The organism is Thalassobaculum sp., from assembly GCF_040219615.1.
Lineage (GTDB): Bacteria > Pseudomonadota > Alphaproteobacteria > Thalassobaculales > Thalassobaculaceae > Thalassobaculum_A.
In genome coordinates, this window is record NZ_JAVJSE010000007.1 from 1 (window position 1) to 54,837 (window position 54,837).

Sequence of the window (54,837 nt, forward strand, 5' to 3'; positions counted from 1 at the left end):
GACGCGGCGATCCACGCCAACCTGCGCGAGACCACCACGCGGGTGCTGGCCAGCCTGACCCCGCGCGAGGAGCGGGTGCTGCGCATGCGCTTCGGCATCGGCATGAACACCGACCACACCCTGGAGGAGGTCGGCCAGCAGTTCAGCGTGACCCGCGAGCGTATCCGCCAGATCGAGGCCAAGGCGCTGCGCAAGCTCAAGCACCCGAGCCGGTCGCGCAAGCTGCGCAGCTTCCTCGACTACTGAGGATTGCCGGTCTCCGTTCGACGCCCGTCGCTTCGTGGATCACGGATCGCCGCTGCCGCGGCGTCCGGGATGACGACGGGAGTGGGGTGGCCGATCTCGTTTCCCGGGGCCGTGTCTGCCCCGGCCGTGCCTGCGTCCGCGAGCGCGCGCTTGTCATCCCGGCGGTCGGGTCTCTCCCCTTGGCCGCATCCGGGACCTATGCGGCGACGGGCCGCCGGCTGGGTCATCTACCCTCTTGCGTTGACACCGGCCGCGCTTCCTCGATAACTCGATGCGTCGCCGTCCACCGGCGCCGGGCCCGTAGTTCAGCGGTCAGAACGCGCCGCTCATAACGGTGTTGTCGCAGGTTCGAATCCTGCCGGGCCCACCAATCTTTTCAGCTACTTAGGTGCGCGTTTGCTCGGCGAGTTCTGGTCTGTAAGTGCGCATTAAGTGCGCTTGCGTGGGAAGAGCATCCGCGACATCCCCCGGTTCCCTCGCAGCTTCGAGTGAAAATGGAGGGGCATCCACGGTCTGAGACCTCGCCGGGTCCATGTTCGGACGGTCCCCCCGGCCCCTGGATTTCAGAGCGGCCCGCGACTTCAATTCGGACGTGGCAAAGTTTGGCTACCCAAGCGGTCTAGCCTCGCGGTCGGTCCATGCTCTGACGGTTCCCCCCTGGGGGGCATCGCAGGATGCGGCGGCACTCGACCGTCCGACCGTTCGTGCAGCGCTCTTGCGTTAATCGCCCCGAATTTTAGTTTCAGATGAAACTTTTTCTGTCGCCGATTAGCGTTGCCTGACTGCACGGACGGTCTAGCGCCCGAAGGTCGACGCGCTCGGAGATACCCGCCCCTATGCCCCCGCGCCCGAATGCGGGCCGCTGGTGGCCAAGTCGGTCTCGTCGGTGTCCCGTCGGACCACCCGAGCGGTGGCGGCCTGTCAGGGAGTCCCGGACGCGGAAAGGGCGGCTCCGAAGAACCGCCCTGCTTGTGTAGTGCTTGCCGGTGGATCAGAACTCGACGGCCACCGGCTCGACGCCCTGCCGCGCGGACTCGGCCTGAAGGCGCCGCTTGAACTCGGCGCGGGCCTCGGGACCGGCGGCGTCCCATGCCGCCAGCATCTCGTCGAAGTCCGGGTCGGCAGGTCGCGGTGACGCGGCACGAGAGGGACGCCACGGCGTAATCCCCTGCTCCCGCAAGTAGGCTTCCATCCGCTCTGCGACGGCCTCGGATGCTCCGGGCGGTCCATCGCCCTCGGTTGCGATGCGCCACCATTTGACTATGTCTCGGGCGCGTTCTGGCGGTTGGCCCGGTAGCAGGGTTTCAACGAAGAACTCGCCAAGTTCCACATTTGCCCGGCGTTGCTTGGCGGCCAGGGTGTCGTCGAGCGAGTCGAGCGCGCCCCGGAGCGTCAAATCGGCAACGGTTGCCGTTTTGCCCCGGAGCTTCTCTTCGTTCCTCGCTACCTGCATGTAGAGCCGGGCGGTGCGGTCGGAGATGGTGCAGTGCTCGGCGAGCCATGGCCCCCACTGCCCATGCTTCACGGCGGCCTTCGCCTCCAGTAGCAGCTTGCCCGCCTCGATGGCGTGCTCCACTCCCTGCTTTTGCGCGGCCTCGACGGCGGCGTGAGCCGCGTTGATCTTCGACGCCAGCATGGGCAGGCGATTGTCTCCAGCCTTCGTCATGTCACGTTCTCCCGCATCCGAACGCCAACCCCGCCGGGTCGGTTCACACCGTCTTCGATGAACACCACGCCTCCCGTCTCCAGGGCGGCCTTGACCGCTACCAGCGTCGAGGCGCGCACAGGTGGCGGCCCGTCGTGCTGCTCGGCACGGGAGATCGAGGCGTAGTGGACGCCGCTGGCCTCCGCGAGACGCTCGGATGTCCACCCGAGTAGACCGCGGGCGGCCCGGATTTGAGAACCTGTCAGCATATAGAGCCTCCGTCGTTTCCGTGACTATACATATCATAAAAGCATCGAACCGCCAATATAACGCTACCCTTCATAGCGAACGCCCCCGGCGGTGAACCGGGGGCGTCTGTCGTCGTGCTGGTGGCGTCAGGCGGTCGCCGTCACCTTGAACAGATCGCGCAGCCCGGCGGCGCCGACGACTTCGAGCGGCAGATCATCCCGCATAGACCGGGCGATCTCGTCGTCATCCCACTGCAACCGGGCCTTGGCGAGCGCGCCCCGGAAGGTCAGGGCCTCGGTCTTGGCGATCTTGGCCAGCAGCCGGTGAGACCGCTCGACGTGCTCGGCGTGATCTGGTGTGCCGTCCGTCTCGGCGACACGTTCGTTGACGGTGCGCCACATGCTGATGAGGCTCAGCAGGTCGTCGTCGGGGGAAGGCTCCGGGTCGTCCGGAACGCCGCAATGAAGGTGCCGGGCGATGTCGTCTATCTCGGTTGCGATCTCCCCGACTTTCTCGACCAGGAACGCCATGGAGCGGCGGGTCGCGTCATCGTCGAGACCGTCGACGGCAAGCTGAATGGCGCCGAGGGCGTCGAGCAGCAGCATCGAAGAATCGGAAAGGCGCATGGTTTGCTGGGTCATTGCGCGCCCTCCCTCAGCACGGCCAGCCGTTCGGCATAGGTCGCCGCCAGCATCAGGATCGCGGCGGTCGTGCCGTCGTGGTTGAAGTCGCGGACCAGCGCGCGGGTGGCGTCCGCTTGGATGCGAAGAGCCGCCGGGTCGTCGGTCGGCAGGGTGAACAGTACGTCTTGCAGCGCGCGGACCCGGTTGCCCAGCACGTCGGCCGGATCGTCGGTCTTGGTGTCGAGCGAGGCGGTCGTCTCGGCGTACAGTACCGCCAGCACGGCGGCAGGATCGGGCTTCAGGGTGGTTGGCATTACAGTCTCCCTTTCGTGTCTGTCGTGACACTTTCGGGATAATGTTATATCCTGAATGTATCGTCAAACTAATTGGATCACACAGGATACTTTCGGGATGATATCAGCCGCCCAGATCCGCGCCGCTCGCGGCCTAATCGAATGGAGCCAAGCGACGCTCGCGGAGGCGTCCGGCCTGTCACTGCCGACCATCAAGAGGATGGAGGGCAAGATTGGGCCGGGGCGTAGCTCAGCCGAGAATGTGTCGGCAGTAGTCCGCGCCCTCGAATCTGCGGGCGTCGAGTTCATCCCGGAGAACGGCGGCGGTGCGGGTGTCAGGCTGCGGACGCCGTAGCAACTACGCCGCGATGCCGCCCCAAAGGGTCAACACCGACCGGTCACTGGCGTAGGCGTCTTCGCTCTGCACCATCGTAAAGTGCAAGCCCGCATCCATCCCGTGATACGGCACGGTCACCTTGACGTGCCCGCCTGCCGGTAGAGCCGCCGCCACGTTCGGGCGCACCGGAACGCGAATGCAGAACGTCTCCGTCTTCAGCATCGCCAGAAGCCGCGCGGCCTCGTCGTCGGTGTCGCCGAGCCCTTCCAAGTGGGTGTTGTGCTGGAACGGTGCGCTCTGCGGATGCAGGTCGAGAGTGTCCTGATCCAGCCCGTTCGAGGGCGTGCCGAGCCGGAATTCCTGAGCATAGTAGGCGCGATCAACCGCCGCGACGTTCGGGTCAAGCTGTCCGCCCTTTAGGACGGTGTAATTGCGCTGATAGCCAAGTTGCACGCGCCCGACCGGGATCGATCCGAGAATGCCGAACTCAATGACCTGGATTGCGTCAGGGTCTTCCCCGCCGAGGATGTTCGAGACGGTCAACTCCAAGTCAGGGGTCGCCGTGGCGTCCGGCAGTTCAAGGCGCCCGCAGGTGAATCGATCAGACCGGTCGATTCCCCACCATGCGCCGATGGAGCCGAATGCGTCGTCGAAGACCTGGGAGATTGTCACTTCCTCGGTGTAGGCAAGCCCGACATTGATCGATGTCAGGGCCTCCAGGGCGTCGAGGGCGTCGGTGTCAACGTCGGTGCTCCCGGACGTGATGTCGTAGCCGAGACGGTGCTCCAGGAGGCTGTAGGCAATGCTGACGGCGGTAACCGTGAACGCAAAGCCGCCAGTCGTCCCGTCGAATGTGCACGTCACGGCAAAGGACGGGAGGGTGCCCAGCTTGATGTATGCGCCGCCGTCCGGGTCGTTCCCGAATCCAACGGTGTCGCTGCCGAGGAAGTAGTCGAACGTCGACGCGGTTGTGGTCGCGGCTGCCAAGGCTGCGAACGATGCGTAGTCGGTTCCCTCCGTTATGGCGTCGCCGCCGTCAGTGACCTCCGAAATTCCGTCGATAAGAGTGTCGGCCAACTGGTAGATCAGCAGCCCGCTCGCGACCAAGGGCGGCGATAGATCGTTGATCTCGCCCCAGCAGCGCGGCCTGGGCCGGCCGGCGAGGTTCGCATCTCCCTCGTAGCCGGTCGTCCCGCCGGTCCCGGCGAACTTGTCCGGCTGTAGCTGTACGCGCTCGAATTGACCCGACCGGTCGACGAAGTCCACGACGACGGTTGACCCGACCAGCGGGAACCGCACCCGCGCCTTGAGCACCGTCGTAAGCGTACCCGTCTTCAACGCCCCGCTGCTGTCCAGTTCGCCCCGCATGATCTTCGCGGTTCGCCCATCGAAAGCGTAGTCGCGCAGGATGTTCAGGCCGCCGTCGAGGTTCGCCGCCCGGATCGTGCCTTTCGTGGAGTCGGCCTTGCCGAACAGGTTGACCCGGCCGACGATGGACTGTCGCCAGGAACCCGGATCGATCACGCGCGGCGCATAGTACGGCTCATCGGCCGACAGCCCCGTGTCGGCGGTGCGCTTCAGGTAGCCGCCGCGATCCTTGGAGGACCAGCCGAACACCCTGGACGTGGTGCCATCCGACTTCAGGACACCGGTCAACTCGACGAAATAGACGACGGTGCTCATGGATCAGCCCGCCTTGGGCTTCACCTGCGAGCCGCCGTTCATCAGGTCGGACAGGTAACCGACCACGGCGACCGCAACGTCGGTCAGGTCGGCGGCGCAGACTTGGGCGGCGGTGCGCTCCAGTTCTTTGCCGGTGGCGGTCGGTCTGCCGAGCCCCAGGTGGACGACGGCGGCGAGGGCGTTGACATCGAACTGGCGGGCGCGATCCAGGGCCGGGACCAGCCCGCCGAACGCGGTGCTGATTCCCATCATGGCCTTCGCGGACGGCACCAGCGTCTCGACCTTCCCGGCGAGGGTGACGGCGTGCGCGGCGGGCGCGGCGGCAGTGGTGGATTTCTTCGGGGGCATGATGGCAGGCTCCGGGTGGTTGTCAGGCGCATTCAGTTCGTCGTTCACACTGACGGTGCGGGAAACGACAGGATGTCCCCCGATGCCGCCGCCTCAGCATCGGGAATCTGGGCCGCGATCTCGTCGCGGATGTCCTCGGCCCGGAGCGTGATTGCAGCGTCGCCGTAGCGGTTCGCCAGCAGCGCCATCAGGATGGCGTGGTGATGGACGGACAGGAGGAATAGCCAATGCGACTTTGCCTCCGGGACACCCTCGGCCGCGTGTAGCTGCGCCGATTGGGTAGCGGTTTTGGACAGCCCCAGCGTCGGCGGCATCGCCGGGTCGGCGTCGTCGGCCACGCCCTCTGAAGCCATCGCGGCACGGGCGGCCAGGACAGCCCGGAACCGTTGTTTCTGGCCCGCAGCTTCCCACGCCATGTGCAGCCAAGCGCCGACGGCATCGCCGGCCATGCGCCTCGACAGCAGTGCGCGGCGGCGGCGCGGGAAGTCGGGCGCGGTTGCCTCGGCGACCGTCAGCAGGGTTGCCAGCAATCGGTCCAATAGCTCGGCGCGGTGAGTGAGCATGTCGGCCATCAGGTGGGTGCTCCCGTAGCGAGGAATTCCATGCCCGGAATGTCGACGGTGACAGTGTTCGCCGCCGCCGGGTCGTGGTCTTCGGCGGCATCCGAGGCCGCCGTGAGCACGATGATCATTGCCGACCGCAGGACCCTGTCGGTTTCGTTCCGGTCGCGTTCGCCCGCGTAGAACCGCCGATGAAGCTCCCGGCAGAACTTGGGACAGGCACGCGGTTCGAAGGCGCGGGCAACGTCTCCCCGGACGGCCGCTTGCAGTGCCGCGCGGACAAACTGCATATGCCGGGTCTCGGCGAGTCGGGCGCGTTGAAGTGCCGCGCGGGCATGGTCGACGGTCGGCAGCGCAACCGCGTCGCCCAGCAGGTCGCGGGCATAGGCGCGATACAAACGCGCCGCCAGATCGTATGCCTCGGCATAGGGCGCATCGGCCGGGAACTCGCGGCGAGCCATCGCCTCGGCGATTTCGTTACCGATCCTTTTGAGCCGCCCGACCACGCGGTTGCGCTCTGCGATGGTCCCCGTCATGCCGCCACCCGGGCGAGCTCGGTTTCGAGACGCGACCACGCCGAACTATCGGTCGCATTCGCGAAGGTCCCGATGTGGATCGATCGAATCTCCCGCTCCGTCAGGACCGACAGCAGCATGTCGCCGCCAAGGTGCGGGCCGTCGCCCTCGCAGTACATGCCGTCGTGCTGGCACTCGTAGGCTTCGCGGAACGCAGCGACGAAATCGGCCGGGATCGATACCGCGCCCGTGGTTCCTTTGCGCCCCCACAGGCTAGGAATGCAGATCAGCCGGTCATCCGGGATCGGCCGCGCTCCCGCGTCGGGCGCGTCCAGGTCGATCAGATAGCCGGTCACCCGCTCCCGGCGACGGGACCAGCCGGCGAGATAGGCTTCGCCCAGCGTCTCGGACCCGGTGAACTCGACACCGTGGAATCGGAAGACAGATTCGACGCGCTCGATTGCCTCGCGGGCGATTGCCTCCCCATGTTCGGCGAAGTCGTCGATATCGCCGCTCCGGGTGCCGTCCGAGCCGCTGTTGAGGGCGTGGTGCATACACTCGGCGGCGGCGCGCAGTCCGGTGAATCCGAACAGCACCCTGGCGTGCGGGAGGCTGTAGGACTTGGACATATAGACCGCGCCGTCGCCTTCGGTGCCGCTGATCAGCGTGTCGCTCGCCATCGCGGCGAACTTCGAAGTCACGTAGAGGCATGTCGTCGTCATGGCGCGTTCTCCAGGTTGTCGAGCACGGCCCCAAGGCGGTACTCGCGGCGCGGCGCGGCTGCGGCTTGGAGGGCGCGTTCCGCCGCCTTTTGCCCCTCCGTCCACTCGTCGTTCAGCGCGACGGTTGCCGTCGTGGCCCGCCGAATCGCCGTCTCCATGCCCTCGGTAACCGTGACGCCAGCAGCCCGAAGTTCGTTGATCTGCTTGAGGATTTCGGCCTCGGCCTCGCCGTACAGCAGGCGGTCGCGGGCGAAGCGTTCCTCGGCGGCCAGCGTGTCGAGGTAGTCGTCGGCCAGCAGCGCGGCGGTGCGGCGTTCTTCCGCATCGGCGATGTCTTCCAGGACCGGCAAGTAGGCGGCGGCCTGCCGCGCCGCGATGGCCCCGGACTCGATGGCCTTTTTGTTCGCCGCGTTGAACTTTTCGGCCAGATCGGCGGCCTTTTCGTTCAAGGTGAACCGCTTTTCGATGGCGTCGAGGGCATCGCGGCCACCGCGCCCGAACGCCTCCCAGGAACCTTCGAGACCGAAGAGCTTGGCTTGCAGCGCCGTCAGGTTGTCGGACACGGGTTTGAGCGCAGCGCCGGTCGCGGTCGCGCTGGTGACCACGGCGCGGTCGGCCTGATCGATGGCGGTCTGAAGCTTGATCGCCTGCGCTTCCAGGTCGGCGATCTCGGCGGCCAGCCCGGAGCGCTGCGCCTGCCCGCCTCGCACGTTGCCGATGCTAGCCAATCGCTCCTGCTTCGCGGCGATCTCGTCTTGCAGCCGGCCAAGCTCCCGGAACGCGTCTACCGCCTCCAGGGCGCCGAGGCGGATTGCGAGCCCCTGGCGTTCCCGCGTGGCGGCCCGGCCGGTGCTGCCCTCCAGCCGTTCGATCTCCAGCCGCAGGGCCTCGGCGTTCTGGCGGGCCTTCTCCAGTTCCTCGCCGAACACGAAGCGCGGGCCGTTGCCAGCCCCGGCCAGATCATCGATTGCCGAGGAAATGCCCCTGATGGCGCTGGCCACGGTCGAAGAGAAACCGGAGAATTCGTCGGCCCGGCCGATCAGCCTCGAAAGCGAATTGTCCAGCGTCGTCAGGCTTTGCCCGATTGTCGATTGCGTCGTGGAAAACTCGGCGTCGAGCTTCGGCAGTTGCGTCAGGAACGCACTGAAAAACGCCTGACTCGATACCTCGCCGGTCTTCACAAGTTCGCGCAGCTTGGAAACACTGCCGCCGGCTTTGTCGAGTCCGTCCGCGACCGCTTGGATAATGCGCGGCGAACCTTCTAGAACAGAATTGAATTCCTCGGCCCTAACAGTTCCGCCGCCGAGGGCCTGGGACAACTGCAACAGTGAGCCGGATGCACTCGACGCGGAACCGCCGGACACGGCAATCGCCTTGCCGACACCCTCGGTAAACTTGATCAGTTGGTCACTGGTGGCGCCTAGCTCTTTGCCGGCGAGAGACAGGCGAGCATAGAGTTGCGCGGTTCCCTCGAAGCCGGAGCGGGTGCGCTGCGCGACCTGGAAAAGCTGTTCGGTCGCCTTCGCCGCCGCCGCCGTCGATCCGGTCGCGACCACCAGTTGATTGTTCGTCGAGCGCCACGCATCGGCATACCGGCCAAGTTCCCGAACAGACAAGCCCACGCCGATTGCCGCCAGTCCACCAGCGACCACACGCGAGGCGGCGTTGAACTTCTGGAACGTCGCGTCGAGGGCCTTAAAAGAACCCTGAGTCTTGCGTTCGAAGTCGGCGACAGTCTTGTCGGCAGCCGCCATCTGACGGCGTAGCTGTTCCGTCGTTGCGTCAATTCTGACTAGAAGCTGCTCACTCGTCGCCATTGTTTGGTCTCCGCTTGAAGTAGCCATCCGGCGGCGTGCGGCCAGCCGCGATCAGCGCGTCGATTGCCTCGCCATATCCGGCCTCGCGCAGCCGGCGGCGGGTCCAGAGCGGGCGCCGTCCGCTGCCGAACGAGTCGTCGTCACCCTCCAGAAGCCACACCTGAAGCGGTGCGCCGTCGCCGGCCATGCCCAGGCGGGCGGCCTCGTCGTGGTCGAGATAGCCGCCATGCCGCAGCCACCAGGACACGGCCGGCGACAGTTGGGTTAGCCGCAGGTCGCGGCGGCGTCGGCGCCTATTCGTCGGCATCCGCTGCCCCCTCCAGTGCGACGCGCAGTTGCCACGCGCGCGGCCAGCCATCCCACCAGCAGCGGCCCGGCCCCGTGATCTCGGCCGGCTCCGGTCCGTCAACGTCGAGCGGTGTCGGGTGCCACGGCCGGATGTCGAGCGCAGTTCGCAGCGCGCGGTCGGCGTCCAGGTACTCCCGGTGTCGGCCGCCCTCGTGCTCCCATCCCTCGGCCTCGCCGGCATCCTCGATCGAGCGGGCGAGCTTGTAGGCGTCAACGGCAGCCTGTGACACGCGGGGCGCGGCCAGGGCGCGGGAGCGGCGACGGCGGACGGTCGGCATCAGCGGCTCCCGCCCGGTCGGCCGGGACGATCGTTCAGCGGCTCCAAGTCCAAGTTCATCTGCTTCAAGGCGGCGAGCATTCCGGCTCTGGAATCACGCTCGACGGTAAGCAACGGATGCGCTCGCGGAAAACCAAAACGGTCACGAATGCTTTGTCCCTCGCGCTTAATTACTCGTTGTGCGCTCCGCATCCTGTCGAAACTCTCCAATGCGGTCTGCAACAACAACAAGCCGGTGTCGTCGCTGATCTCGTATTCCGTCACCACCTTCCGCCACCAGGATTTCGCCTCGGTCGACAGATGCGAGGGTGCGGACGGCGTCCCGACCGCAAGCCCGCCGCTGGTGCTGGGCATTCCATGCCGCAAGGCGCGGATTTCTGCGGTTTTGACGGTCGGTTTTTTCAAAGGAATTCCTTGGTTTAGTAAGGATGGAACATCGCGACCGGCCCGCGACATGCCCTCGGATGCTTCCTCGACGGTCCCCCCAGCCCCTTTTTTATCAGCGCCGGAATTTCAATTCGGCCGCGCCATTCTTTGACCATGCGAACGGCTGCACACTGGCGTTCGGTGGCGACGGTGGTCTCCCCCCGCATACGTCAGTGCACCGGCTCGCCGGCCGGCTTGTCGTCGCCGGTCAGACATTCGCGCAACCACGCCCGGAGCGCGGGGATCTCGGCCTCGAACTTCACCCGACTCTCGCGCTCGAACTCGGCGGCGGCCTCATCGCCGTGCAGGGTGCGGGCCTTCTCCACCACGGGCGCGAGGCCGGCGAGGAACTTGAGCCGCACGTCGGCGACGCGGGCCTCAATCTCGGCGTATAGGGTGGTCATCTTGCGTCCCTTCCATCGCGGCCAGCTTTCACGGCGAGGCGCCATGCCGGCCCATCGCCGGGGCGTTGGCGGGTCGGCTCGTTGCAGTGCCAAAGCGAGCCCTTGTCGGTGCAGAATTCGCCGGGGTTGAATTGAGTATCGGCGTTCCAGGTGCCGACGTACTTAAGCACCGGCCGCGCCTCCAGTTCGGTGACGCGGTCGCGCAGGGCCTTGAGGGTCTCAACGTTCTTGTTGGCGGCCTCAATTGCCTGATCGAGTCGGTGATGCGCGCGCTCGATCCCCTCTTTGTAATTCGCGAAAATCTTGTTCAGTCGCTCGACCAGATCGGCCTGAATGTTGAGCAAGACTCCCAGGCTGACGGCCTTGTGCAGTTCGGCCACCGGCACGTTGAAGTCGGGCGCCATCTCGGCGGTCACTTCGTCCGGCAACCGGATAATCTGGAGGGCCGGCGCGGCCTTCGGGACTACGGGCGCGGGCGGCGCGGGCGGTTCCCACAAGCCGGACAGCACCTTGACGCGATGCTCCGTCAGTCGACCAATCTGCTTGCCGATTTCCTCGGCGGCGCGGATCAGCGCCTCTTCCTCGGCGGTGTGCGGCCCCATCGCGACGGCGTCGAGGCGCGCGATCTCCGCTTTGATGTGGCGATGCCGCGCGCGGGCGGCGGCGATCTCGCCATCCGTCTTGACCAGTTCGGCGGCGTGGGGGTCGACCTTCTTGCGGCGACGCTTCGCCTTCGTCGCGGGCGGTTCCTCGACCTCGGCGACCATGCGTCTGACGGCGTGCATGGCCTTCGTCGTCAGTTCGCGCGCCTCCCCTTCCGACCGGTCGGCGATCTCAGGCGGCACCGTGACGGCGGGCGGCTCCGGTGCGTCGGTCGACGGCACGGTGTCCGGTGCCTCGGCGACGGGAGGCCCGACGGCCTTCGATGTCTTGCGCCGCGCCATCAGGCGGCCTCGGCGGGCAGCAGCCCGGCCCGGCGAACGGCGGCCCGCCATGCCGTCGAGGCGGTCGCATAGGGGAACCCGCATGCCGGCAGCGGCCTGATACCGCCCGGCGGCACCTTGGCCCGGACGGCGGCCTCGGCGTCGCACGCTGCGGTCAGGGCGTCGAGCGCGCGGTCGATCTCGGCGATGGCCTGCCGGTGTTCGTCGCGGAGCGTGTCGGTGATTCGGTCGGCTTCCTGGCGATGGAGCGTCCTGATTTTCTCGGACAAGATCGGCAGCGACGCGGAAAGCGTCATGGACTCGCGGGCGATCCGGTCGAGCCGTGTTGCGGACGGCTCCAGCCCCTCGCCGAGCACGATTGCGCGAGCACCCTCGGTGTCACGGCCGGCGCGGACATCGGCGATTGCCTCGCGCAGCGGTGCGGCCTCGACGGCGATCTCGCGAATCCGTTTCTTGTACTCGGACAGTTGCGATTCGGCGGCGGCCAGTTGCTCGGCAACGGTCGGCTCGACATCGGCGGTCTTGCGGCGTGCGAGCATTTGGCGCGGCTCCCAGGTTGAACAGTTCACCCGGATTATATCGCGCGATATGAAGTCTACCCTACCGATAATCTCGCCTGCATTGAAAATAAGCTGAACATTTCTGAACAAAGCTATCTGTGAGTGCGCGTCAGATCGGCGTAGATCGTCGTCCTAGACGGTACGCGCCCCTTACTTAGTTCGATCAATCTTGCCAGATCGGCGGCGATCTCTTCCGTCGTTTCGCCTTCCCCGGCAACGATGTCATGGATGGCGCCGCGTATCCTGTCGGCAGCGGCAGCCGGGTTGCCTTCGCATCCGAACGCGGCGGCCAGATCGGCGAGCACGCGGCGACGGCGTACCAGACGCGGCTGCCCCTCGCGGATGCAGACGCTCTTGCCCGCCAGCAGGTCGGCCAGCAGCACGGCGGCGACGGTCAAGGCTGCCGGGTCCAGCCTGACGCGGCCCGCCTCGATCTCGGCCAGCAGCGCGCGGAGGGCGGCGGCCTCGGCCTTCATTCGGCGGCCTCCGCAGAGGCGGCAGGGTGCCCCGCCCCCCGAAGGGCGGGGGCACCCGGAATAGTACGTAGTACTATGGGAGACTCTGCGACGCAGGTTCGGCGCAATGATTTCAATGACTTACACGACACCTCGGCGCACCATGACGCAACACCGTGACGCAACAATTTCAACGGGTTACGGACCACCTCGGCGCACCATGACGCAGCCATCAGGCGCCACCTTGCGGCGACTTCGGCGCACGCTGGATGCCGAATTGCTGGTGACGATTGGCCCTCGATCCGACCGGCAGATTGGCCAGAATTTCCCCAGCGCTGAAGAGCCGCTTCATGGCAGATTCCAGCCGGCGGCGACCGATCTTGCCGGCCTCCTTCATGCCGACCATTTCCTTCGGCGCGTAGTTCTTCGCGTTCGTCGAGTGCGAGACGTTCCGGTTCTGCGCCGTCAGCACGTCGAGGCAATGCAGGAACACGGCATCATCGGCCGACTCCTGATTTCCCTTCGCCAGATGATCCACGAACCCGCCGCCGGCTTCGTCGCGGATGAACACGCCGTCCCTGTACCGCAGCCTGATTTGCCCGCCGGCCGGCCCGTAGTTCGATTTCGGCAGATCGAGCGTGCGGGCGTCCCGGTCGACGGCCTCGCCGTCCTCCGGCTCCGGGCGCGTCAGGTAGGCGCGGGCGCGAACCGAGTTGTTCCATCCCGTGCTCCCGGCGGTGCCGCTGCCGCTCGCCAGACCGGCTGCGGACGGGTGCCCGAGCACCAGCACCGCGCCGTCGATCTCCAGGGCGATCTCGCGGAGCGAGCCGATAAACTGGCGGGCGTGCTGCCGGATGTTTTCGTTGCCGGGGAACAAGTCGTGCAAGCTGTCGAGCACCAGCAGGCGAGCCCCGGTGTTGATCGCCCGGTTCATGATCTCGGCGTGCAGCGGCGTGACCTCGCCGGGCTTGCCCGGCTGCTCGAAGGTCATCAGCGAATTGTCGCCACCGGCCACGCGGGAAACCAGTTCCAGGGCGTCCAGGTCGGCGAACGTTGAGTCGTAGTGCGCCAGGATCGGCACCAGCCGCCGCTGCAACTCGTCGCGTTCGTCCTCGCAGTAAATGCCGAGGGTGCGGATAGGCTCGACTTCGATTCCGAGGAACGGCTGCCCGAGTCCGCAGGCGGTCATCAACTGTAGTGCCAGCAGCGACTTGCCGGTGCCGCCGTCGCCGGTCAACAGCGTGACGCTGCCGCACGGGATCAGCCCCGGAACGATCCATCGCCGCTCCGGGATCGGCTGCCCTTCCCAGGTCGTCGGGTTGATGATGTCGAGGCCGCGTTTCAGCCGGTCGGCGGCGTGGTCCCGGCGCTTGGCCTCGGCCAGCGAGACATAGGCTGCGCTGTCCGTCATGCCGCAGCCCTCCGCACCATCAGACGCGGCAACGCGGGCAGCGTCTCCCGCATCCGGGTTTCAATCAGTTCGCCGTCGCGGACGGTGTCGGCCAGCAGGTTCAAGCCCGGCTCGCCGGACGTGCGGATCGTGAACGTTGACCAGTCGAGCGGGCAGACACCGTCGCCGCCGGCCTGCAACCAGGCGCGTGCGTCGACGTGGCAGCGCAGCCGGAACGGCCGGGTATCACGCTCCAGTAGATGTTCGCCGAGGGCGTAGGCGATGCCGCAGCGGGTCGCGACGGCCCCGGTCTTCAGGTCGACGGCTGCCAGATCCGCTAGCACACCAGCGGATCGCGTGCCGGCCGTCAGGTCGACTGGCGGGCGCACCCAGACAGCGACGATGACAGCCGGGTCTCCGGACTCGATGGGCTGGTAGAACTCGCCGCACCAGTCGACTCGCGACACGCCGAGTCCGGGCGCACGGTCCAGCAGGTCGGCCATCGGGAAGCCCTTAGCCTTGAACCAGCGGAACGCGACGGGTTTCCACAACGCCATCTCGGCGGCGAGCATCTCGGCGTGCAGGTCGGCCGCGCTCATCGCCGCCCCCTCGGCCGCCGGGCCTTGCGGTGCAGGAAGGCGGCGGCGTCGGCCTGGACGCGCCGCCGCCAGTCTTCCGTTTCGTCGATGAGGGTGGTATCTTCGGGGTTCTGATCCGCCAGATCACGAATGCCCCGAAGCGCCCGGCCGTCACCAGCGGCCGGGTTCTTCATGTCGGGGGGCATTTACGCGGCCTCGGAGCCGGTGCGGCGCTGCCGGGCCTTCCATGCCTCCAGGTCGGCCGGATCATACCGGACGGCCTTCCCAATCTTCAGGTAAGGCGGCTGCGCCGGGTCGTCGCGCATGCGTGCCTTGCGCAAGTAGCTATCGCTGACGCCCAGGAACTTGGCTGCGTCGGGTGTCTTCATGGGACCCATCGTTGATCACCTCAGCGGTGCGGTTACGATGGTTCCCCATTATTCACAGACGGTGATTGCCGGCCACAAGTCCCGATGTACGAAAGTCCCGGACTTCTCTACAGCGCCTCATCCGGGAAGATGCCGGGGCCTGGAAAGAGCCGGTTGTATCGCTTCCATCCGTCCCGGACCAGCTTCTCGGATACGCCGGACTGTTTGGCGACCTCTTCGATTGCGTACGTCTGCTGCTCGCCTGACTGCATCCGCGCGCGGACGTTCATTCCGAATGATAGCCAATCCTTGTGGTAGCGGCTAAACGCTGTCCCGCTACCGCTCTTGCCGGGCGGCTTCATTCCGAGCGCGACCATGATCTCGGCCGGAACGTTCGCGGCCTTCCCGTTCAGGTGAACGGCGGCGACGGTAAACAGGTTCCGCCCGACACCGTCGAAGTATGCGAGCACCCATTCCGGCGGCGGCGTCTTGACCACGCGGGCGAGTCCGTAGGCGGCCCAGACATGCAGCGGGTTGCCAGTCTCCTGGTAGCAGCGCCGCTCTACCTCGATCAGATCCGCATTCGTCTCAACGTCGGTCATAGCGCGGCCTCCAGCTTCGCGACCGCTGCCGCCTTGTGTTCAGGGGCTAAGTGCGAGTACCGCAACGTCATCGCGATAGTGGAATGCCCCAGCAACTCGCGAACGGTGTTCAAGTCTACCCCGGCCATCACCAGCCGGGACGCGAAGGTGTGCCGCAGGTCGTGCCACCTGAACGCCTTGATCTCGGCGCCGTCGAGAACTGCGGTCCAACTTTTTCTGACGTTGTTGAAGACCTCGCCGGCCTTACCGGGGAACACCAGCCCGTCCGGGTCCGGGGCCTGCTTGCGCCAGTCCGACAGCGCGAGGCGGGCGGTGTTGTTCAGAGGGATATGCCGGGTGCGGCTGCTCTTCGCCGTCTCGCCCCGGACGGTGACGATGGCGCGGGTGAAGTCGACGGCCGACCACTTCAGTTGGAAGACCTCGCCCTGCCGCATGCCGGTGTGCAGCGACACCAGCACCATCGGCTTTAGGTAGTCGGCGAACGCCGTCTCCCGCAGGTCCGGGAGTAGGGCATAACCGCGTTCCCGACGCCATGCGTTGGCATTGTCGCGCTCGGCGCGGATGCGTTCCTCGCGTTCGTCGAGGGCCTTCACAAGCGCCCCGATCTCGTCTTCCGAGAGAAATCGGATGGACGCGGAATCGTCGACCCGCGACCGCTTCACGTCGACCACCGGGTTAGCCTGTAGATGCCCCCACTTCACGGCCTTGGCGAGCACGCTGCGCAGGTCGTCCAGATCACGGTTGACGGTACTTGGCCGGGCGCCGCCCTTCAGGCGGGCCGAACGCCATTTCTCCACGAGCCATGCCGTGATCTCGCCGAGCTTCTTTTTCGACAGGTCGGGGAAGTTGGCGCGGAGCCGGGTGAGTGTATTCCGGTGCGACTTCACGTTCTGCTCGGCCCACGGCGCATAGACCTCATCTACGAACTCGGCGAACGTGTGCGCCTTCGCCGCGCGCTTCGCCTCCATCGGGTCCTTGCCCAGATGCGCGTCGGCAAGGATGCCCTTGGCGGCCTCGCGGGCGGCCTCCGGCTTCACGGCGTCGGTGCGGCCGAGCTTGTACCGCTTGCCCCTGGCGTACTCGACATAAAAGGTCATCAGCCCCGACGGCTGCACCCGCACCAGGAAGCCCGTCATCCTGGTATCGCGGACCTCGTACGGCGCTTCGGCCGGCTTCAGCTTGTTGAGCAACCGCTCCGAAATCACACCTTGCATCTGGGACAGCCTTTCTCCGTAAGTGCAGCCCCCATATTCAGCCCTAAGTGCACATTAAGTGCAACCGCTATCTACAGACAGGAACCACCGTGAACCATCGTGCGGGAGATATCTATAGAATCGTCATAATATCAGTTAGATACGGTTCCGTCCCGTTGACGGCGGTTGATGCTGGTTCAGTTCCGCAAGACGCTCATAACGGTGTTGTCGCAGGTTCGAATCCTGCCGGGCCCACCACTTCCCGTCCGCCGCAGCCTAATCGGCGATCGGATAGCGCAGCCGGACCATGCTGGCCGGCCGGTCGGGGTACATCTGCACCACGAACAGGTTGTCGTAGTCGGTGTCCGGGTTCAGCTTGACCTGGCTGCCGCCGGGCACGCCCAGCGCCTCCAGGATCCGCGGGATGTTCCGGGTATGCGCCACGATCAGCCGGTCCCTGGCGTCCGGCTTCTCGCGCAGCCGGGCGGCGAAGGCGACCTCGTCCTCGCGGGTCATGACCTGGGGCTGCAGCCCGGTGAGTTCCGCGAACGGCGCGCCGGTCTGCCGGCTGCGCAGGGCGTCGGTGGTGATCAGTTCGTGGATGCCGGCATCGGCCAGCAGGCGGGCCAGGGTCCGGGCCCGGGCGCTGCCTTCGGGGAGCAGCGGGGCGGCATCGCCGGCGACCGTCAGGCTCTTCTCGGCATGGCGGGTGACGAACACCACCCCCTCGGCACGGGCCGATCCCGCCGGCAGAGCTGCCCAGAGCATCGCCGGCACCAGCAGCGCCAGCACAATCCGCATCATTCGCATTCGGGTTCCCTCCGAGCCGGGCCCCGCACCGGCCCGGAGAACGATGCGCCTGCACCCCCGACCGCTGTCAAGCGGCGGCGGCCGGACCGCCTACTCCCCGACGCGGTACCGGAAGTCGAAGGCGTCGCCGTGGCGCACGAAGTGGCCGATCGACGGCTGCGGGAAGTGCGCGGTGCAGATCAGCGTGGGCGTGTCGCAGTACCGCTCCATCACCGCGCGCCGGGTCGCGACGGCCTGGTCGCGGTCGATGTCGGGCAGGGCGACCAGATGCGGGAAGCGGCACTGCAGCGGCGAGTGCATCATGTCGCCGGTCATCACCGCCTCGCTGCCGTTCGAGGACAGGTGCACCGCGAAGTGGTCGACGGTGTGGCCGGGGGTCGGCTCCAGGTGGATGCCGGCGTCGAACTGGTGGTCGCTGGTGACCTGCACCACCTGGCCGGCCTCGACCACCGGCAGCACGCTGTCGGTCATGTAGGGGATCGGCGCGTCGGCGTGCCGCGCCTCCCAATGCGCCAGCTCCTTCTTCGAGAACACGTAGCGGGCGTTCGGGAAGGTCGGGACCCAGCGCCCGTTGTCCAGCCGGGTGTTCCAGCCGACATGGTCGGGGTGCAGGTGGGTGCACATCACGAAGTCGACGTCGCCGACCCCGACCCCGGCCCTGGCGAGCGCGTCCATGTAGGCGGTGTCGTCCTTCAGGTGCCAGTTCGGCCGGGTCGGGCGGTGCTTGTGGTTGCCGATGCAGCTGTCGATCAGGATGGTGTGGCGGCCGGTGCGGACCAGGTAGGACTGCATCGGGAAGATCAGCTTGCCGGTCGCCGGGTCGAGCGCGTTCGGCTCCAGCCAGTGACGGTTCTCCTCCAGCAGTTCCCTGGTGAGGGTCGGCAGGAACTCGAGCGGATCCATGAACGGCAGGTTCTGCTCGAGGATGCGGTCGACCCGGAAGTCGCCGACGGCGAAGCTGAGCGTCATGGCGGGATCCTCCCCCTGTGTATCGTCGACCCGGAGTGTCGGCCGGGCGCCGGGCCGGCGCAACCGATGCGGCGATCCTGTGCGCCAGTCGCGAAAAATCGACATGAACATCCGGTAGTGGGTGCTTCCAACGTCGTTTTGCGCCACCTTGACCCAGGTCAAGGGTCGCCCGGACGGCCTCTGGAATAATCCCGGCTATCGCCGACGATACTGGCTGGAAGGAGATTTCCCCATGAACACAGTCATTCGCGCGGCCCTGCTCGCCGCCGCCCTCTCGCTCGGCGCAAGCCTGCCGGCCATGGCCCAGCAGGCGGCTTCCGGATCGGCGTCCGCCCCGGCGGCCGCCGCCGAGGCGCCGAAGGCCGACGCGCCCGCCGCCGCGCCGACGGCCGAGGCGGCACCGGCCCCCGAACAGAAGGCGCCCGACATGGACGCCATGGTGCAGGGTCTGAAGCGCGACCTGCAGTCGTTGACGGACGCCGCCCGCCAGGGCGCGCAGAGCGTCCTGACCCGCGAGTCGCCCTATGTGATCACCGCCGACCAGCTGGCGGTGATCGCCGCCGGGGCGGTCGCCGGGGCCCTGGTCATCGACTTCCTCGGCGGCGGCGGCCTCGCGACCCTGACGGGCGCGGCGGTCGGCGGCGTCGCCGGGCACTGGCTGTACACCCACCCGATGCCGGACATGGCGGTCACCGGCAACTGATTGCGACCATACACGCGAGGGGCGAAGTTCGACCGGGCCGTGCGGTAGTATAACGTTCCTCGATGGTTCACTCGCGAAGGAGGAATCGATGCTGACCATGCTGCGTGTCGCCCTGGTCGCCGCCTGCCTGCTGATCGTCGGCGCCATGCCGGCCGCCGCCCAGCAGGCGGCCCCGGCGCCGGTGCCTGTCGAGCAACCGGTGGCCTTCTCCCTGACCGCCGACCAGATCGGCGCGATCGCCGTCGGCGCCGTGCTCGGCGCGGTGTTCCTCGACGTCATGGGCGGCGGCCTCGGGCACCTGACCGGCGCCGTGCTCGGCGGCGTCGCGGGCTACTGGCTGTACAGCCAGCCGGCCCCGGCGCCGGCGGCCCAGGGCGGCTGAGGTTCGCCGCCGGGAGTCGATTGCCGGCCGTCGCGCCGTGTGAAATCGTCGCCGGAACGATCCGGCGACGAGGAGGCGGGAATGACGGTGGCGTTGCCGAGGCACGCCCGGGCGGTGATCGTCGGCGGCGGGGTGGTCGGCTGCTCGGTCGCCTATCATCTGGCCCGGCTGGGCTGGCGCGACGTGCTGCTGCTGGAACGAAAGCGGCTCACCTCCGGCACCACCTGGCACGCGGCCGGGCTGATCGGCCAGCTCAGGGCCAGCTACAGCCTCACCCGCCTCGCCAAGTATTCGGCGGAGCTCTACGACCGCCTGGAGGCCGAGACCGGGATCGCCACCGGCTACCGGAAATGCGGGTCGCTGGCGGTGGCGCTGACCGCCGACCGGTTCGAGGAGCTTCGGCGTGGCGCGGCGATGGCCGGTACCTTCGGGCTCGAGGCCCATGTGCTGTCGCCGGCGGAATGCCTGGACCGCTATCCGCTGCTTGATCCCGAAGGCGTGGTCGGCGGCGTGTTCCTGCCGACCGACGGCCAGGCGGACCCGTCCAACATTGCGCTGGGTCTGGCCAAGGGCGCGCGGCAGCTGGGCGCCACGATCCTGGAGAACGTCAAGGTCACCGGCATCGCCACCGCCGGCGGCCGTGTGACCGGGGTCGAGACCGAGCTTGGGCCGGTCGCCGCCGACCACGTGGTGAACTGTGCCGGCATGTGGGGCCGGGAGGTCGGGCGCATGGCCGGTGTCGACGTGCCGCTGCAGGCCTGCGAGCACTTCTACGTGGTCACCGAGCCGATCGCCGACCTGCCGCGGCTGCCGGTGCTGCGGGTGCCGGACGAGTGCGCCTACTACAAGGAGGATGCCGGCAAGATCCTGCTGGGCTGCTTCGAGCCGGTGGCCAAGCCCTGGGGCATGGACGGCATCCCGGAGGATTTCTGCTTCGACCAGCTGCCCGAGGACTTCGGGCATTTCGAGCCGATCCTGGAGCAGGCGGTCCGCCGGTTGCCGGCCCTGCAGAGCGCCGGCATCCACACCTTCTTCAACGGCCCGGAAAGCTTCACGCCGGACGATCGCTACCTGCTTGGCGAGGCCCCGAACCTGCGGAACTACTTCGTCGCCGCCGGCTTCAACTCGATCGGCATCCAGTCGGCCGGCGGCGCCGGGATGGCGCTGGCCGCGTGGATGGACACCGGCGAGCCGCCGATGGACCTGGGCGACGTCGACATCCGGCGCATGCAGCCGTTCCAGGCCAACCGGCGCTACCTGGTGGCGCGCGCCCGCGAGGCGCTGGGCCTGCTGTACGCCGACCACTTCCCGTACCGCCAGGTCGAGACCGCGCGCGGGGTGCGGACCTCGCCGCTGCACGACCGGCTGGCGGCGGCCGGCGCCTGCTTCGGCGAGGTGGCCGGCTGGGAGCGGGCCAACTGGTTCCTGCCGGCGGCGGCGGCCGCGCGCGGCGAGAGGCCCGAGTACCGCTACTCCTGGGGCCGGCAGAACTGGTTCGAGCACGCCGCGGCCGAGCACCGGGCGGTCCGCGAGGGCTGCGGCCTGTTCGACCTGTCGTCCTTCGCCAAGTTCCGGGTCGAGGGACCGGACGCCGAGGCGGTGCTGCAGCTGGTATCGGCGAACGACGTGGCGGTGCCGGCCGGGCGCTGCGTCTACACCCAGTGGCTCAACCCGCGCGGCGGCATCGAGGCCGACCTGACGGTCACCCGGCTGTCGGAGACGGCGTTCCTGGTGGTCACCGCCGGCGCCCACCAGACCCGCGACCTCGCCTGGCTGCGCCGGCACGTTCCCGAGGGGGCACGCTGCGTGGTGACCGACGTGACGCCGGCCGAGGCGGTGATCGCGGTGATGGGTCCGAAGGCGCGCGAGGTGCTGCAGCCGCTGACGCCCCAGGATCTCGGCAACGACGCGTTCCCGTTCGGCACCGCGCGCGAGATCGAGATCGCCATGGGGCTGGCCCGGGCACATCGCATCAGCTATGTCGGCGAACTCGGCTGGGAACTCTACGTGACCGCCGACATGGCCCGCCACGTGTTCGACGCGGTGGTCGACAGCGGGGCGTCGCATGGCCTGCGGCTGTGCGGCCTGCACGCCCTCGACTCCTGTCGGATCGAGAAGGCCTACCGGCACCACGGACACGACATCTCGGGCGAGGACCACGTGCTGGAGGCCGGTCTCGGCTTCGCCGTGAAGACCGGAAAGCCGCGCTCGTCATTCGGCGACTTCATCGGCCGCGAGGCGGTCCTGCGGCGTCGCGAGACCGGGGTCGGGAACCGGCTGCTGCAGTTCCGGCTGACCGACCCGGGGCCGCTGCTGTACCACAATGAGCCGATCCTGCGGGACGGCGTCGCCGTCGGGCGGATCAGCTCGGGCGCCTACGGACACTGGCTCGGCGGCGCCGTCGGGCTCGGCTACGTTCCCTGCCGGCCGGGGGAGGCGGCGGCCGAGACCCTGTCGGCCGGATATGCAGTGGATGTGGCCGGCACGCCGGTCGCGGCCGAGGCGTCGCTGCGGCCGATGTACGACCCGACCGGCGCACGCATACGCCTCTAGGATCGTCGGCACGTTCGGCGTCGCGAATTCTTTCTTGCAAACGCTTCGCAATAACAATAATCACTGGGCCTCGGGATCATGGATCTTCGGAGGCTGGCCATGTGCGGACAGGATCGGGGCGCCGGACGGCTCGGCGGCACCGGCAACCGTCGGGTCGAACCGGACGAGCTTGCCGTGCATGCCCTGACCACGGCGGAGGCACTGCTGGTCTGGGGCATCCGGCACTGGGTGTCGTGCCTGAAGGCGAGGACCGATCCTGTTCCGCTGATGACCGCCGGCTTCGGGTCCGGCGGGGTCGCGCAGGTCGTGCGTCCGCTGGAATCCATCCTCGTGGTCACCCTCGACGCGGCAACCGCACCGCGCGACGTACGCTGCACGCATTGCGCGACGGTCGGGGACGGCGAACGCGACCTGCTGGCGGCCGTGGCCTTCGAGCAGGCGCGGCGTCCGGCTGACACGCTCGAGAAACTGCGCGAATGGCTGCCGGCGGCATCGGCACGGCTCGCGAAGGAGCTCGTTGCCGAGATTGCAGAAATACTGCAGAGTCACGGCCTAAGAGTTCCACTGCGGCGCGAGTACGACGCAGGGTCCCTCGGGGGGAAATATCCAGACATCAGGACCGCCGTTCCGGCGTCCCTGTCGGTGCATTGAGTGCCGGCCGGCCTGCCCACGGGTGGCGGCCGTTTGTGTGTCCAGTTTCTGCAACGGGGGGTCCCGCAATGCGTTCCTATCGTCGCGCCGTGATCGGCGCACTGCTGGCCGGCACGGCCGCGTCGCCGGCACTCGCCGCCGACAAGCTGCAGATCGAGCTCGGCGGTGAGTTCACCCAGTATTTCGGCTACGCCAAGAACGACAAGGTCGCCGGCGGCGACTTCTCGGGGCTCGACGTCAAGAGCGACGGCGCCGTGACATTCGGCGGCGACTTCACCCTGGACATCGGCCTGCAGGTCGGCGTCGAGGTCAATCTCAAGTCGGAGACCGCCGACGGCGAGCAGATCGACGGCAGCTATCTCTGGCTCGAGCACGGCTTCGGCCGGCTCGAGGTCGGCTCCCGCGACAGCGCGGCCGCCCTGATGCACTACTCGGCACCGGACGTCGGGCTCGGCGTCAACGACAGCGACATCGCCGACTGGATCGTCAATCCGAGCACCGCCGACGGCGACTCGGCGTTCCAGTCGACCTACCTGTATCTCGGCGAGGACCAGGCGACCAAGATCACCTACTTCACGCCGCGCTTCGAAGGCTTCCAGATCGGCGTGTCCTACATCCCGGAATTCGAGCGGGACAACAACGACCAGCCGTCCGGCGACCTGTACCGCAACGGCGTCGCGCTGGGCGTCAACTACGTGCGGACCCTGGGCGAGGTCGAGGTCGCGCTGGCGGCCGGCTACCTGCGGGCCGAGAAACCGGACGGGTCGACCGGCATCGACGATGCCCAGGGCTACAGCTTCGGCGGCAACGTCGGCTATGCCGGCTTCACCTTCGGCGCGTCCTTCTCCGACACCAAGGGCAACGGCTCGGCCGGCACCGACTCCGCCGTGTCGTTCGACGGCCGCGGTTACGATGTCGGCGTCGCCTACGCTTTCGACGCCTTCCAGGTGTCGCTGTCCTACTACAACGGCAAGGTCGCGGACTCCGCGGCGGCCGGCGACAGCAAGCACGAGACCGTCATGCTGTCCGGCAACTACGAGGTCGGCCCCGGCGTGAACCTGCTGGCGTCGGTCTTCCGCTCGGAGTTCGAGGCCGACACCGGCACCACCAACGACGGCTGGGCGGCGATCACCGGGCTGACCGTCACGTTCTGATCGGGGGGCCGCCACGCCCGTCGCTCCGTGGGTCCCGGAGCCGCCCCGGATCAAGTCCGGGGCTCTCCGGGATGACGGACAAATGGAGATCGTCATTCCGGAGGGGGCGCGGCAGCGCCCGGCTCCGGAAGCCACCCGCCGCTGTGGCGACTACGCGACCCGGCGGCACACCGCGTCCAGCATCGCCAGCGCCTGGTCGATCTCGGCGTCGGCGATGGTCAGCGCCGGCATGAAGCGCAGGCTGTCTGGGCGGGGGGCGTTCAGCAGCAGCCCGTCGGCCAGCGCCTCGGCGACGATCTCCGGGCCGACCGGCTTCTTCAGGTCGAGGGCCAGCAGCAGGCCCTGGCCGCGCACCGCCCCGAAGCCGTGCCTGCCGGACAGTGCCTCCAGGCCTTTCCAGAGCCGGTCGCTGGCCGTCTGCACCCGCTCCAGGAAGCCGGGTGCCGTGATCTCCGCCAACACTGCCGAACCCACGGCACACATCAGCGCGTTGCCGTTGAACGTCCCGCCCTGGTCGCCGTATTCGAAGCACGAGACCTCGCGGCGGGCCATCAGGGCGGCCAGCGGCACGCCGCCGCCGAGGCCCTTGCCGAGCGTCATGATGTCCGGGACGATCCCGGCCTGCTCGCAGGCGAACAGCGTGCCGGTCCGCCCCATGCCGGTCTGGATCTCGTCCAGGATCAGCAGGATGCCGCGCTTCGCGGTCAGTTCGTGCAGCGCCTTCAGGTAGTCGACGCCGGCCGGGATCACGCCGGCCTCGCCCTGGATCGGCTCCAGCATGACCGCGACCGTCCGGTCGGTGATCGCCGCCTCGACCGCGCCCAGGTCGCCGATCGGCACCTTCGGGAAACCCGGCACCTTCGGTTCGAACAGGGTCTTCCAGGCCGGCTTGCCGGAGGCCGACATGGTGGCCAGGGTCCGGCCGTGGAAGCCGTTCTCCATGGTGACGATCTCGTAGGCGCCGCCGCGGTTCTTCTCGCCCCACCGCCGGGCCAGCTTGATGGCGCCCTCGTTGGCCTCGGCCCCGGAGTTGGCGAAGAACACCTGGTCCATTCCGCTGGCCCGGGTCAGGGCGCCGGCCAGCCTGACGGACTGCTCGTTGTGGTAGGCCGGGCTGCAGCTGATCAGCCGGGCGCCCTGCTCGGCCAGGGCCTTGACGACCGGCGCCGGGCTATGGCCGAGGCAGGTGACGGCCCAGCCCTGGATCAGGTCGAGATAGCGGTTGCCCCTGGTGTCGTAGAGCCAGGAGCCCTGGCCGTCGGCGAATACCACCGGCGGCCGGGGCGTGATGTCCATCAGGGCGGCGAAGGGTGACTGCGGTACGGTCATCGTCCGATCCTCTCGGGAGTGGCGGCGAGGACTCGGAGACGCAATGACCCGCGGCGGCCGAGTACTCGGCGGCGGGTGGAACGCTGGTTCTTTTGCGAAGAAAACGCGTCGGTGCCCGCCCCTAGGAGGGACGGCGTCGCAGGCTGGTGCGGCGGATCGACGGGTTCATGGCGCGCACGCTATGCGCAAGTCGCGCCCAGGGCAAGCGCGAGTTTCGCTGGCCGCCGCAGGCCTTCACCCGGTCACGCAGATCGCCTTGGCGACGACCAGGTCCTTGCGCAAGCGCTCGCCGGCCGCGACGAAGTCGTCGTCGTTCAGCGCCGGCACCGGTCCGTCGGCTGCCGGTGTCACGCCGGTCCGCGCCCACAGCTCGCGCATCGAGCGCGGGGCGGTGGTGAACGACCGGCCGCGGCGCACCGATCCGGCGACGTGCACGCCGACCAGGCGGCCGGCCGAGTCGAACACCGGGCCGCCGCTGATCCCGGACAGCGGCTCGTCCCGGTCGGGCACGCGCCTGACCTCGGCCCAGGCCAGCACCGGCTCGCGGGTGCTGTACCGCCCGGACTCGCGCAGCACGCCGCGGCCGAGCAGCGACGACCGCAGGGCCCCCGGCTCGCCGCCGGGAAACCCGAAATGGTAACCGGGCTGGCCGATCCGCAGGTCGTCATCGGCCACCGCCACCGCCACCGGCGCCGCCCGCACCGGTGCCCGGAACAGTGCCAGGTCGGCGTTCTGGTGGACCACGACCTCGCTGCCGCGAACCGCCCGGCGCGGGCCGGTGACGATCCCGACCTTGGCGCAGCCGTCGGCGACATGGCGCGCGGTCATCCAGAGCCCCCGGCCGATCGCGAAGGCGGTGCCGGAACTGTCGCGCTTCGGGCCCAGCTCGATCCGGATCTCGGGATCGCGGGACGACGCCTCGGGCAGCGGCCTGCCGGCCGGCGGGGTGACCGGCGCCGGGCGCCGCACCGAGGCGCGTGGGTCGGGTTCGTCCGGGCGGTCGCTGAACGAGCCGGACGTCAGCGCTCCGATCAGCAGCGCCAGGACGGCGACTACCAGGCCGAGGGTATCGTTGCCGAAGCGCACGTCGTCATCCGGTGACGGCGGCGGCGTTGATCGCGGCGACCGACAGCTTGACCGAGAACAGCAGGATCGCCGGGCCGATCTCGCCCGCCTCGATCCGGTGCGACATGCCCTGCATCACCGCCTCGATCACGCGCAGCGCGAGCAGTTGCAGCAGCAGGGTGACGACGCCCCAGATCAGGATGTCCCAGACGCTGACGCTGGCCGCCATGCAGAACGCCAGCGGGATCGCCAGCCCGAGCACCGCCCCGGAATAGGAGATCGCGGCCGCCACGTTGCCGTGCCGGATCAGGCCGATTTCGTCATGCGGGGTGATCCGGGTGTACAGCGCCGCCGCCCCGGCCAGCAGGCCGAGCGTCACCGCGAGGTGCAGCAGCAGGTTCGGAAACCCGGCGAGGAAGCTCTGGACGGCAGGCAGCATCGGTTACCTCAAGAACCAGACGGAATAGCCGATGGCGACCAGCACGGCGCCGGCGGCCGCGGCAATCGCCAGACGGCGCAGCAGCCGCCGCAGGTCGGCCCGGCGCTGATCGGCCTCGCGCGACGTCACATAGGCGCGCTCCACCGACGACAGGATCGCCAGCAGCCCGTCGATCTGCTCGGGCTCCATCGGCTCGAAGGCAACGCCGATGCGGTTGTCGTGCCTGTCATGGCGCACCACCGTGGCCCGGAAGCTGGTCTTGTAGAGCCGGGCGGTGGCACGGCTGTGGACCTCGCCTTCGATGACGCCGCCCACTTCCGGTCCGTCCACCGGATGATCGAGCATGAGGCCGCCGAGCGAGAGATCGTGCACCCGGTACCAGCCGCCGTCGACCTGGGCCCACACACGAGTCGCCTCGCGCCGGTGGTGGACGCGGCGCTCACGCCCGCCCGCCGGGGCCGTTGCCGGCACCGGAAGCTGGCTGGTCGATATGTCTGCCTGATATGCCAATGTCATCGATGCGCGAGTTTGACCGGGCATGTTGGACGCGTCGACTGTCCAGCCGACTCAAGGCATTATACCGAAGTTCCAGGTCATAGTCCGTCCGGTCGTTTCGCATCACCCGGAGGCGGCGGCGCGTTCGGCGCGGCCGGACCCGATCGCCTCCATCACGGCGGTGCCGATCGCCGCCGTACCGGCATTGCCGCCCAGCTCCGCGGGCCTCAGGCGGCCGTCGGCGAAGGCGCAGGCGACGGCCCGGTCCGGGATGCGCCCGGCCCTCGCGCAGTCGGCGACGCCGTGCTGGTCGCCCGGCCGTGCGGCCCGGGCAAGTTCAGGACGGCGCCAGGGCCTGCCAGAGGATCCGCAGCGCCAGCGCGCTCAGCAGCAGCCGGAAGACGAGCCTGAACCACCGCTCCGGCAGCCGGACCACGACCGCACGGCCGGCCAGGCTGCCGAGGAAGCCGGTTGCGATCATCGCCGCCGCGAACGGCAGCCAGGGCAGGAAGACGAAGCCGGTGGCGGCGAAGGCGGCGACCTTCAGGCCGTGCTTGAGGCTCATGCAGGCCGCCATGGTACCGATCGTGGCCTGCCGGTCGCCGAGCCGCTCGGGCGACAGGAACGGGGCCAGGAACGGGCCGGTGGCGCCGACGAACATGGAGATGAAGGCGGTGGCGGCCCCGACCGCGAGGAAGCCGCGTTCGGGCACCGGCCGGCTGCCAAGCCTGGGCGCCCAGGTCGAGATCAGGATGAAGGCGGCGACCACGACCAGCAGCACGGGACGCGGCAGGTTGACGGCGACCCCGGCTCCGATGCTGACGCCGACGGCCGCGCCGAGCGCGAACCACAGAAGGATGCCGTACCGGGTGCTCCGGCGGAACAGCACCGTCCGCCCGAGATTGGAGCCGAGCTGGACGACTCCGTGCACGGGGATCAGTGCTGCCGGCGGCAGCGCGCCGGCCAGGACCGCCAGCATCAGCAGGCCGCCGCCCAGCCCCATGGCGGCGGTCACCAGCGAGGCCAGGAAGCTGACCGCCAGCAGGCCGCCGGCCGTCCAGGGATCGATGCCGGCCGGCAGGGCGGCTAAAATCGCTTCCAAGCGCCTGTCACTCGAGGCCGGCTGCGGCGTTCATCTCCGGTAGCAGCTTGTCGCAGGCCCCGAGGTTCTGGCGGACCTTCGGGATCGCCTCGTCCGGCTTCAGGTCGATGATGTTCACCACGATCGCGGTGCGGCCCACGACATGTTCCATGAACCATGCCTCGCGCGCCCCGGCCGGCAGTTGCCGCGCGCTGAGCGCGTCGACGACATCGATGAAGGCCTGGCGCCTGGCCTCGTTGGGCTCCACCGTGAGGTCCAGGCGGTCGAACCCCGCCTGATAGAACGCGGCGCAGGACGCCGCGATATCGAGGAGCTGCTTCTCACGCTCGGGCGTGGCGGCATTCGCGCCGGCGGTGGAGAGTGCGATGGCCGCAGCCAGGGCCGGCAGTCGAAGCATGTGGTCCCCCACCTGACGAACTCGATCTTGGTGCATGAAGCACAATCGGCCGGTGGACCACAACCTGACAGACCACTTCATCCGCAGAGACCCGGCCATGCCAGACGGCGCCTGCCCCGCCCCGCATGCGACGAGGTGTGCCGCATCCTCCGAGCTTGCGCTAAGCTTCCCGTCGGTCGCAGGCATCGAAGCCGGCCGTGGCCGGAAATGCATGCCGGGTGGCGCGGTTCGCCGTATAACCGCCGGAATTGTGTCGCAGTTCTGGGTGTCTTTCGGATGAGTCCGGGTATCGGAGGTTCGCGTTGCGTAAGCTGCTGATCGGTCTTGCCGTCCTGATCGTCGTCCTGGTCGCCGCCGTGCTGGTGGTGCCCAGCCTGATCGACTGGAACGGCTACAAGCCGGAGATCCAGGCGGCCGCCCGCGAGGCGACCGGGCGTGATCTGCAGCTCAAGGGCGACATCGCGCTCAGCGTGCTGCCGTCGCCGTCGCTGTCGGTCGAGAACGTGACCTTCGCGAACATCGAGGGCGGCGCCGTTCCGGACATGGTCAGCCTGGACTCCCTCCGGGTCCACGTCGCGCTGATGCCGCTGCTGACCGGAAACGTCCACGTCACCTCCGTCACCCTGATCAAGCCGACCATCGTGCTGGAGCGCCTGGCCGACGGCCGCGCCAACTGGGAGTTCCCGGGCTCGGGCGCACCGGCCGACAGCGGCGGCGGCCAGGGCGGCACGCCCGGCGGCGGGGGAACCCCGGCGGTGGCCCTGGACTCGGCGTCCATCGAGGACGGTACGCTGGTCTATCGCGACGCCGCGGCCGGGACCGAGCACCGCATCGAGGCGCTGAACGCCACGGTTTCGGCGAACGGCCTGAAGGGCCCCTTCGAGGTCGGGGGGGCGCTCAGCTACCAGGGCCTGCCGATGACCTTCGAGGCGTCGGTCGGGCAGCTCGACGCCCAGCGTCCGAGCCAGGTCCGCATCGTGCTGGCGGCTGCCGAGAAGGCGCTGACGGCGACCGTCACCGGCAGCATCGACCAGTCGGCCGGCCCGGCCTTCAAGGGCGAGGCCGCGATCGATGCCCCCGATCTCGGCAAGGCGATCGAGCGGCTGACCGGCGCGCTGGGCGAGCCGGCCCCGGCGGTCGGCAGCGGCCAGAAGCTGGCCCTGACGACCAAGCTGTCGGGCTCGCCGGAGGCGGTCGAACTGGCCGATCTGGCGGTCGTGCTCGGCGAGTCGCGCCTGCAGGGCACTGTCGCGGTCGCTCTCGCCGACGGCCTGACGGTCGACGCCAAGCTCAGCGGGAACCGCCTGGACCTCGACGCCCTGATGCCGAAGCCGGCCGCCGATGCGGCGGCCCCGGCGGGCGGCGCCCCTGCCGGGGATGCCCCCGCCGGCGGCGGGACCGCCGGCTTAGCGCTGCCGACCGGCATCGGCGGGTCGATCGACCTTGCGGTCGACGCCGTGCAGTACAAGGGCGCCTCGATCCGCAAGGTCCGGCTGGCCGCCGACCTGGTCGACGGTGCCGCCAGTCTCCGGCTGGCGACCGCGCAACTGCCGGGCGGCACCGAGATGACGGTGACCGGAACGGCGACCACCACGGGCGGCGATCCGCAGTTCGTCGGCCGGCTCGAGCTGGTGTCCGACAACCTGCGGGGCACCCTGGAATGGGCCGGGGTGGACACCGCCGGCGTGGCCGCCGACCGGTTGCGCAAGGCGTCGATCCGGGCCGCGGTGAACGCGACGCCGCGCAAGGTCGAGGTCACCGACTGGACCATGGAGCTCGACACCACCAAGGCCAAGGGCGGCCTGACCCTGGTGATCCGCGAGCGCCCGGCCTTCGGGCTGAGCCTCGAGGTCGATCGTATCGACGTCGACGCCTATCTGCCGGCGGCCGCGGGCGGCCAGCCGGCCCAGGGCGACACACAGCAGGCCGGCGCAACGCAGGGCGATGCGACGGCAAAGCCGGCCCAGGGAGACGCCAAGAACCCGCTGGCGGCGCTCAATGCGGTCGACGCCAACGTGAACATCAAGATCGGCGAGGCCACCGCCCTCGGCTTCCCGGTGCGCGACGCCCGCATCGACGCGCTGCTGCAGAACGGCACCCTGACCCTGCGCGACGTCGGCGTCGCCGACCTCGGCGGCGCCAGGGCGACCGTCGCCGGCGTGCTGAAGGACGCCGCCGGCAAGCCCTCGGTCGACCTGAAGTTCGACGTGACGGTGGTCAATGTCGACCGGTTCGCCAAGCTGCTCTCGACCGAGTCGCCGATCCCCGCCAAGCAACTCGGCCAGGTGTCGCTGAAGGGCACCGCCACCGGCGACATGCAGGATGTGAAGGTCGACGTGAAGCTGGCGGCCGCCGGCGGCAGCTTTGCCGTCAAGGGCACGGCCAAGCCGCTGGTCTCGCCGCCGGTCCTGGACCTGGCCCTGACGTTGTCGCATCCGGACGCCAACAAGCTGGCGGCGGTGCTGGCCCCGGGTGCGCTGGACGGCGTCGGTCCGCTCGGCCCGCTGGACGGTCGGGGAACCATCCGTACCCGCGACGACGGCCGCTACGCCAACAAGCTGGACGTAAGCCTCGCCGGCGGCAGCCTGGCGCTGGTCGGCAACGCAGCTCCCTTCGCCGCCGTGCCGGACGTCGACATGGCGGTGGACTTCTCGCACCCCGACGCCGTCAAGCTGATCCGGACCTTCTCGCCGAAATACCGTCCGGCCGGCAGGGATCTGGGCGGCGCCAAGGTGCGGACCCGGTTCAAGGGCCCGGTCGACAACCTGCAGCTGTTCGAGACCGAGCTCGGGATGGGAGCGATCAGGGCGACCGGCGAGGGTTCCGTCGACTCGCGCGGCGCGCGGCCGAAGGTCACCCTGGCGCTCGCCGCCAACACCGTGGCGGTCGATCCCTGGCTGCCGCCGTCGGCGCCGAAGCCCCAGGGCGCTGCCCCGGCGGCACCGGTTCCGGCCGGCCCGGCCGCCCCGGCGCGCGAATGGTCGCGCGAGCGGATCGACACCTCGGCCCTGTCGGCCGTGGACGCCGACCTCAGGGCCAGCATCGAGTCGATCGTCTACGGCTCCTACGTGGTCGACCACGCGCAGCTCGTGGCGGTCCTGCAGGACGGCGTGCTCGACCTCTCGAAGCTGGCCGGCGGCATGTTCGGCGGCACATTCGACATGACCGGGCGGGTGGCGGACCGGCCGACGCCGACCGCCGCGGTGGTGGTCAAGGTGCGCGATGCCGACGTCCGCAAGGCGGCGCAGTCGGCCGCCAACACCGACACGGTGAGCGGCATCCTGACCTACGACACTGACCTGAAGACCCAGGGCACATCGGAGGCCGAGCTGGTCTCGGCGCTGGCCGGCACCGGGTCGTTCAGCGTCCGCGACGGGGTGGTGAAGGGGTTCGACCTGAAGGCCTTCTCGGACCAGCTCAAGGTGCTCGACCGGGCGCCCGACTTCGTGCAGCTGGTGCAGAAGTCGCTGTCCGGCGGACAGACCAGCTTCTCGTCGCTGACCGGCACCTACACCGTGACCAAGGGCGTGCTGCGCTCCAACGACATCAAGCTGCAGGCGGAGGCGGCGGCCGGCACGGCCACCGCGGTGGTCGACCTGCCGCCACAGCAGATGGACGTGAAGACGTCGTTCCGCCTGTCCGAGCACCCGAACGCGCCGCCGGTCGGGGTGCGGCTGGTCGGGCCGCTCGACAACCCGCGGCGGATCTTCGAGATCGAGGAGATGCAGGCTTATGTGATCCAGCGCCTCGTCGAGCGCGGGGTGCTGCGGCAGTTCGACAAGAACGGCAAGGTGCAGGATCTGCTCAACGGTATCCAGGGTGGCGGTCAGGCCCCGGCGCCGGCCGCACCCGACGCGCCGTCCCCGGCGGAGCCGCAGCAGATCAAGCCGGAGGAAGCGGTGAAGGGCCTGCTGAAAGGGCTGCTCAAGTAGTTCCGGCCGGATCGAGCCGCGCCCGTCGCGCGCACTCCTCGAGAACCCAGACGCGGACCGCGCTCGACAGGTTGGTGGTGCGGTCGCGGTCGATCTCGGCCACCAGGGCATTCACCGACAGGCCGCGTTCGGCCGCGAACTGGCCGAGCCGCAGCCAGAACGCGTCCTCCATCGAGATGCTGGTGGCATGACCGGCCAGCGTCACCGACCGCTTGCGGGGGGCGGCGGGATCCATCATCGCTCGGGGCCCAACGCCGACTCCGGGCCCAGCATCGCCTCGGGTCGCACCCAGCGGTCGAAGTCGTCGGCGCCGACCAGGCCGAGCCGCAAGGCCGCCTCGCGCAGCGTGCTGCCGTCGGCATGCGCCGTCTTGGCGATCTTCGCGGCCGCGTCGTAGCCGATATGGGGGGCCAGCGCGGTCACCAGCATCAGGCTGCGGCCGAGCAGGTCGGCGATGCGGTCGCGGTCGGCCTCCAGGCCCTCGATGCAGCGCTCGGCGAAGCTGGCGGCGGCGTCGCCGAGCAGTCGCGCCGATTGCAGCAGTGCGTCGATCATGACCGGCTTGAAGACGTTCAGTTCCATGTGGCCGCTGGCTCCGGCGACGGTGACCGTGGCGTGGTTGCCCATGACCCGGGCACACACCTGGGTCAACGCCTCAGCCTGCGTCGGGTTCACTTTCCCGGGCATGATCGACGACCCCGGCTCGTTCGCCGGCAGAATCAGTTCGCCGAGCCCGCAGCGCGGGCCGGAGCCGAGCAGGCGGACGTCGTTGGCAATCTTCATCAGCGAGACCGCGACGGTGTTGAGCGCGCCGGACGCCTCGACCACCGCGTCATGCGCCGCCAGCGCCTCGAACTTGTTCGGGGCGGTGACGAACGGCAGGCCGGTCAGGGCGGCAAGCTCCTCGGCGAACGCGGTCGCGAAGCCCTCGGGGGCGTTCACGCCGGTGCCGACCGCGGTGCCGCCCTGTGCCACCCGGTAGAGCCGCGGCAGGGTCGCCTCGACGCGCTCGATGCCCATCGCGACCTGGTGGGCCCAGGCCCCGACCGCGTCGCCCAGGCGCAGCGGGGTGGCGTCCTGCAGATGGGTGCGGCCGATCTTCACGATGTCGGCGAACGCCTCGGCCTTGCCGGCGAGGGCGGCGTGCAGGCGGCCGAGGCCCGGCATCAGCCGGCCGTGGATCTCGCGGATCGCCGCCACGTGCATGGCGGTCGGGAAGCTGTCGTTGGACGACTGGCTGCGGTTGACGTGGTCGTTCGGATGGACCGGCGACTTGCCGCCGCGCTCGCTGCCGAGCGCCTCGTTGGCGCGGTTGGCGATCACCTCGTTGAGGTTCATGTTGGTCTGGGTGCCCGAGCCGGTCTGCCAGACCACCAAGGGGAACTCGTCGTCCAGCTCGCCGGCCGCGATCGCCGCGGCGGCGGTCTCGATGGCGTCGGCGATCCCGGGTTCCAACGCGCCGAGCCGGCGGTTGGCCCGGGCCGCCGCCTGCTTCTGCAGGGCGAAGGCGTGGATCAGGGCGGCCGGCATGCGCTCGCCGCCGATCGGGAAGTTATCGAGCGACCGCTGGGTCTGCGCCCCCCAGTAGCGGTCGGCCGGCACCTCGACCGCGCCGAGGCTGTCCGTCTCGGTCCGGGTAGCGGCCATCGTGGTCTCCTGGACTATCGAAAGCTAGCGCCGCAGCACGGCAACAAGTTCGATGTGGGGCGACCACAGGAATTGATCAATCGGCAGCACCCGATCGAGGCGATAGCCGCCGTCGATCAGTATCCGGGCGTCGCGGGCGAAGGTCGCCGGATTGCAGGAGACCGCCACCACGGTCGGGACCGTCGACGCCGCCAGGGCCTCGGCCTGGGCCTTGGCGCCGGCGCGCGGCGGGTCGAATACCGCCAGCTCGACGCCGACCAGCTCGGCGCCCTCGAACGGACGGGCGAACAGGTCCCGGACCTCGGTCGCCAGCCGGTCGCCGATCCCGGCGGCGTCGGCGGCGGCGCGCAGGGCGGCGATCGCACGGGCGTCGCCGTCGGCTGCGACCACCGGGCCGCCGGCGGCCAGCGGCAGCGCCAGGGTGCCGAGGCCGGAGAACAGGTCGATCCGCCGGCCCGCTCCCTCGGCCGCCGCCGCCACGGCGTCGCGGATCGCCGCCTCGCCGGAGCGCGTGGCCTGCAGGAAGCCGCCGGCCGGCGGGGTGACGTCGATCCCGCCGAACCGGACGGTCGCGGCGCGTCGGGCGGCCAGCGGCTCCGTGCGGTCGTGCCCCTCGCCGGCGCGACGCACCGACAGGCGTGCGAGGTCCAGGCTCTCGGCCAGCGCCGCCCAGGCTTCGCGGGCCGCCAGGTCGGGGTGGTCCGGCAGCACCAGCAGGGCATCGACGCCGGTATCCAGCAGGGCCAGAAGCAGGTCTGCCGAAGCCGCCCCGGGCAGCCGCTGCTCGAGGGCCGAACGGAAGGCAGGCAGTACCGCCTGCAGGGCCGGCTCGAGCACCGGGCACTCGGCGACGTCGACGATCCGGTTGCCCTGGCGCTCGTGGAACCCCATGACGGTGCCGGTCGTGAGGCGGCGGGCCGACAGGTCGGCGCGGCGCCGGGTACCGGGCTGGGCCCGGACCGTCCCGGCGACCTCGACCTCGCCGAGGCCGACCCGGCGCAGGTGGCCGCGCACCTGCTCGGCCTTCCAGGCCGCGTAGGGATCGTCGGCCCAGTGCTGCAGGGCGCAGCCGCCGCAGGTCATGAAGTGCGGGCAGGGCGGCTCGACCCGGTCCGGCGAGACCTCCAGCAGTTCCATCGGACTGGCGAACACGCCCTCGCCGCGGTCGGCCTCGGGCCGGGCGCGGACCCGCTCGCCCGGCAGGGTATAGGGCACGAACACCGAGCGCCGCTGGGTTTCCCAGCCGAGCTTCACCTCGGCGTGGCCGACGCCGTCGCCGCGCCCGCCGACCAGGTCGATCGTCAGCTCGATCGGGTCGGCATTGGCCTGGACGTGGCCTTTGCGCATCGGGGTCGGGCGGCCCGACCGGCGACGCCTGGGTGAACGGGCCATCAGCGGTTTCCCATCGTCAGCGTTCGCCCGTCACGCACGGGTTCCGTCTTCCCGGAAGCCCTTCCACACCGGCGCCGAGCACCGGGTGGCGTAGTCGTCGAGCATCACGTTGAAGCTGATGCTGACCCGTTCCTGGTTGCCGTAGTTCGGCCGCACGCTGTGGCGCAGCCAGGAGGGGAACAGGACCATCCGGCCCGGCTTGGCCTCGACCTGGATCTCGGCCTGCGTCTCGGGCACCGCCCGGGTCGTGGCCGGCTGCAGCAGCTGCGCCTGCGGGCGCGGGTCGTGGAACACGATCGAATCGGCGTTCGGCGGCGTCTGCAGATAGTAGACGCCGGACACCAGGTTGTTCGGGTGGATGTGCGGCGGATGGAAGCCGCCGGCCGGATTGATGTTCGCCCAGCAGCCGGTGATCAGCCAGGTGCGCTCGCGCAGGGCCAGGGCTTCCAGGACGCTGTCGACCGCACCCTGGACGAACGGCAGCAGCGGCGCGAACTCGGCGCGCTCGTGCAGGTCGTGGGTGGTCTGCCAGGTCTCGCCCGGCTTCAGGGCCGGCCGCGGGGTGAACCAGCGCTCCAGCAGGTCGAGCAGGCCGGCGTTGATCGGGCCCGCCTGATCTTCCGGCAGGTCGAAGCCCCAGACCGGCGTGGCGAACAGCGGAAACGCGGCGGTCTTGGCGAACATCGGCTCCTCCGGGATTCGGCGGAACCTAGCCGATGCCGACGACGGCCGCCAGCGCGACGAGTGCTGCGGCACGGAGGGGCTGAACCGGGCTCAGGCGACGTCGGCGACCCGGCTCGGTCGGGTGACGATCCACAGCGCGACCAATGCCATGACACCGCCCGAGATTGCCGGCAGCCGCCAGTCGCCCTGCGACATCAGCACGAGGCCGACCGCGGTGGCGGCCATCATCGACAGCGCCGCGACCTTGGCGCGCACCGGGATCACCCGGTGGGCATGCCAGTCGCGGATCGTGCGGCCGAAGCGGGGATGCTCGTAGAGCCAGAGGTGAAAGCGCTCCGACGATCGCGAGAACGCCCAGGCGGCAATCAGCAGGAACACGGTGCCGGGCAGGCCGGGCAGGATGACGCCGGCGATCCCGACCGCAGTGCAGACGAAGCCGAGGGCGAGAAGTGCCCCGCGCGCCGGACCGCAGAGCCGGCGCACGGGGCGAGCAGGGGTCTCGGGTACAACGACGTTCGTCATAGTGGGTCGAATATAGCGCAACTGCCGTGAAGGCAAAGTTAACGCCGCCGATCACTGCGATACGGGCGGCCTATCGTGCCCGGGCAACGCCGAGCGGCGGGACCGCGACCGGGCCGGGCACGGCCTGGCACGTCGTCGTCACGAAATCCAGGAGCCGGCGCGTCCCCGTGGGGTCGGCGGCGTAATAGACGAACCGCCCCTCCCGCCGGGTCCGCACCAGCCCGGCGCGCTCGAGCAGGCTGAGATGGTGCGACAGGGTCGAGGCCACCACCCCGAGACGCTCGGCGACCGCGCCCGCGGCAAGTCCCCGGGGGCCGGCGTCGACCAGCAGGCGGAACGCCTCCAGCCGGGTCGGCTGCGACAGGGCGGCGAAGACGGTGGCGGCGGTCGGTGCGTCCATGCTTCGAGCATTGTCGAAGCGTGCGACGATAGAATTACGGTGCCGTGACAGTTTTGTGACGCCGCGCGCCGCCGCGCCGGGCTACTCCAGCTCGGCGACGAAATCGCCTTCCAGCGGCACGTTGAACGCGTTGATGGTCATCGAGATCAGCGTGTAGTAGCCGAGGATCCCGACCAGGTCGACGACCGCGGTCGTGCCCAGCACCGAGACCGCCTCGTCGTACAGCTCCTGCGGCACCTTGCGGTCGACGTGCAGGGCTCGGGCGAAGTCGTGCACCACCCGCTCGTCGGCCTTCTCGAACGGCGGCGTCCGGCGCGTCCGGATCGCCTCGACCACCGCCTCCGACAGGCCGGCCTTCAGGGCGATCGGCTTGTGCACGGCCCACTCGAACTGGGCGGTCCACACCCGGCCGGTGACCAGGATGGCGAGCTCCGAAAGCCGCGGCTCCAGGGAGGTGCCGAACCGGCAGAACGCGCCCAGGCGCTGGGCGTTGTCGGCGAGGCCCGGGCTGTTCAGCCAGACCGCCAGCGGGCCCTGGACCTTGCCGCGCGGGCCGCTGGCGATGGCGTCGTGGATCACCTTCTGCTCGGGTGTCAGCCTGGCCGGGTCGAGGGCGGGGAGCCGCGGCGGCGGCATGGTCACGGTCATCTCAGGAGGCTCCCGTCGGTGAGGGTCAGGCGGCGGGCTCGCCGCGGGCGAGGCCGGCGTGCAGGTCGAGCACGCGTTCGAACCAAGCATGGATCGGATCGTCCTGGGCGACCACCCCGTAGGGACTGGTGCAGCGCGCCCACTGCAGGGTGCCGAACAGCACGTAGTCGGCATAGCTCGGCGCGGCACCGCCGACGAAGTCCTGGCCGCCGACCACGACACGGTACGGCTCCAGCGCCTTGCGGAAGCCGTCGACCTTCTGGTCGCGGTCGGCCTGGACCTCGGCGAGCGGCCGGCCGAAGCGTTGCTGGCGGGAGCTGTCGAAATACTCGCGGTCGGCCGGGTCCACGTGCTCCAGGATATCGGCGATGATCAGCGGGCCGAGCAGCGGCTGGATCGTGGTGTTGACGAAGGCGTTGATCGCCTTGGCCATGCCGCGCCCGGCCGGGCCGCCGAACAGCGACGGCCGGTCCGGATAGCTGTCCTCCAGATACTCGGTGATCGCCCAGCTGTCGTTCACGACCCGGTCGCCGTCCACGATCACCGGCACCAGCTTCTGGCCGGAGAATTCCAGCTTGTGCTTCTCGGTGAACTTCACGAGTTCCAGGTCGTAGGACAGCCCCTTGTGCGCCAGCGCCATGCGGGTGCGCCAGCCATAGGGGCTGAAGCGCTTCGCGTCGCGGCCGCACAGGTCGTAGAAGGTGATCGCCATCGGAAGCCTCGCCTGCCTGGGAATGCCCGGCGCACTCGTAGCATTCGCATGCGCGCTCGGGCAATCTGGGTTGCCGCGAAGGGATACGTGCCGGGCGCCGATGGCCCGGCGGATTGACTTGGAGGACGCTCGATGACCCATGCTGAACTGACCAGGATCGGACCGGCGGAGAGCGTCGTCCGCTGCGTCGAGGGGCCGGCGCTGCCGCCGCCGGGGACCGGCGAGATCGTCGTGCGGATCGAGGCGGCCGGCATCAACCCGGCCGACATCCTGATGATCGAGGGCAACTACGCCGTGGTCCCCCAGACCCCGTGCCGGCTCGGCATCGAAGGCGCGGGGACGGTCGGCGCCGTCGGCGCCGGTGTCGACGGCCTCGCGGTCGGCGACAAGGTGCTGTCGCTCGCCCGCAACAACTGGTGCTCGGAACAGCTCCTGAAGCCGCAGGAGGTGGTGAAGCTGCCGGCCGGCATCGACATGCTGCAGGCCGGCATGCTGAAGGCCAACCCGGCCTCGGCCCTGCTGATGCTGACCGAGTACGTGCCGCTGCAACCGGGCGACTGGGTGCTGCAGGACGCCGGCAATTCGGCGGTCGGCCTCAACCTCGTGTCGATCGCCAGGGCGCGGGGTCTCCGGACCGTCAGCATCGTGCGCCGGGACAGCGCCGTCGAGCCGGTCCGGGCCGCCGGCGGCGACGTTGTGCTGGTCGACGGGCCGGACCTGGCGGTGCGCATCCGCGAGGCGACCGGCGGCGCCGACATCGGGCTCGCCATCGACGCGGTCGCCGGGCCGATCGTCGAGACCCTGGGCGACGCCCTCGCCGAGGGCGGCACCGTCGTCAATTACGGCCTGCTCTCCGGCAAGCCCTGCCAGCTCCGGGCCGACCAGGTGGTGTTCAAGGACATCCGGCTGGTCGGGTTCTGGCTGGCCAAGGTCATGCCGAAGCTCGGCTACGATCGGATCGCGGCGATGTACCGCGACCTCGCCGGCTACGTGATGGACGGGGTCATCGACATCCCGGTCGAGGCGACCTATCCGCTGGCCGAGGTCGGCCGGGCGCTCGCCCACGCCAAGCGCGAGGCACGCGGCGGCAAGGTGGTGCTGACGCCGTGATCCAGGGCTGGTCGCGCAGAGCCGCGGGGTTGGCGCCGCGTCCGCCCTGGCCCATGTTCTTGGAAACGCCGGAAGACCCGGCGGCAGGGAGGAGCGCCAGCCGATGATCAAGCGTCTGCACCACAACGCCTACCGATGCCGGGACTCCGAGGAGACCCGGCGGTTCTACGAGGATTTCCTGGGGCTGCCGCTGGCCCACAGCATCGCCATCCGGACCACCAAGACCGGCCGCGATGCCGACGTGCTGCACACCTTCTACACCCTGGAGGACGGCTCCAGCCTGGCGTTCTTCGAGGCCCCGGACATGCCGTTCGAGTTCAAGGACCAGCACGACTTCGACCTCCACATCGCGCTCGAGGTCAGCGCGGAGGACATGCTGGCGATGCACGAGAAGGGCAAGGCGCTCGGCATCGAGACCCGCGGCATCAGCGACCACGACTTCTGCCGCTCGATCTATTTCCGCGACCCCAACGGCTACGTCATCGAGCTGTCGACCCGAGAGCCCGGCTACGACGCGGCCATGGACCCGGCCAGGAGCGGTGCCCGCGCCATCCTCGACGAGTGGCAGGCCGGCAAGGCGGGCTGACGGGCGAACGGCGGACCCTCGCGATCCGCGAGGCTCCGGTCCGCGAGCGGCCTATCCGAAGACGAACCAGTCCGACTGCAGGTTGCTGGCGGTTACGCCGTTGAGGGTCAGCGTGTTGCCGCCGCCGAGAGCGATCTCGACGTTGCCGCTGGCGTTGGTCGTGGCGGCCGCCTGCAGCTCGGCGAAGGTGTCGATCGACGTGCCGTTGGCGTTGGCTTCGATCTGGATCCGGTCGCCGGAGGCTCCGTCGAAGTCGGATACCGTATCCGCCCCGCCGCCGGCCTGCACGACCACCAGGTCATTGCCGTCGCCGCCGACGATCAGGTCGTTGCCCTCACCGCCGTAGATGGTGTCGTTGCCGATACCGCCGTACAGCACCTCGACCGCGTCGGCAATCAGGTGGTTGTCGATGTTCTGGCCGCCGTAGAGCACGTCGTCGCCCTGGCCGCCGTACAGCGTGTCGGACCCCAGGTTGCCGAACAGGGTGTCGTTGCCCAGGTTGCCGTACAGCACGTCCTCATGCTGGCCGCCGTACAGCACGTCGTTGTCCTGCCCGCCGTACAGGGTATCGAGGCCCTGGTTGCCGTAGACCACGTCGGCGGCCTGATTGCCGTAGACCAGGTCCTGATCGGCGCCGCCGAAGACATTGTCCGCCTCGGTACCGCCGAAGACCATGTCGTCGCCGTCTTCGCCGTACAGGTCGTCGAGCCCGCTGCCGGATCCGATGGTGTCTGCCCCGGAGCCGCCGTACAGCGTGTCGTTGCCGACCCCGAGCGAGATGAACTGGCTCTGGTCGTCGCCGGTCACGTAGTTGTCGCCGGCGCCGCCATTCACCGTGGCGTTGCCGATGATCGAGGCGAACTCGATGTTGTCGAGCTGCAGGGTGGAGCCGCTGGGAAGCGACCGCACGTCGATGACGAACGCCTCGGACTGGCCCGACGAACCGGTGCCGGAAATGATGATCGGATCGCTCAGGACGGTCGAGGTCGTTGTCGGAACCAGGGTCCGGATGTCCAGGGTCGAGGTGGTTGCCAGCCTGGTGAGGAAGGTCTGCGCGCCGGAGACCAGGCTGGTCTGGGCCGTCGAGCCCCGCGCGATCACGGCGTTGACCAGGGAATCCGTGGCGCTCTGGCCGGATTGCGCGGTCGCCGGCCCTTCGGACGTGATGCTGACCGACACCGGCAGGGTGGCGGTGACGACATTGCTGTTGTTGCCCGAGTTCTCGACGATCGCCGCGGTGCCGGCGGTGGTGCCGGTGTTGGTGATGGTCTGCGAACTGGTGCTGGTGGATAGCGCGGGCGTGGCCGGCGTCACCACGATGGTCGAGGTGCTCCCGCTGTCGCTGCTCCCGCTGTCGCTGCTGCCGCCGCCGCCGCCACTGTTCACGACCGGCGCGACCAGGGTGATCGTCGTGTTGCCGCCGGTGAAGCTGGCGGCGAAGGTGCCGCTGGCCGCGGTCACGCCGGTGAGGGTGGTCGCGACGTTGCCGCTGATCGCGATGCTCCCGCTCGCCGCGGTGCCGTTCAGGGAGGAGAGGTCCGATCCGGTCACGACGATCGAGTCTCCGACGGCGAAATCGGAAATCGTGTCGGCGTTGAAGTTGCCCGAGGAGCTGGTGAACGTGTCGTTGCCGGCACCGCCGACCAGCACGTCGAAACCGTCGCCGCCGTTGATGACGTCGGCCCCGTCACCACCGGAAATCGTGTCGGCGCCGCCGGCGCCGCTGAGGACGTCGTTGCCGGCACCGCCGGACAGCACATCGTCGCCGTCGCCGCCGTCGACCGTGTCGGCGCCGCCGCTGCCCTTGATCGTCTGGGCGGCGGCGCTGCCGGTGATCACGAAGTGGTCGAGGCTGCTGTCGCCGGCGGTCAGCGTCTTCCCGGAGGCCAAGGCGGCGGTCATGGTGATGGTCTGGGCCGACGTATCGGCGGCGGTCGCGACGGTCTCGATCGCCGACAGGCCGGCGTTGGTGACCGTGCCGGTCGTGGTCAGGGTCACCGTTTCGGTGCCGGCCGCGGTGACGGTCCCGGTGAAGGCCTCGAGCTGGGCGGTCGTCATGGTGACCGAGGCGTTGCCGGCCAGCGTCAGGTTCTCGACCCCGGACACCGTGGCGCCCGAGATGTTCGTCCCGGAGGTCATCTGGATGGTGTCGGTGCCGGCCGCGCCCGACAGCGTGCCGGTATAGGTCAGGCCCTGGAAGGTGATGGTGTCGTTGCCGGTCGAGCCGGTGATGTTCTGGGCGCCGCCGGCAATGGTGCAGGCGTTGGCGACGCCGAGGACGTAGTTCTCGATCGCCGAGGCGGTCTGGAAACCGTTGGTGGCGGCGGAGAGCGTGATGGTCTCGGTGCCGGCCCCGGTGATCGAGGAGAAGGCGTCGTGCTGCGCCTCGGTCATGGTCACCGACGCGCCGCTCGCCAGCGACAGGGTCTCGAAGCCGCTGATCGTGGCGCCGGATATGTTGGCGCCATTGCCGACCGACAGGACGTCGGTGCCGGTCCCGCCGCTCAAGGTCCCGGTCGGCGTCAGCGTGCCGACGTTGATGGTGTCGTTGCCGGTCGATCCGGTGACGTTCTGGGCGGCGGCACCCAGGGTGAAGGTGAAGCCGGTCACGCCGAGCACATAGGTCTCGATGTCGGCGTCGCCGGTGACGTTGCCGTCGCCGTTGGCGGTGGCCAGCGTGATCTGCTCGGTGCCGGTGTTGCCGTTGATGGTCGTGAAGGCGTCGTGCTGCGCCTCGGTCATGGTGACGCTGGCGCCGGCCGCCAGGGTCACGGTCTCGAAGTTCGACAGCGTGAAGCCGGTGGTCGACAGGTCGCTGCCGGTGGCCAGCACGATGGTGTCGGTGCCGGCGCCGCCGTCCGCGACCGACGTACTGGTGATGTGGCTGGCGTCGGCGATGGTCAGGGTTTCGTCGTTGCCGACGAAGGTCAGGCCCGGCGTGAGGTTGGTGCCGTTGGTGGTGTTGAACCCGCCGGCGTTGGAGGCGGCGGCGGTCGTGACGGCCGACGTGAACGAGATATTGTCGAGGCCGACCCGCCAGTTCGTCGCCCCTGCGTAGGATACCGTGAAGGAGGTGATCCCATTCCAGTCGGTGGGGGTGAGGGTGGCGACCGAGCCGGCGAGCGTGCCGTCGTTGTCGGCGAGCGTGACCGCGGTCCCGGTGTTCGGGGTGAAGACGTAGTTGCTGCCGGTGGTCAGATTGGTGAACTCGGCGATCTGGATCTGGGTGACGTTGACCGCGGTGCCGAATGTCAGCGTGTAGCTGACCGTCTGGCTGTTCACCCCCGGATCGAGGAAGCCGGAACTGACGCCGGCCATCGGCGTCGAGTCGCTCTTCGTGACGTCGATCGTCACGCCGGATTCGTTCGAGGTCAGGGTGCTGACGGTGTTGATCGTGGTGACGATGCCGAACGTCGCCTTCAGCAGCGTCGACGGATAGGCGGCCCGTGCCGCCGGGTCGAAGGCGAAGGCGCCGCGCGCCGGGATGTCCCAGCCGCCGCCGAGCCGCTGCGCGCCGACCGGATGCGCGGATGCCGCGACCGGCCGGTCGAGCAGGGCCGCCAGGGCGCCGACGAAGGCCGCTCCCTGGCGTCCCTGCGCGACCGAGCAGCCGTACAGCACGACCTCGGAATCGGCGGACAGCGCGTCGCGGATCGCCGCGGTCAGCGCCGGTCGCGCCGCCAGCGCGGCGGCGTCGATCCGCTGTCCGGACAGTGACAGCTCGCCGGGCGCGCCGTGCGACAGGATGTGCAGGGCCGAGACGTCGCGGCGCCCCGCCATGTGCAGGGCGATCGCCGCGATCGGGTCGCCATGTTCGGGCAGCCGGACCGCCTCGAAGCCGGGATGCAGCCCGTCCAGCAGGACTGATGCGCTGTCTACGTTCGGATCGACGAACAGGATCTTCCGCGCGTGATCCGCGGCGAAGAACATCTGCTCATCCCGGCTTGCGTTCGACATGACACTTCCTCTCAGCGGGCCGGGCGAGAGTCCCGGTGCACCGCGCTTGGCCACAGCGTTCGACCGCTTGCGGGCGTTCCTGCACGGGCTCCGCGACTGCGGAAACCCGGACCGGAGCGTCCGGCAACGAATCAACCCGCCAGGGGGTCTTCACGAAAATACCGATAAAATGTTTAGCAATCCTTAAAGGCGCGCCCGATCGCTTGTGGGTTCGCCCATCGCTATGGATTCTTCGAGCAGCTCAAACTTTACGGTTGTGGTCTTAAGATCCGGTAAACGACAGAGGCCGGGCGTTCTCGGCCGACAAGCGGTCGCATTCTCCTTCAAGCACTTTTTTTCCTAAAATACCAATTGAATTATACGAAAACGGAATGGATCAAAGCTGCGGGGCAACGCGCCGATCGTGGTTGACCCCTTGCATCCGGCATCCGAGCATCGCGCATGAGCCAGGAATCGATACGTCTGCTGGAAGAGGGAAGGCGCCGGCAAAGCGCCGGCTTCCGGGCCCATGCGGCCCGACTGTACCGGCGGGTGCCGCCCGGCGACCCCTGTTATGCCGAGGCGCTCAATCTGCTCGGAATGGTGCGCTTCGAAGAGGGCCGCATGGCCGAGGCGGCGGACCTCATCGCGCGTGCCGTGCGGACAGGTCCGCACAATGCGGCGGCATGGAGCAACTACGGCACGGTCGCGCGGCACCTGCGGCGGTCGAACCTCGCCGCCGCCGGTTTCCGCCGGGCGATGCTTCTGGCGCCGGAACGCGCCGACTGTGCCGTGGCTCTCGCCCGCATGACCGCCGGCTCGGCTCGAACAGCGCTGCTGCGGCGCAGCCTGGCGTTGTCGCCGCTCGACGCGGCCGCCAATCTCGAAGCCGGCAACGACCTGGTGGAGAGGGGCGACAGATACGCCGCCGGGCTGCGGTTCCGGCGGTTGCTCGTGGCCAGCCCCGCGGCCTCCACCGCGCTGTTCAATCTGGGCAACGCGCTCCGCGATCTGAAATGGCCCGACGGTGCCGAGCGGCTGTACCGCCGCACGCTCTGCGTCCTGCCGGGCAGCGGCAATGTCCTCAACAACCTGGGGCTGCTGGCCTTCAACCGGGCCGACTGGACGGGCGCGGAGGAGCGGTTCGCCGCCGCCAGCCGCGGCGACCCGAGGCTCGTGGCTGCCCGGACGAACCGCGCCCGGGCGCTGCTGAAGCTCAGGCGGGAGGCGGACGCGATCCGGGCCTACAAGCGCGGGCTGCTGATGGAGCCGGTCGACCAAGCCGGGTACTGCGAACTTGCCGGCCTGCTCGAGGACGGACGGTGGGCGCGGCGCGCGATGGTGCTGGATCCGGCCTCGCCCCGGCCCTACAACCGGCTGGCGATCCTGGCGACCAAGGACCCCGAGCGGGCCCGCGTCCTGACCTGGCTCCGCCGCAGCGCGACGCTCAAGCCCGACGACCCGGACGCCTGGTACAACATCGGCATCGAACACGGCCGGGTCGGCGATTCGCACAAGGCGGCGATCTATGGCGGCTATGCCACGCGCGTGAACGACCGCCACGGGCTGGCGCGCCTCAACACGGCATTCGCGCTGCTGGCGATGGAACGGTTCCAGGAGGGGTGGCAGGAGCATACCCGCCGCCTGGAAACACCGGAGAACGCGTCGATCCGCCGGTTCTTCGCGATTCCCGAGTGGACGGACGAGGACCTCGCCGGGCGCCACCTGCTGCTGTGGGGCGAGCAGGGCATCGGCGACGAGGTCCAGTTCCTCACGCTCGTCCCCTATCTGCGCCGGCTGGGCGTCAGGCTGACGATCCTCACCGAGGAGCGGCTGCGCCCGGTGGTGCGGCGCAGTTTCCCGGATGTCGCCTTGCCCGACGTCTCGCTGCCCGCCGGCGAGCCGGAGGATCACCACGGCGCCGACCTGCATCTGGCCCTCGGCGACCTGCCGCACCGCCTGAACCTGTTCTGCGGCGGCGAGGCCCGCCCGGAACCCTGGATCGTGCCGGATGCCGGACGGGCCGCCGGTCTGCGCGCCGAGCTCCAGGCCCGGCATCCCGGAAAGCGGCTGGTCGGGATCACCTGGCGGTCGATGTCGGCGAAGACCGGCGGGCGCCGGACGATCCGGCCGGCCCTGTGGCGCCAGCTCGCGTCGGTGCCGGGAATTGCCCTGGTGTCGCTGCAGTACGGGGCGACGGCGGAAGACCTCTCCGCGTTCGAGACCGAGGCCGGCCTCGCCGTCGACAACCGCCACGGGATCGAGCCGCTGGTCGATCTCGACGGCCTGGCGGCCCTGGTCTCGGCGATGGACCTGGTGGTCTGTCCGGCCAACAACACCGTGCATTTCGCCGGCGCGCTGGCGAGACCCTGCTGGACCTTGCTGCCGACCAGGCCCGACTGGCGCTGGGGCCATACCCGGACCGCCTCGCTCTGGTACCCGGGGACGGCGATCTATCGCCAGGACGATGACGACGACTGGGAACCGGTCATGACGCGGGTCGCCCAGGATCTGCGGGTCTGGGCGGAACAGCCCCAGGCGGCCGACTCCGGCCGGTAGGTGGCCGCCGCCGGCCCGGCCGGTCCGTCGCGCATCCGCACCCGGGTCCGGTCTCGCCGCGTCAGGGGTTCCACCCCCGGTCGCGCAGCATCAGGCGGGTCTCCAGGTCGGCGGCCGGGCGGAGCGACGGGGCGGACCGCGTCGGGGTCGCCGGCGGTTCGCGGTCGGGCATCGCCGGGATCGCGTCGAGCCGCGCCGGGCGGCCGAGCCAGAACGCCAGGCGGAAAGGAAGGGTGTCGACCAGCATGTCGGCCTCCATTGAGGAAATCTCAAACCAGAGATGAAGGAAACGCCGCACAAGGCGGCCATCCGTGCCTCTGATCTTCTCCCTATTTCGTGCTATTCGAGGGGGTGCGCCATCGAGTTCTTTTGCGCATCGGATTGAGGTTTCCTTCGCAGGGAGATGGGCCATGCGGCTGCCGTCGCTGAACGCGCTCCGGGCCTTCGAGGCGGCCGCCCGCCTCGGCAGCCTGACCCGGGCCGCCGGGGAGCTGCACGTGACGCCGAGCGCGGTGCGTCACCAGATCAAGGCCCTGGAGGACGAGCTCGGCCGGCCGCTGCTGCGCCGCCACGGCAGCGGGGTGGCGGCGACCGAGACGGCGACCGGCGCGCTCGGCCATCTGCGCCGGGCGTTCGACGCGCTGGCCGACGCCAACCGCAGCCTGCGCTCGCCCGACCGGCGGCCGATCCTGCGGGTCTCGGCGGTGCCCAGTTTCATCTCGGCCTGGCTGATCCCGCGGCTCGACGCCTTCCATGCCGGGAATCCGGAGGTGACGGTGCAGATCGACACCAACCCGCAGCAGACCGACTTCGCCCGCGAGGGCGTCGACCTGGCGGTGCGCTACGGCACCGGCGGCTATCCCGGGATGTTCGAGTGCCGGCTGTTCAGCGAGTGCTACTTCCCGGTCTGCGCGCCGCACCTGCTCGACGGCGCCGAGCCGCTGGTCGAGCCGTCCGACCTGGCGCACCACACCCTGCTGCACGACGCGGTCCGGCCCCGGGTCGGCTGGCCGGTCTGGCGCGACTGGCTGGAGGCGGCCGGCGCGCTGGACCGGGTCGACCCGGAGTCCGGCACCCACTACACCATGAGCATGTTCGCCTACCAGGCGGCGGTGGCCGGCCAGGGCGTCGCGCTCGGCACCACCGTGCTGTCGATGGACATGCTGGGGGCCGGCTACCTGGCCAAGCCGTTCGCGCTCGAACTGCCGACCGCCTACGGCTACCACATCGTCTGCCCGCCCGAGCGCCGCCAGCGCCCGCATGTCGCCGCCTTCATCGACTGGCTGCTGGAGACCGCGGGGCAAGGCGGGGTCGGAGCCGAAGCCTGACGCGGGGTTGACCCGACCCGGCCGTCCCCTGGGTTCAGCCGACAGCGGCGACAGCCTCGATGAAGCCGGAGAGGCGTTCCGGATCCGATGGGCCGGCGCGCTCCAAGGCGGCCCGTGCCATCGCCAGGTCGACGCTCCGGTATGCCATTGCCGCGGCCACCGCATGGCTGGCGCGGAGCTCCCGGCGAAGTGCCTCGCGCTCGGCCTCCGATGTCCGTGCTGCCGCCAGGCGGACGAGAAACGCCGACCGCTCCGGGGCTGCCAGGGCACTGACGTGCGCGGCCAGCGGCACCGTGCGCTTGCCCTGCTTCAGGTCGCGGCCTTCGGGGCCGAGCAGCTCGGCGAGATCGCTCCACAGGCTGGCGGCTGCGGTGAGGTGGTGGGCGTAGCCGGCGAGGTGCTGGGCGGCTTCCGGGGAGGCGCCGGCCAGCATGGCCGCCATCGCGGCATACCCCCACGCCTGGTCAGGGCCGCGAGCGGTCAGCACCCGGCGGGCGGTGGCCATGTCCCAGGAGGCGTCCCAGTCGGCGGGGTCGGCGGCCGCCAGGTCCTCCCGCTGGCCGTCGGCCATGCGCAGCAGCGACTGCCGGTGGACGAAGCCGAGCGCGGCCAGGAGCGCCGGATCGTCGGTCGTCCGCGCCAGCGCCTCGGGGACCAGCACCGACAGGATAAGCACCCCGGTCAGTTCCATCTCCGCCGGACGGCGGTTGCCCCAGTGCGCCGGCCAGTCGCCGTCGGCCAGGTCGTCGAGGATGTCGAGCGCCAGGAAGCAGAGCGACGAGGCGGCCGGCAGGGCGATCGGCACCGGCCGGCCCGGCGCCACCGCCTCGAAGATCGCAGCCGGCAGGGTGCCGAACAGGGAGCATCCGAAGACCTCGCGGTTGCTGCGCTCCTTGGCCGCCAGCTCGGCCCGGGCGAGGCGCAGCAGGTCGCGCTGACCCTCGCTGCGGGCGAGGCCGTCGGCGAACTCGCCGATCCACGCCATCAGCGCTTCGGCGAAGCCCGGGTCGTCGAGGCGCGCCGTCGCCGGGGCCGGGCCGGACGGGGCCGCCGTCATATCCCGGTCGCTGTCATGGTTCGGGCGAAGCGTGTTCAGGCTGGCCCTCGCGGAGATCCGTTCCGAAACCAGCCCGTTCGCTTGCGAGAGGTCAATCCCACGGCGTTCCGATGGGGCTATTCCATGCGCTCGCCGCCAACCGCTCCGAGAGCTGCTCGTCCGTCTGCGTGAAGTCGATCGACTTCAGCAAGGCCCGCTCTTCGTCGTCGAGGTCGAAGCCGGCGCTCCGGATCGCGCCTTCCGGATCGGCCCGGACCTCGGCCCGGAACGTCTCGTCGGCGACGTACTTGTCCACGATTGCCTTCACGATCTCTTCGCTCATCCCCAGTTCCCCATCGTCAGGTGCTCTGGACTGTCAGTGTACCGCTTTGGCCGGCAGTCCGCCGCCGTCGGAATCGACAGGCCGGCTGGACTGCCATTCAGCGTCCGATCTCGAATTCAAGCACGCGCGGGGGCGGATTGGAATCGAAGCGCGCAAGGGGTGGTTGTTGATCGAGCGTAGATTGTGGTCATGCCTTCCATTTCGGCAAGCGGGCGAGAACAGGTATACGGGTCGGGTGCGGCCGGGGAACCAAGTCGTGCACGGTCCATGGGGCCGTCCGGAAACCCCGTTGACAACCCCGGCGCCCCCACTAGTCTCCGCCGCGGGCCGCCGCTCCCCAACGAGCGGTTACATTGAAGGATGCAGACATGAAGCCGCAGCTGAAGCCGCGGGTTCCGCTGTTCTCGTCCGGACCGTGTGCGAAGCGACCCGGATGGGGCCCCGCTGAACTCGCCGACGCCGCCCTCGGGCGGTCCCACCGCTCCAAGATCGGAAAAGCCAGGCTGAGCGACGTGATCGAGAGATCGCGCGCGATCCTGGGCATGCCCGACGGCTACCGCCTGGGCATCGTGCCCGCCTCCGACACCGGCGCCGTCGAGATGGCGCTGTGGACCATGCTGGGCGCGCGCGGCGTCGACATGCTGGCCTGGGAGAGCTTCGGGTCCGGCTGGGTGACCGACGTGACCAAGCAGCTGAAGCTGCAGGACGTGCGGGTGATCGAGGCCGACTACGGCCGGCTGGTCGACCTGTCCAAGGTCGACTTCTCGCGCGACGTGGTGTTCACCTGGAACGGCACCACCTCCGGCGTGAGGGTGCCGGACGGCGACTGGATCCCGGCCGACCGCGAGGGCCTGACGATCTGCGACGCCACCTCGGCGGCGTTCGCCATGGAACTGCCCTGGGACAAGCTCGACGTGGTCACCTGGTCCTGGCAGAAGGTGCTGGGCGGCGAGGCGGCCCACGGCATGCTGGCGCTGAGCCCGCGCGCGGTCGAGCGGCTGGAGACCTACACCCCGGCCTGGCCGCTGCCCAAGCTGTTCCGCATGACCGCCAAGGGCAAGCTGAACGAGGGCATCTTCAAGGGCGAGACCATCAACACGCCCTCGATGCTGTGCGTCGAGGACATCCTGGACGCGCTCGGCTGGGCCGAACGGGTCGGCGGGCTGCAGGGCCTGATCGGCCGCAGCGAGGCCAACCTGGCGGCCATCGAGGCCTGGGTCGCCGAGTCCTCCTGGGCCGGCTTCCTGACCGAGGACAAGGCGATCCGATCGCCGACCTCGATCTGCCTGTCGATCGTCGACCCGGCCTTCAAGGCGCTGTCCGGGGCCGACCAGGCCGCGGCCGCCAAGAAGCTGGCGGCGCTGGTCGAGGCCGAGGGCGCCGGCTACGACATCGCCGGCTACCGCGACGCCCCGCCGGGCCTGCGGATCTGGGGCGGTGCCACGGTCGAGACCGCCGACATCGAGGCGCTGCTGCCCTGGCTCGACTGGGCCTGGGGGCAGGTGAAGTCGGAGCTCGCGGCCGCCGCCTGAGCGGCCGCGGGCCTCCGCCCGTTCCCCGAACCGACACGGCAATCACGAAAGCGAAAGGCGCGCGCCCCCGGCCTGTCCCGCAGGCGGAGCCGGCGCGCGAACCCAGCATGGTCAAGGTCCTGATTTCCGACAACCTGAGCGACCAGGCGGCCGAGATCTTCCGCGCCCGCGGGGTCGAGGTCGACGTCAACACCGGGCTCAAGCCCGACGAGCTGAAGGCGATCATCGCCGACTACGACGGCCTCGCCATCCGCTCCGCCACCAAGGTCACCGCCGGGATCCTGGAAGCGGCCGGCAAGCTCAAGGTGGTCGGGCGCGCCGGTATCGGCGTCGACAACGTCGACATCCCGGCCGCCACCGAACGCGGTGTGGTGGTCATGAACACCCCGTTCGGCAACGCCGTCACCACCGCCGAGCACGCCATCGCCCTGATGTTCGCGCTGGCCCGGCAGATCCCGCAGGCCGACGCCTCGACCCAGGCCGGCAAGTGGGAGAAGTCGAAGTTCATGGGCGTGGAGCTGACCGGCAAGGTGCTCGGCCTGATCGGCTGCGGCAACATCGGCTCGATCGTCGCCGACCGGGCCCGCGGCCTGCGCATGCGGGTGCTGGCCTACGACCCGTTCCTGTCGGAGCAGCGCGCCACCGAGCTCGGCGTGCGCAAGGTCGAGCTCGACGAGCTGTTCCCCGAGGCCGACGTCATCACCCTGCACACCCCGCTGACCGACGCCACCCGCGGCATCATCGACGCCAGGGCGATCGCGACCATGAGGAAGGGCGTGCGCATCATCAACTGCGCGCGCGGCGGGCTGGTGGTCGAGGAGGACCTGCGGGCGGCCCTGGACAGCGGCCAGGTCGGCGGCGCCGGCTTCGACGTGTTCGTGACCGAGCCGGCCAGGGAGAACGTGCTGTTCGGTCACCCGAGCGTGGTGTGCACCCCGCATCTCGGCGCCTCCACCACCGAGGCCCAGGAGAAGGTGGCGCTGCAGATCGCCGAGCAGATGAGCGACTACCTGCTGACCGGCGCGGTCTCGAACGCGGTGAACGTGCCGTCGGTGACGGCAGAGGAGGCGCCGATCCTGAAGCCCTACATGAAGCTGGCCGAGCTGCTGGGCTCGTTCTGCGGGCAGATGATCGACGGCCCGGTCGAGGCGGTGACCATCGAGTTCGAAGGCCATGCCGCCGAGCTGAACGCCGAGCCGATCAAGGCGGCGGCGCTGGCCGGGCTGCTGCGCCCGCAGGTCGACAGCGTCAACATGGTCAACGCCCCGTCGATGGCGCATCAGCGCGGCATCGAGGTCAGCGTCACCCGGCACGACCGCGAGCCCGACTACCAGACCCTGCTGCGCATGACCGCCCGGTCCGACGGCCGCACCCGGGTGCTGGTCGGAACCCTGATCGGCGGCACCAAGCCGCGGCTGGTCGAGGTCCAGGGCATCGCCGTCGAGGCCGATTTCGGCCGCCACATGCTGTATGTCCGCAACTACGACAAGCCGGGCTTCATCGGCGCGCTCGGCTCGGCGCTGGGCAGGCACGAGGTCAACATCGCGACCTTCCACCTCGGCCGCCGCGACGTCGGCGGCGAGGCGATCGCCCTGGTCGAGGTCGACCAGCCGATCGAGGCGGCACTGCTGTCCGAGGTCCAGGCGCTGCCGCACGTGGTCCGGGTGAACGCGCTGTCGTTCTAGCCCTTCGGGGCTCCCCCGGCCCGGGCCAGGGGAGCGCCTCAGGATGACAGTCATGGACCGATGCCCGATCCTGTCGCCCTGAGGCGCTCGCGGAGCGAGCCACGAAGGGCCGGCCCAACCAGTCTGCGAGGCGGCGATGACGGACAAGGCGATCGTGCTGTTCTCCGGCGGCCAGGACTCCGCGACCTGCCTGGCTTGGGCGCTCGACCGGTTCGCGGCGGTCGAGACCATCGGCTTCGACTACGGCCAGAGCCACCGGGTCGAGCTCGACGTGCGGCTGCGGTTCCTCGACCGGCTGCGGGCGGCGTTCCCGGTCTGGGCGGCCAGGCTCGGCGACGACCATCTGCTCGACATGGGCCTGCTGGGCGCCATCAGCGACACCGCCCTGACCCGGGACAAGGCGATCGAGATGTCGGCCTCCGGCCTGCCGAACACCTTCGTGCCGGGCCGCAACCTGCTGTTCTTCACCACGGCCGCCGCCGTCGCCTACCGGCGCGACGCCAGGCATCTGGTCGGCGGCATGTGCGAGACCGACTACTCCGGCTACCCGGACTGCCGCGACGACACCGTCAAGGCCCTGCAGGTGGCGCTGACCCTGGGCATGGACCGGCGCTTCGTGCTGCACACCCCGCTGATGTGGATCGACAAGGCCGCGACCTGGGCGATGGCCCGCGATCTCGGCGGGTCGGCGCTGGAGGACCTGATCCTCGAGGACACCCATTCCTGCTACCGCGGCGACCGCACGCGGCGCCACCCATGGGGCTACGGCTGCGGCGCCTGCCCGGCCTGCGACCTGCGGCGGTCCGGGTGGGAGCGGTATTCGGCGGGCGGCCGCTGAGCCTCGAATGCCCGTCGCATCGTGGGTCCCGGAGCCGGTCGCTGGCGCGACCCCTCCGGGATGACGCAGAGCGGGTGGCCCCGGCACCGTTCCTCTCCTTCTTCGTCATCCCGGAGGCGCGCAGCGGGCTCCGGGATCCACGAAGCGACGGGCGCTTGCCGACCGCCGCACCCGTCGCCAGACTGACCGTATGCGCGCTTACGATTACGTCATCGTCGGGGCCGGTTCCGCGGGCTGCGTCCTGGCATCCCGGCTGACCGAGGATCCCGACATCAGCGTCCTGCTGCTGGAGGCCGGCGGCTGGGACTGGAACCCGCTGATCCACATCCCGCTCGGGGTCGGCAAGCTGGTGCGCTCCAGCCTGCACAGCTGGGGCTACTGGACCGAGCCGGAGCCGCATCTGGGCGGGCGCCGGCTGTACTGGCCGCGCGGCAAGGTGATCGGCGGCTCGTCCTCGATCAACTCGATGATCTACATCCGCGGCCATCCGCGCGACTACGACACCTGGGCGCAGCTCGGCAACCGCGGCTGGTCGTGGGACGACGTGCTGCCGTATTTCCGGCGCTCCGAAGGCCATGTCGACCGGCCCGAAGACGACCTGCACGGCACCGGCGGGCCGCTCAAGGTCCAGCGCGGGCGCGGCGACAACCCGCTGTACGACGTGTTCTTCCGGGCGGCGGGCGAGGCCGGCTATCCCTGGAACGACGACTTCAACGGGCCCGGGCAGGAGGGTGTGGGCCGCTACGACTTCACGATCCACGACGGCCGCCGGGCCAGCGCCGCCGCCTGCTACCTGCGGCCGGCCCTGAAGCGCCCGAACCTGACGGTCGAGACCCGCGCCCTGACCCACCGGGTCGTGGTCGAGGGCGGCCGGGCGACCGGCGTCGAGTATCACCGCGAGGGCACGCTGCACCGGGTCGCGGCGGCGCGCGAGGTGCTGCTGGCCGGCGGCGCGCTGAACTCGCCGCAGGTGCTGATGCTGTCGGGCATCGGCGACCCCGACGAGCTGGCCGCCCACGGCATCCCGGTGGCCCATGCGCTGCCCGGGGTCGGGCGCGACCTGCAGGACCACCTGGACATCCCGCTGCAGTTCGCCTGCCCGAAGCCGGTGACCCTGCACAGCCTGGTGCGGCTCGACCGGGCGGCGATCGCCATGGCGCAGGCGGCGCTGTTCCGATCCGGCCCGGCCAGCAGCTTCCCGGCCGAAGGCGGGCTGTTCGTGCGCAGCCGTCCGGAGCTCGAGCTGCCCGACATGCAGTGGCACTTCCTGATCGGCCTCGGCGCCAAGCGGCTGCGGGTGCCGCTGCTCTGGCAA

General features: G+C 69.6%; 58 protein-coding genes and 1 tRNA gene (1 of these 59 only partly in view). 16 read left to right on the plus strand and 43 right to left on the minus strand.

From position 1 onward, the window contains the following. Both RIC31_RS02165 and RIC31_RS02170 read left to right on the plus strand, forming a co-directional pair. Nucleotides 1–246: sigma-70 family RNA polymerase sigma factor (locus RIC31_RS02165; protein WP_350102136.1), on the plus strand; the 246-nt coding region annotated here is incomplete at its 5' end. Nucleotides 247–540: 294 nt separating this feature from the next. After that, nucleotides 541–616 (plus strand) — tRNA-Ile (locus RIC31_RS02170). Between the two features lie 621 nt (nt 617–1,237). Here RIC31_RS02170 and RIC31_RS02175 read toward each other — a convergent pair. The 25 genes from RIC31_RS02175 to RIC31_RS02295 all read right to left on the minus strand — a co-directional run bounded on the left by RIC31_RS02175 (nt 1,238) and on the right by RIC31_RS02295 (nt 18,362). Beyond that, a complete protein-coding gene (locus RIC31_RS02175) occupies nt 1,238–1,912 on the minus strand; it encodes a DUF3102 domain-containing protein (protein WP_350102139.1) in 675 nt (224 codons plus the stop codon). Then, entirely contained in the window at nt 1,909–2,160 is a 252-nt protein-coding gene (locus RIC31_RS02180; RefSeq protein WP_350102181.1) for a helix-turn-helix domain-containing protein, read from the minus strand. Before RIC31_RS02180 ends, RIC31_RS02175 begins: the two co-directional genes overlap by 4 nt. Before the next feature lie 126 nt (nt 2,161–2,286). Then, a complete protein-coding gene (locus RIC31_RS02185) occupies nt 2,287–2,781 on the minus strand; it encodes a hypothetical protein (protein ID WP_350102187.1) in 495 nt (164 codons plus the stop codon). Next, complete coding sequence (locus RIC31_RS02190) at nt 2,778–3,077, minus strand: hypothetical protein (RefSeq protein WP_350102217.1); 300 nt, start codon at nt 3,075–3,077, stop codon at nt 2,778–2,780. The genes RIC31_RS02185 and RIC31_RS02190 overlap by 4 nt, the downstream gene beginning before the upstream one ends. A 337-nt stretch (nt 3,078–3,414) precedes the next feature. Further along, nucleotides 3,415–5,076, minus strand: coding sequence for a hypothetical protein (locus tag RIC31_RS02195; RefSeq protein WP_350102224.1), 1,662 nt, complete (start codon nt 5,074–5,076; stop codon nt 3,415–3,417). Nucleotides 5,077–5,079: 3 nt separating this feature from the next. Then, nucleotides 5,080–5,472: a hypothetical protein gene (locus tag RIC31_RS02200; RefSeq protein WP_350102261.1), complete on the minus strand. Its 393-nt coding sequence runs from the start codon at nt 5,470–5,472 to the stop codon at nt 5,080–5,082. Further along, complete coding sequence (locus RIC31_RS02205; protein ID WP_350102266.1) at nt 5,469–5,996, minus strand: hypothetical protein; 528 nt, start codon at nt 5,994–5,996, stop codon at nt 5,469–5,471. Before RIC31_RS02205 ends, RIC31_RS02200 begins: the two co-directional genes overlap by 4 nt. Continuing rightward, nucleotides 5,996–6,520: a hypothetical protein gene (locus RIC31_RS02210; RefSeq protein WP_350102272.1), complete on the minus strand. Its 525-nt coding sequence runs from the start codon at nt 6,518–6,520 to the stop codon at nt 5,996–5,998. The genes RIC31_RS02205 and RIC31_RS02210 overlap by 1 nt, the downstream gene beginning before the upstream one ends. Continuing rightward, nucleotides 6,517–7,221: a hypothetical protein gene (locus RIC31_RS02215; RefSeq protein ID WP_350102277.1), complete on the minus strand. Its 705-nt coding sequence runs from the start codon at nt 7,219–7,221 to the stop codon at nt 6,517–6,519. Before RIC31_RS02215 ends, RIC31_RS02210 begins: the two co-directional genes overlap by 4 nt. Then, nucleotides 7,218–9,038, minus strand: coding sequence for a tape measure protein (locus RIC31_RS02220; RefSeq protein ID WP_350102285.1), 1,821 nt, complete (start codon nt 9,036–9,038; stop codon nt 7,218–7,220). The genes RIC31_RS02215 and RIC31_RS02220 overlap by 4 nt, the downstream gene beginning before the upstream one ends. Then, nucleotides 9,025–9,345 carry a hypothetical protein gene (locus tag RIC31_RS02225; protein WP_350102296.1) on the minus strand — a complete coding sequence of 107 codons (321 nt, stop codon included), beginning with the start codon at nt 9,343–9,345 and terminating at the stop codon, nt 9,025–9,027. The genes RIC31_RS02220 and RIC31_RS02225 overlap by 14 nt, the downstream gene beginning before the upstream one ends. Beyond that, entirely contained in the window at nt 9,332–9,664 is a 333-nt protein-coding gene (locus RIC31_RS02230; RefSeq protein WP_350102329.1) for a hypothetical protein, read from the minus strand. Before RIC31_RS02230 ends, RIC31_RS02225 begins: the two co-directional genes overlap by 14 nt. Then, nucleotides 9,664–10,068, minus strand: coding sequence for a phage terminase small subunit P27 family (locus RIC31_RS02235; protein ID WP_350102333.1), 405 nt, complete (start codon nt 10,066–10,068; stop codon nt 9,664–9,666). Before RIC31_RS02235 ends, RIC31_RS02230 begins: the two co-directional genes overlap by 1 nt. 191 nt (nt 10,069–10,259) lie before the next feature. Continuing rightward, entirely contained in the window at nt 10,260–10,493 is a 234-nt protein-coding gene (locus tag RIC31_RS02240; RefSeq protein ID WP_350102338.1) for a hypothetical protein, read from the minus strand. Then, on the minus strand, nt 10,490–11,437 hold the full coding sequence (locus RIC31_RS02245) for a hypothetical protein (RefSeq protein WP_350102343.1): 948 nt from the start codon (nt 11,435–11,437) through the stop codon (nt 10,490–10,492). Before RIC31_RS02245 ends, RIC31_RS02240 begins: the two co-directional genes overlap by 4 nt. Beyond that, entirely contained in the window at nt 11,437–11,976 is a 540-nt protein-coding gene (locus RIC31_RS02250) for a hypothetical protein (RefSeq protein WP_350102357.1), read from the minus strand. The genes RIC31_RS02245 and RIC31_RS02250 overlap by 1 nt, the downstream gene beginning before the upstream one ends. A 113-nt stretch (nt 11,977–12,089) precedes the next feature. Next, nucleotides 12,090–12,473 (minus strand): hypothetical protein, encoded by a 384-nt coding sequence (locus RIC31_RS02255; RefSeq protein WP_350102359.1) that lies wholly within the window; start codon nt 12,471–12,473, stop codon nt 12,090–12,092. A gap of 211 nt (nt 12,474–12,684) precedes the next feature. Continuing rightward, nucleotides 12,685–13,863 (minus strand): AAA family ATPase, encoded by a 1,179-nt coding sequence (locus tag RIC31_RS02260; RefSeq protein WP_350102377.1) that lies wholly within the window; start codon nt 13,861–13,863, stop codon nt 12,685–12,687. Further along, on the minus strand, nt 13,860–14,441 hold the full coding sequence (locus RIC31_RS02265; protein WP_350102393.1) for a hypothetical protein: 582 nt from the start codon (nt 14,439–14,441) through the stop codon (nt 13,860–13,862). Before RIC31_RS02265 ends, RIC31_RS02260 begins: the two co-directional genes overlap by 4 nt. Then, on the minus strand, nt 14,438–14,626 hold the full coding sequence (locus tag RIC31_RS02270; RefSeq protein ID WP_350102411.1) for a hypothetical protein: 189 nt from the start codon (nt 14,624–14,626) through the stop codon (nt 14,438–14,440). Before RIC31_RS02270 ends, RIC31_RS02265 begins: the two co-directional genes overlap by 4 nt. Next, complete coding sequence (locus tag RIC31_RS02275; protein WP_350102426.1) at nt 14,627–14,809, minus strand: helix-turn-helix transcriptional regulator; 183 nt, start codon at nt 14,807–14,809, stop codon at nt 14,627–14,629. 107 nt (nt 14,810–14,916) lie between these two features. Beyond that, entirely contained in the window at nt 14,917–15,390 is a 474-nt protein-coding gene (locus tag RIC31_RS02280; RefSeq protein WP_350102428.1) for a hypothetical protein, read from the minus strand. Then, a complete protein-coding gene (locus RIC31_RS02285; protein WP_350102433.1) occupies nt 15,387–16,580 on the minus strand; it encodes a site-specific integrase in 1,194 nt (397 codons plus the stop codon). The genes RIC31_RS02280 and RIC31_RS02285 overlap by 4 nt, the downstream gene beginning before the upstream one ends. A gap of 279 nt (nt 16,581–16,859) precedes the next feature. Further along, nucleotides 16,860–17,387, minus strand: a complete 528-nt coding sequence (locus tag RIC31_RS02290; protein WP_350102436.1) for a histidine phosphatase family protein — start codon at nt 17,385–17,387, stop codon at nt 16,860–16,862. Nucleotides 17,388–17,483: 96 nt separating this feature from the next. Beyond that, nucleotides 17,484–18,362 (minus strand): MBL fold metallo-hydrolase, encoded by an 879-nt coding sequence (locus tag RIC31_RS02295; protein ID WP_350102439.1) that lies wholly within the window; start codon nt 18,360–18,362, stop codon nt 17,484–17,486. Nucleotides 18,363–18,594: 232 nt separating this feature from the next. Here RIC31_RS02295 and RIC31_RS02300 point away from each other — a divergent pair, with 232 nt between their 5' ends. The 5 genes from RIC31_RS02300 (at nt 18,595) to RIC31_RS02320 (ending at nt 23,805) form a co-directional block, all read left to right on the plus strand. Next, nucleotides 18,595–19,065, plus strand: a complete 471-nt coding sequence (locus RIC31_RS02300; protein WP_350102442.1) for a hypothetical protein — start codon at nt 18,595–18,597, stop codon at nt 19,063–19,065. Nucleotides 19,066–19,153: 88 nt separating this feature from the next. Further along, the gene (locus RIC31_RS02305; protein WP_350102445.1) at nt 19,154–19,447 is read left to right on the plus strand and encodes a hypothetical protein; all 294 of its coding nucleotides are present in this window, start codon (nt 19,154–19,156) and stop codon (nt 19,445–19,447) included. A gap of 81 nt (nt 19,448–19,528) precedes the next feature. Continuing rightward, a complete protein-coding gene (locus RIC31_RS02310) occupies nt 19,529–22,000 on the plus strand; it encodes a GcvT family protein (protein ID WP_350102449.1) in 2,472 nt (823 codons plus the stop codon). A 99-nt stretch (nt 22,001–22,099) separates the two neighbouring features. Next, nucleotides 22,100–22,651 (plus strand): hypothetical protein, encoded by a 552-nt coding sequence (locus RIC31_RS02315; RefSeq protein WP_350102451.1) that lies wholly within the window; start codon nt 22,100–22,102, stop codon nt 22,649–22,651. Between the two features lie 68 nt (nt 22,652–22,719). Beyond that, nucleotides 22,720–23,805: a porin gene (locus RIC31_RS02320; RefSeq protein WP_350102455.1), complete on the plus strand. Its 1,086-nt coding sequence runs from the start codon at nt 22,720–22,722 to the stop codon at nt 23,803–23,805. Between the two features lie 150 nt (nt 23,806–23,955). Here RIC31_RS02320 and RIC31_RS02325 read toward each other — a convergent pair whose 3' ends face one another. From RIC31_RS02325 to RIC31_RS02350, 6 genes are all read right to left on the minus strand, one after another. Beyond that, complete coding sequence (locus tag RIC31_RS02325; RefSeq protein WP_350102457.1) at nt 23,956–25,134, minus strand: acetylornithine transaminase; 1,179 nt, start codon at nt 25,132–25,134, stop codon at nt 23,956–23,958. A 234-nt stretch (nt 25,135–25,368) separates the two neighbouring features. Continuing rightward, a complete protein-coding gene (locus RIC31_RS02330; RefSeq protein ID WP_350102461.1) occupies nt 25,369–26,220 on the minus strand; it encodes a S1 family peptidase in 852 nt (283 codons plus the stop codon). Nucleotides 26,221–26,224: 4 nt separating this feature from the next. Then, nucleotides 26,225–26,638 (minus strand): DUF350 domain-containing protein, encoded by a 414-nt coding sequence (locus RIC31_RS02335; RefSeq protein WP_350102463.1) that lies wholly within the window; start codon nt 26,636–26,638, stop codon nt 26,225–26,227. Between the two features lie 3 nt (nt 26,639–26,641). After that, the gene (locus tag RIC31_RS02340; protein WP_350102466.1) at nt 26,642–27,178 is read right to left on the minus strand and encodes a PilZ domain-containing protein; all 537 of its coding nucleotides are present in this window, start codon (nt 27,176–27,178) and stop codon (nt 26,642–26,644) included. A 292-nt stretch (nt 27,179–27,470) separates the two neighbouring features. Next, on the minus strand, nt 27,471–28,235 hold the full coding sequence (locus RIC31_RS02345) for a sulfite exporter TauE/SafE family protein (protein ID WP_350102470.1): 765 nt from the start codon (nt 28,233–28,235) through the stop codon (nt 27,471–27,473). A gap of 7 nt (nt 28,236–28,242) precedes the next feature. After that, nucleotides 28,243–28,632: a hypothetical protein gene (locus tag RIC31_RS02350; RefSeq protein WP_350102473.1), complete on the minus strand. Its 390-nt coding sequence runs from the start codon at nt 28,630–28,632 to the stop codon at nt 28,243–28,245. Nucleotides 28,633–28,934: 302 nt separating this feature from the next. Between RIC31_RS02350 and RIC31_RS02355 the strand changes: the two genes are divergently transcribed. Then, the gene (locus RIC31_RS02355) at nt 28,935–32,564 is read left to right on the plus strand and encodes an AsmA family protein (protein ID WP_350102476.1); all 3,630 of its coding nucleotides are present in this window, start codon (nt 28,935–28,937) and stop codon (nt 32,562–32,564) included. Here RIC31_RS02355 and RIC31_RS02360 read toward each other — a convergent pair. From RIC31_RS02360 to RIC31_RS02395, 8 genes are all read right to left on the minus strand, one after another. Then, a complete protein-coding gene (locus RIC31_RS02360; RefSeq protein WP_350102479.1) occupies nt 32,557–32,799 on the minus strand; it encodes a ribbon-helix-helix domain-containing protein in 243 nt (80 codons plus the stop codon). The two genes, RIC31_RS02355 and RIC31_RS02360, sit on opposite strands and share 8 nt — an antisense overlap. Next, nucleotides 32,799–34,211 carry a class II fumarate hydratase gene (gene fumC, locus RIC31_RS02365; protein WP_350102483.1) on the minus strand — a complete coding sequence of 471 codons (1,413 nt, stop codon included), beginning with the start codon at nt 34,209–34,211 and terminating at the stop codon, nt 32,799–32,801. The genes RIC31_RS02360 and fumC overlap by 1 nt, the downstream gene beginning before the upstream one ends. 24 nt (nt 34,212–34,235) lie before the next feature. Further along, nucleotides 34,236–35,603, minus strand: a complete 1,368-nt coding sequence (locus tag RIC31_RS02370; protein ID WP_350102485.1) for a class I SAM-dependent RNA methyltransferase — start codon at nt 35,601–35,603, stop codon at nt 34,236–34,238. A gap of 30 nt (nt 35,604–35,633) precedes the next feature. Further along, the gene (locus RIC31_RS02375) at nt 35,634–36,287 is read right to left on the minus strand and encodes a 2OG-Fe(II) oxygenase family protein (protein ID WP_350102488.1); all 654 of its coding nucleotides are present in this window, start codon (nt 36,285–36,287) and stop codon (nt 35,634–35,636) included. 90 nt (nt 36,288–36,377) lie between these two features. Next, nucleotides 36,378–36,770: a YbaN family protein gene (locus tag RIC31_RS02380; RefSeq protein WP_350102491.1), complete on the minus strand. Its 393-nt coding sequence runs from the start codon at nt 36,768–36,770 to the stop codon at nt 36,378–36,380. A gap of 109 nt (nt 36,771–36,879) precedes the next feature. Then, the gene (locus RIC31_RS02385; RefSeq protein ID WP_350102497.1) at nt 36,880–37,209 is read right to left on the minus strand and encodes an ArsR/SmtB family transcription factor; all 330 of its coding nucleotides are present in this window, start codon (nt 37,207–37,209) and stop codon (nt 36,880–36,882) included. Nucleotides 37,210–37,290: 81 nt separating this feature from the next. Next, a complete protein-coding gene (locus RIC31_RS02390) occupies nt 37,291–37,857 on the minus strand; it encodes a carboxymuconolactone decarboxylase family protein (RefSeq protein ID WP_350102499.1) in 567 nt (188 codons plus the stop codon). Nucleotides 37,858–37,882: 25 nt separating this feature from the next. Continuing rightward, nucleotides 37,883–38,569: a glutathione S-transferase family protein gene (locus RIC31_RS02395; RefSeq protein WP_350102502.1), complete on the minus strand. Its 687-nt coding sequence runs from the start codon at nt 38,567–38,569 to the stop codon at nt 37,883–37,885. Between the two features lie 132 nt (nt 38,570–38,701). On the opposite strand from RIC31_RS02395, the gene RIC31_RS02400 reads away from it, so the two are divergent. Both RIC31_RS02400 and RIC31_RS02405 read left to right on the plus strand, forming a co-directional pair. Beyond that, nucleotides 38,702–39,679, plus strand: a complete 978-nt coding sequence (locus tag RIC31_RS02400; protein ID WP_350102506.1) for a zinc-dependent alcohol dehydrogenase family protein — start codon at nt 38,702–38,704, stop codon at nt 39,677–39,679. 103 nt (nt 39,680–39,782) lie between these two features. Then, on the plus strand, nt 39,783–40,265 hold the full coding sequence (locus tag RIC31_RS02405; RefSeq protein ID WP_350102510.1) for a VOC family protein: 483 nt from the start codon (nt 39,783–39,785) through the stop codon (nt 40,263–40,265). A 51-nt stretch (nt 40,266–40,316) separates the two neighbouring features. Here the strand turns inward: RIC31_RS02405 and RIC31_RS02410 are convergent, their stop codons facing one another. After that, nucleotides 40,317–44,195 carry a DUF4347 domain-containing protein gene (locus RIC31_RS02410; RefSeq protein ID WP_350102514.1) on the minus strand — a complete coding sequence of 1,293 codons (3,879 nt, stop codon included), beginning with the start codon at nt 44,193–44,195 and terminating at the stop codon, nt 40,317–40,319. A gap of 468 nt (nt 44,196–44,663) precedes the next feature. Between RIC31_RS02410 and RIC31_RS02415 the strand changes: the two genes are divergently transcribed. Then, a complete protein-coding gene (locus RIC31_RS02415) occupies nt 44,664–46,760 on the plus strand; it encodes a tetratricopeptide repeat protein (protein ID WP_350102518.1) in 2,097 nt (698 codons plus the stop codon). A 61-nt stretch (nt 46,761–46,821) separates the two neighbouring features. Here the strand turns inward: RIC31_RS02415 and RIC31_RS02420 are convergent, their stop codons facing one another. Next, a complete protein-coding gene (locus tag RIC31_RS02420) occupies nt 46,822–47,007 on the minus strand; it encodes a hypothetical protein (RefSeq protein WP_350102521.1) in 186 nt (61 codons plus the stop codon). Nucleotides 47,008–47,170: 163 nt separating this feature from the next. On the opposite strand from RIC31_RS02420, the gene gcvA reads away from it, so the two are divergent. Continuing rightward, complete coding sequence (gcvA, locus tag RIC31_RS02425) at nt 47,171–48,088, plus strand: transcriptional regulator GcvA (RefSeq protein WP_350102524.1); 918 nt, start codon at nt 47,171–47,173, stop codon at nt 48,086–48,088. Nucleotides 48,089–48,122: 34 nt separating this feature from the next. Here the strand turns inward: gcvA and RIC31_RS02430 are convergent, their stop codons facing one another. Both RIC31_RS02430 and RIC31_RS02435 read right to left on the minus strand, forming a co-directional pair. Further along, nucleotides 48,123–49,145, minus strand: a complete 1,023-nt coding sequence (locus RIC31_RS02430) for a polyprenyl synthetase family protein (protein WP_350102526.1) — start codon at nt 49,143–49,145, stop codon at nt 48,123–48,125. Between the two features lie 91 nt (nt 49,146–49,236). Continuing rightward, nucleotides 49,237–49,467, minus strand: coding sequence for an Os1348 family NHLP clan protein (locus RIC31_RS02435; protein WP_350102532.1), 231 nt, complete (start codon nt 49,465–49,467; stop codon nt 49,237–49,239). A 368-nt stretch (nt 49,468–49,835) separates the two neighbouring features. Here RIC31_RS02435 and RIC31_RS02440 point away from each other — a divergent pair, with 368 nt between their 5' ends. The 4 genes from RIC31_RS02440 to RIC31_RS02455 form a co-directional block, all read left to right on the plus strand. After that, nucleotides 49,836–50,999: a phosphoserine transaminase gene (locus RIC31_RS02440; RefSeq protein ID WP_350102536.1), complete on the plus strand. Its 1,164-nt coding sequence runs from the start codon at nt 49,836–49,838 to the stop codon at nt 50,997–50,999. 107 nt (nt 51,000–51,106) lie between these two features. Further along, a complete protein-coding gene (serA, locus tag RIC31_RS02445; RefSeq protein ID WP_350102540.1) occupies nt 51,107–52,684 on the plus strand; it encodes a phosphoglycerate dehydrogenase in 1,578 nt (525 codons plus the stop codon). Between the two features lie 136 nt (nt 52,685–52,820). Continuing rightward, a complete protein-coding gene (queC, locus tag RIC31_RS02450) occupies nt 52,821–53,522 on the plus strand; it encodes a 7-cyano-7-deazaguanine synthase QueC (RefSeq protein ID WP_350102549.1) in 702 nt (233 codons plus the stop codon). Nucleotides 53,523–53,712: 190 nt separating this feature from the next. Beyond that, nucleotides 53,713–54,837: the 5' portion of a GMC family oxidoreductase gene (locus RIC31_RS02455; RefSeq protein WP_350102553.1), read on the plus strand. 522 nt of this gene lie beyond the right edge of the window; the window shows 1,125 of its 1,647 coding nt (coding positions 1–1,125); the start codon lies at nt 53,713–53,715; its stop codon lies beyond the right edge, outside the window.

Excerpts from the sequence above, each read along its gene's own strand:
- gcvA (WP_350102524.1), top strand. The coding sequence starts at position 47,171 with ATGCGGCTGCCGTCGCTGAACGCGCTCCGGGCCTTCGAGGCGGCCGCC.
- RIC31_RS02175 (WP_350102139.1), bottom strand. The coding sequence starts at position 1,912 with ATGACGAAGGCTGGAGACAATCGCCTGCCCATGCTGGCGTCGAAGATC.
- RIC31_RS02310 (WP_350102449.1), top strand. The coding sequence starts at position 19,529 with ATGACGGTGGCGTTGCCGAGGCACGCCCGGGCGGTGATCGTCGGCGGC.
- RIC31_RS02410 (WP_350102514.1), bottom strand. The coding sequence starts at position 44,195 with ATGTTCTTCGCCGCGGATCACGCGCGGAAGATCCTGTTCGTCGATCCG.
- RIC31_RS02385 (WP_350102497.1), bottom strand. The coding sequence starts at position 37,209 with ATGGACGCACCGACCGCCGCCACCGTCTTCGCCGCCCTGTCGCAGCCG.
- RIC31_RS02395 (WP_350102502.1), bottom strand. The coding sequence starts at position 38,569 with ATGGCGATCACCTTCTACGACCTGTGCGGCCGCGACGCGAAGCGCTTC.
- RIC31_RS02265 (WP_350102393.1), bottom strand. The coding sequence starts at position 14,441 with ATGAGCGCGGCCGACCTGCACGCCGAGATGCTCGCCGCCGAGATGGCG.
- RIC31_RS02280 (WP_350102428.1), bottom strand. The coding sequence starts at position 15,390 with ATGACCGACGTTGAGACGAATGCGGATCTGATCGAGGTAGAGCGGCGC.
- RIC31_RS02260 (WP_350102377.1), bottom strand. The coding sequence starts at position 13,863 with ATGACGGACAGCGCAGCCTATGTCTCGCTGGCCGAGGCCAAGCGCCGG.
- RIC31_RS02215 (WP_350102277.1), bottom strand. The coding sequence starts at position 7,221 with ATGACGACGACATGCCTCTACGTGACTTCGAAGTTCGCCGCGATGGCG.
- RIC31_RS02400 (WP_350102506.1), top strand. The coding sequence starts at position 38,702 with ATGACCCATGCTGAACTGACCAGGATCGGACCGGCGGAGAGCGTCGTC.
- RIC31_RS02405 (WP_350102510.1), top strand. The coding sequence starts at position 39,783 with ATGATCAAGCGTCTGCACCACAACGCCTACCGATGCCGGGACTCCGAG.
- RIC31_RS02250 (WP_350102357.1), bottom strand. The coding sequence starts at position 11,976 with ATGCTCGCACGCCGCAAGACCGCCGATGTCGAGCCGACCGTTGCCGAG.
- RIC31_RS02185 (WP_350102187.1), bottom strand. The coding sequence starts at position 2,781 with ATGACCCAGCAAACCATGCGCCTTTCCGATTCTTCGATGCTGCTGCTC.
- RIC31_RS02300 (WP_350102442.1), top strand. The coding sequence starts at position 18,595 with ATGAACACAGTCATTCGCGCGGCCCTGCTCGCCGCCGCCCTCTCGCTC.
- RIC31_RS02370 (WP_350102485.1), bottom strand. The coding sequence starts at position 35,603 with ATGGCCCGTTCACCCAGGCGTCGCCGGTCGGGCCGCCCGACCCCGATG.
- RIC31_RS02435 (WP_350102532.1), bottom strand. The coding sequence starts at position 49,467 with ATGAGCGAAGAGATCGTGAAGGCAATCGTGGACAAGTACGTCGCCGAC.
- RIC31_RS02320 (WP_350102455.1), top strand. The coding sequence starts at position 22,720 with ATGCGTTCCTATCGTCGCGCCGTGATCGGCGCACTGCTGGCCGGCACG.
- RIC31_RS02360 (WP_350102479.1), bottom strand. The coding sequence starts at position 32,799 with ATGGATCCCGCCGCCCCCCGCAAGCGGTCGGTGACGCTGGCCGGTCAT.
- RIC31_RS02390 (WP_350102499.1), bottom strand. The coding sequence starts at position 37,857 with ATGACCGTGACCATGCCGCCGCCGCGGCTCCCCGCCCTCGACCCGGCC.
- RIC31_RS02210 (WP_350102272.1), bottom strand. The coding sequence starts at position 6,520 with ATGACGGGGACCATCGCAGAGCGCAACCGCGTGGTCGGGCGGCTCAAA.
- RIC31_RS02375 (WP_350102488.1), bottom strand. The coding sequence starts at position 36,287 with ATGTTCGCCAAGACCGCCGCGTTTCCGCTGTTCGCCACGCCGGTCTGG.
- RIC31_RS02315 (WP_350102451.1), top strand. The coding sequence starts at position 22,100 with ATGTGCGGACAGGATCGGGGCGCCGGACGGCTCGGCGGCACCGGCAAC.
- fumC (WP_350102483.1), bottom strand. The coding sequence starts at position 34,211 with ATGGCCGCTACCCGGACCGAGACGGACAGCCTCGGCGCGGTCGAGGTG.
- RIC31_RS02325 (WP_350102457.1), bottom strand. The coding sequence starts at position 25,134 with ATGACCGTACCGCAGTCACCCTTCGCCGCCCTGATGGACATCACGCCC.
- RIC31_RS02275 (WP_350102426.1), bottom strand. The coding sequence starts at position 14,809 with ATGAAGACACCCGACGCAGCCAAGTTCCTGGGCGTCAGCGATAGCTAC.
- RIC31_RS02430 (WP_350102526.1), bottom strand. The coding sequence starts at position 49,145 with ATGACGGCGGCCCCGTCCGGCCCGGCCCCGGCGACGGCGCGCCTCGAC.
- RIC31_RS02295 (WP_350102439.1), bottom strand. The coding sequence starts at position 18,362 with ATGACGCTCAGCTTCGCCGTCGGCGACTTCCGGGTCGACCGCATCCTC.
- RIC31_RS02230 (WP_350102329.1), bottom strand. The coding sequence starts at position 9,664 with ATGCCGACCGTCCGCCGTCGCCGCTCCCGCGCCCTGGCCGCGCCCCGC.
- RIC31_RS02180 (WP_350102181.1), bottom strand. The coding sequence starts at position 2,160 with ATGCTGACAGGTTCTCAAATCCGGGCCGCCCGCGGTCTACTCGGGTGG.
- RIC31_RS02270 (WP_350102411.1), bottom strand. The coding sequence starts at position 14,626 with ATGCCCCCCGACATGAAGAACCCGGCCGCTGGTGACGGCCGGGCGCTT.
- RIC31_RS02245 (WP_350102343.1), bottom strand. The coding sequence starts at position 11,437 with ATGGCGCGGCGCAAGACATCGAAGGCCGTCGGGCCTCCCGTCGCCGAG.
- RIC31_RS02340 (WP_350102466.1), bottom strand. The coding sequence starts at position 27,178 with ATGCCCGGTCAAACTCGCGCATCGATGACATTGGCATATCAGGCAGAC.
- RIC31_RS02205 (WP_350102266.1), bottom strand. The coding sequence starts at position 5,996 with ATGGCCGACATGCTCACTCACCGCGCCGAGCTATTGGACCGATTGCTG.
- RIC31_RS02415 (WP_350102518.1), top strand. The coding sequence starts at position 44,664 with ATGAGCCAGGAATCGATACGTCTGCTGGAAGAGGGAAGGCGCCGGCAA.
- RIC31_RS02305 (WP_350102445.1), top strand. The coding sequence starts at position 19,154 with ATGCTGACCATGCTGCGTGTCGCCCTGGTCGCCGCCTGCCTGCTGATC.
- RIC31_RS02335 (WP_350102463.1), bottom strand. The coding sequence starts at position 26,638 with ATGCTGCCTGCCGTCCAGAGCTTCCTCGCCGGGTTTCCGAACCTGCTG.
- RIC31_RS02240 (WP_350102338.1), bottom strand. The coding sequence starts at position 10,493 with ATGACCACCCTATACGCCGAGATTGAGGCCCGCGTCGCCGACGTGCGG.
- serA (WP_350102540.1), top strand. The coding sequence starts at position 51,107 with ATGGTCAAGGTCCTGATTTCCGACAACCTGAGCGACCAGGCGGCCGAG.
- RIC31_RS02220 (WP_350102285.1), bottom strand. The coding sequence starts at position 9,038 with ATGGCGACGAGTGAGCAGCTTCTAGTCAGAATTGACGCAACGACGGAA.
- RIC31_RS02290 (WP_350102436.1), bottom strand. The coding sequence starts at position 17,387 with ATGATGCGGATTGTGCTGGCGCTGCTGGTGCCGGCGATGCTCTGGGCA.
- RIC31_RS02440 (WP_350102536.1), top strand. The coding sequence starts at position 49,836 with ATGAAGCCGCAGCTGAAGCCGCGGGTTCCGCTGTTCTCGTCCGGACCG.
- RIC31_RS02225 (WP_350102296.1), bottom strand. The coding sequence starts at position 9,345 with ATGCCGACGAATAGGCGCCGACGCCGCCGCGACCTGCGGCTAACCCAA.
- RIC31_RS02420 (WP_350102521.1), bottom strand. The coding sequence starts at position 47,007 with ATGCTGGTCGACACCCTTCCTTTCCGCCTGGCGTTCTGGCTCGGCCGC.
- queC (WP_350102549.1), top strand. The coding sequence starts at position 52,821 with ATGACGGACAAGGCGATCGTGCTGTTCTCCGGCGGCCAGGACTCCGCG.
- RIC31_RS02195 (WP_350102224.1), bottom strand. The coding sequence starts at position 5,076 with ATGAGCACCGTCGTCTATTTCGTCGAGTTGACCGGTGTCCTGAAGTCG.
- RIC31_RS02190 (WP_350102217.1), bottom strand. The coding sequence starts at position 3,077 with ATGCCAACCACCCTGAAGCCCGATCCTGCCGCCGTGCTGGCGGTACTG.
- RIC31_RS02350 (WP_350102473.1), bottom strand. The coding sequence starts at position 28,632 with ATGCTTCGACTGCCGGCCCTGGCTGCGGCCATCGCACTCTCCACCGCC.
- RIC31_RS02255 (WP_350102359.1), bottom strand. The coding sequence starts at position 12,473 with ATGAAGGCCGAGGCCGCCGCCCTCCGCGCGCTGCTGGCCGAGATCGAG.